Below are 57,671 nucleotides of genomic sequence, written 5' to 3'. Positions count from 1 at the left end.
TCCGGCACGAACGTCCTTTGGGGATCGGAAGGGGCTGCAGCAGTGCTCGCAGACTATAGCCCCGTGCCCTCGCAAAAAGAAGCCGGCGCGGGCCGACCCGCCCTGCCCTGGCCGCGGGCTCATGCGCTTGCACGACCTCTTTAGAATGGCCCGATGAACTGGCGCATCACACTGTTTCCCCTGGCTTTGGTCATTGCCGGCTGCTCGACGCCGCCCAACCAGATCGTTCCCTTCCGCGACGGTGTGCTGCGTGCCATGACCTACACCCAGGCTTCGGACTACTGCAGCGCCAAGAGCCAGGAGCCGAAGTGGCTCGGCAAGGCGCCCGCCGAATCCGGCGTGCTGTTCCAGTGCCAGTAAGCCACCTCATCACGCGGGGCTGACGCCCGGCCGCACCGCTCAGGCGTCGATGTCGATGAGCGCCAACCCGCTCTCGCGGTCGCAGGTCTTGCGCAGGTAGCCCGGCGACTCGACCATTTCATGGCGAGACGTGTTCTTCCGTTCAAGGCGTCATCGGGGGGAGTTCTGCCTGCAGTCCTCGGCGGTGCCCCGGCAGTCGTCCTGGCGCGAGGGCGCACCGGGGTCGTCCACGCGGGGCTTGTCCTCGCCGGCCCGCTTCGCGTCCGCCGGTGGCTTTTTCACCATGCCGGGGTCGCGGTCGGGCGGTGCGGGCTTCACCAGCCGCGGATGGCCATGGGGCGGCGGCTTCACGAGGAGTTCAGGATCGGGCCCGGGTTGCGCTTGCGGCTTGACCGGCGGCGGCTTGTCGGCCGACTGCGCGGCAGCCGGCCCGGCGAGGAGCGCCGCGACGCTGATGACCCCGACAGCGAGGCTTCCGGCAAACATCGATTTCGTTGGATTGCGCATGGCGTTCACCCATGGCCCGAAGGTTTCACCGGGGCGCTCCCGGCGGTGTAGGCCTCTTTCGCCAATGGCCGCAAGTCGGCGTCGCGGTGCCTGCGACGTTGGCGCAGCCGCCGGGCGATGGCCGCAGGGATGGAGCGCGCTCAGCCCGCCAGGCTGACGCGCACCACGCACGCCGGCGGCACCAGAATCTCGTCGCAGTTCGGCCCGGCCCCGCCGCGGTCGATCACCACGAAGCTGGCCGGCTGCTGCGTGACCACCAGCGGGTGGTGCCAGACGCCGCGCGCATAGTTCACGCCCTGCCGCCCGTCGGTGACGAAGGCGCGGATGTCTTCCACGCGCACCGTGTCGCCCGCCGGCGCCACCACCACGAGAAAGCGGCTGCCGTCCATCGGCACGAAGGCCTGGCTGCCCAGCGGGTGGCGCTCCAGCATGCCCACCTGCAGCGGCAGCGCGTAGGGCTGGGTCTCGAAAATGTTCACCAGCACGCGGCTGTCGCCGGGGCCCGGGTCCACGCGCGCCAGGTCGTGAAAGCGCGTGGTCATGCCCGCATTGATCGGCATCGACCGGGCGTGCGCGCTCTCGATGACGTCGCCGAACGCGGCGAACGCCTCGCGCGTCAGCGGCTGCGCAACGAGCGCGAGCGCCGCGGGCGTGCCCGGCGCCGGGGGCAGGAAAGTGGGGCTGGCAATCGTCAACAGAAACTCCTCGGCTTTTTTGGTCCAACTGGTATTACCAGTATGCTTGCGATGCATCCAAGCCGTCAATCTCCCGGTGTCAGGGAAATCGCTAGTGTCCAACGGCGCATGAGGCCTTAAGGTCTCGGTCGCGTTAAATAATACCGGTAATACCAGTTAATCCACCCATCGACGCCTTCGAGGACCGCCATGTCAACCACCACCCTTCATGCGCCGCTGCAGCCGGCCACCACCTCTGCTGCAGCGGAGAACGCGCTCTACAAGAAAGTGGCATGGCGACTCATGCCGTTCCTGATGCTCTGCTACGTGGCCGCCTACCTGGACCGCGTCAACGTCGGCTTCGCCAAGCTGAACATGCTCAGCGACCTGCAGTTCAGCGAAGCGATGTACGGGCTGGGCGCGGGCCTGTTCTTCATCGGCTACTTCTTCTTCGAGGTGCCGAGCAACTTGCTGATGCACCGCATCGGCGCCAAGGCCACCATCTCGCGCATCATGATCACGTGGAGCCTGATCTCGGCCGCGATGATGTTCGTGACCACGCCCACGCAGTTCTACGTGCTGCGCTTTCTGCTCGGAGCGGCCGAGGCCGGCTTCTACCCGGGGATGATCCTGTACCTCACCTACTGGTTTCCCTCGCACCGCCGCGCCAAGATGGTGGCGGTGTTCATGTGCGCGATTCCGGTGTCGGGCGTGCTGGGCGGGCCGCTGTCGGGCCTGATCATGGACGCCATGCACGGCATGGGCGGGCTGCGCGGCTGGCAGTGGCTGTTCCTCATCGAAGCGCTGCCTTCGCTGGTGATCGGCCTGCTGGTCATCGTGTACCTGGACAACAGCATCCAGGGCGCACGCTGGCTCACGGCCGAAGAAAAGGCCGTGCTCGCACGCAACATCGCCGCCGAGAACGCCACCAAGGGCGGCACCAGCCACATGACGCTGCGCGCACTGTTCGCCGACCGCCGCATCGTGAAGATGGCGCTGATCTGCTTTTGCACGGTGATGGGCCAGTACGGCCTGACCTTCTGGCTGCCCACGCTGGTGCGCCAGTCGGGCGTGTCGGGCGCGCTGAACATCGGCCTGCTCACGGCCATTCCCTTCGCCGTGGCCATCGTCTCGATGCTGCTGGTGAGCCGCAGCTCCGACCGCATGCGCGAACGCCGCTGGCATCTGATCGTGCCCTTCTGCTGCGGCGCGCTGGGCCTCACGCTGAGCGCGATCTTCAGCAACAACGTGTACCTCTCCCTGGCCGCATTGGCCCTGGCCGCGGGCGGCAGCCTGGCGACGTCGCCCCTGTTCTGGAGCCTGCCCACGGCCATCCTGTCGAGCGCGGGCGCGGCGGCGGGCATTGCACTCATCAACTCCTTCGCCAACCTGGCGGGCTTCGTGAGCCCCTACATGATCGGTCTGATCAAGGACGCCACGAAGAGCACCGACATCGCCCTGTTCGTTCTGGCCGGCGTGCTGCTGTTCGGCGCCTTCCTCACCTGGACGGTGCCGGCCAAGCTGGTCAACAAGTAGGGAAGGCCCGGGGTGCGGCCACAGTAAGATTTCCAGCTCCCGCCACTGCCGCACTTCGCACCGAAAACCGCCCATGCTCGCCTCCCCCGCCGTCGCCGCCACCGCCGCCCGCCTGATCCAGCAGCGGATCGCGGACGGCACCTATGCGGCCGGCGGGCTGCTGCCTTCGCAGCGCGACCTCGCCGAGCAGCTCGGCATCAGCCGCACCTCGCTGCGCGAGGCGCTGTCGACGCTGCAGGGCACGGGCCTCGTCATTCCGCGCCCCGGCAAGGGCATGTACGTGGCCGAGGACGGCGGACAACAACAGGCGCCGGCGGCCTCCCCGGCCTGGAAGTTCGCCACCTCGCATTCGCTGCAGGACGTGTATCAACTGCGCTTCGCGGTCGAGAACTTCACCGCGCGGCTGGCCTGCCTGGTCATCGAGGCGGACGACCTGGCGGCGCTGCGTGCCAATGCACAGGCCATGCGCGCGTGCATCGACGCCGGCGACTTCACGCAGGCCACGCAGCTCGACTTCGACTTCCACATGCAGATCATCGGCATCGCGGGCAACCAGGCCATCGCCGAGATCCTGCGCAACAGCGCCGAGGTCATGCAGGAGAGCCAGCGCCTGCCCTTCTACAAGCGCGGCGCGCGCCATGCCACCTACGACGAGCACATGGCGATCATCGAAGCGCTGGCGCAAGGCAACCCGGCGCTGGCGCAGCAGGCGATGACGCAGCACATCGTGCAGGCCGCGCAGCGCGCGGGGGTGCACTTTCCGACGGGGCTCGAGGCGGCGTCGGCGGCCTGACGCTTCAGGTCCACGTGTCGACGACGATGCGCAGCACCTCGACGCGCTCGGGCAGTTCGATCAGAAACTCCGCATCGCGCGGCAGGTGGTGCACCCCATTCGGGTCGCCGCCGGTGAACGCGCTCATCGCGGCCACGTCGGGCCAGTAGGAGGTCGTGACGAACTCCGTGTGCGTGGCGCGGTCTTCGCGGAACAGCTGCACCGCGAGCGCCGTCTTGCGCAGCGGCGGAATGCCTTCCGCCAGCAGGTAGCGTTCGTAGGCATCGGCACGGTCCGGCGTGACGCGGCCGCGCCAGATGCGTGCAATGGTGGCGGCGCTCATACCGGCACGCCTTCGATCGTCCGGTTGGATGCAGTCGCAGGCGCCGGCAGATGCCGCCCCAAAAAATCGCGCAGCGGCGGCAGCACCTCGGCCAGGTGCGTCTCGAGCAGCCAATGGCCCCCATCGTCGAACGCGTGGAACTCCGCATCGGGCAGGTCGCGCAGGTACGCACGGCCGGCCTCGATCGGCATGTAGCCGTCCTGCGGCCCCCACAGGATCAGCGTGGGCGGGCGGTACGTGCGCAGGTAGTCCTGGTAGCGCGGGAACCACCGCAGGTTTTCCTTCAGCCCCTTCATGAGGCCCAGCACAATGGCGCGCCGCGCGGGCGTGTCCATCAGCGGCCAGTGAAGGCGCCAGAGATCGGGCGCGAGCCGCGGGGCCACGCGCGAGGACACCTCGCCGATGAACTCGTCGCGAAAGCCTTCTTCGCTCACGGCGCGCTCCAGCACCGCGAGATGGGCCTCGCTCGGGTCGTTCCAGTACGCCCGGATCGCCGCGTACTTCGGCCCCAGCGTGTCTTCGTAGATGTCGCCGTTCTGGACGATCAACGCCGTCACCCGCCCGGCCCGCCGCATCGCATGGCGCAGGCCGATCTGCGAACCGTAGTCGTGCAGGTACAGCGCGTAGCGACGCAGCGCGAGCGCGGCGGTGAAGCGGTCGAGGAAGTGCGCGTAGCCATCGAAATCGAACACGAAGTTCTCCTCGGGCGTGCCGCTGTAGCCGAAGCCCGGGAAATCGGGCGCCACCACGCGCCAGCGGTCCGCCAGCGCCGGCATCAGCGCGCGGTACTGGAACGAAGAACACGGATAGCCGTGCAGCAACAGCAGCACCGGGGCCCCCACCGGACCGGCCGCGCGATAGAAGACCTCGACGCCATCGATCTGCACCGTGCGGTGCGTGACGGCGGTCGTGCCGGCCGCGTCGTTCTTTCGGGGGTTCGCATTGGCCATCTCGGCTCCTTGAGAAATGCACGGAAAGAGAGATGTCTTTGTCGCCTCCGGCGCGGGGGCCGGATGTGGGAAAGGGCCGACCCTGGGTGTCGTCCAGGCCGCGCGGCGGGCAGGTTGCAGGGCGACATAGGCAACCTGGCCAGCCCGTTGGCCGATCGGCCTTGGCAGCACCAGCCGGACGGTCGCCCCGCGCCTGAACATGAAACTTTGGCTCACTGGCCGTCAAACCGCAGTCCAAAGCTTTCACTGCAGCGCGGTGCGCAGGACAATGCGCCTTGATGGTGGTCGGAGGCGCCGCCTCCGATCCTGTCGGCATTGCACTTTCAGGACAACACACGTCGCGTCATGGAACAACGGCTGGAATGGGCCCTGGCGGCCTGCTCACGCATCCTTCGACCCGTGGTGAAGCTCGCCCTCGCGATGGGGGTCAAGCACCCCCACCTGGAGGAGTTGCTGCGTGACCTGCTGATCGAGGAGGCGCAGCACTCCTGGCGCAGCCAGGGCGTTCCCAAGCCCAACCTGAGCCAGTTGTCGGTCACCACCGGCCTGAACCGCAAGGCCGTGACCGCCAAGGTCCGCTCCACCGTCGACCCCCTGCCCCACACCGAACTGTCGGCCGCGGCCAAGACCTTCACGCTGTGGCTGCAGATGCTGACCGAAGACGCTTCGTTCCGGCGCCTGCCCGTCACCTCGGGCCACACGGCGCCCTCGTTCGAAGCGGTCGCCCGCCTGAGCAGCCGCGGCAACGTCCACCACCGCACCATCCTCGACGAGCTGATCCGGTTGAACATGGTGACCGAGAACGAAGGCATGGCCGAGCTCACCGCAGACGGTTTCGTGCCCGTGCAGGACCTGCAGTCGATGCTGGCCTTCATGGGCGACAACGGCCGGGACCACCTGCTGGCGGCCGTCGCCAACACGCTGGGCGAGCAGCCCCGCATGCTCGAACGCGCGGTGTACGCGCGCGGGCTGTCGCTGAACGATTGCGAGCAGATCCACCGCCTGGTGCGCGAACGCTGGTCCGCCATGCACCACGAGCTCGCGCAGGAAATGGCGCACGCGGTCAGCCGCGCGCCGGCCCGCGCCAATGGACGAATCCGTGTCGGCATCTACACGTACTACGAGGACGAGGGCACGCCGCCCCCGCCCGCGTCCTCTGAAAGCGAGCGCCCCTCATGAGCACGATGAAAACACCCCGCCGCCTCCTGCTGGGCTTGCTTTGCGCCGGCCTCACGGTCCTGCTGATGTCCTGCGGAGGCGGCGGTGGTGCCTCGAGCGGGAACCTGGGCCTGGGCAGCGGCACCGCAATCGGCGGCGAGGGCCCCGGGGGCGCGGGCACGGGCACCGGTACAGGCGGGGATGGGAACGGCTCCGGCAACACCGCCAGCAACGGCAACACCGACGGCTCCGGTGTCGGCTCGGGCGGCACCGGCGTGACCGCGGACGCCGCCGGCATCGGCGCCGCGGACGGCCTGGGCAGCATCATCCTGAACGGCCTGCGCTACAACACCGATACAGCCACCTTCACGATCGAGGACGCCACCGAACTGCAGATCGGCATGAGCGCGCGGGTCGCCGGCAAGGTCGACCCCGACTTCACCCGCGGCATCGCGACGCAGGTCGTGTCGGGGGCCGAACTGCGCGGCGCCGTCTCGCGCATCGACGTGAAGGCGGGCAGCTTCGTGGTGATGGGCATCAACGTGACCATCGATGCGGCCACGGTCTGGGCCGACGCGAGCGGGCTCGCCAGCGTGGCCGACGGCAGCCTCGTCCAGGTGTGGGGCCTGCCCGGCGCGCCGGGCACGCTGCGCGCCACCCGCGTGCAGACCGCGCCCACGCTGACCGCCCCGCTGGTGACGGGCGCCATCCAGAACCTCAACGTGATGAACCAGACCTTCACGCTCGGCCAGCTGACGGTCAGCTATGGCGGCGCCGGCTTCGCGGGCATCGACGCGGCGTCGCTGGCCAACGGGGTCATCGTGCGGGCCCGTGGCACGGCCGCGCCGGTCGGCAACGCGTTCACGGCGACCCAGGTGCAGGGCTGGTACGCGATACCGAGGAGCAACGGCATCGCACTGCAACTCGCGGGGGACATCACCGATTTCGTCTCGCGCGGCGCCTTCAAGGTGCTGGGCATGCCGGTGGACGCCACCAACGCGCAGATCACGGGCGGCCCCGTCGGTTCGCTCGGCAACGGCGTGAAGGTCGAGGTCGACGGCTTCATGTCCGGCGGGGTGCTGGTCGTCAAGAAGCTGCGCATCCGCCATGTGCCGGGCACGGGCGGGCCGGCCTCGTTCACGCTCATCGGCGCCATCGGCGGCTACGTGTCCCCTGCCAATTTCAGGGTGCAGGGCCAGCCGGTGGACGCCAGCGGACCGGGTACCACCTTCGAGAACGGTACCGCCGCGAACCTGGCCAACGGCCAGCGCGTGACCGTCGTGGGAGACCGGGTGGTCGACGGCGTTCTCATCGCCCAACGGGTGACATTCAACCCCTGACCTGAAGCGGCGGCGCAGCGCCCCGCCGTCCGGTCGCATCGCCCGCCCCTTCTGGCGGCAGGCGAAGCCGGGCTTTCGCACACATCCAGCTCGATATCGCCGCATCGCGGCGGGCCTGCGCGCACGCGGGCCGGATAGCACCTTCGGCCATCTATCTCCAAACCCGTGGCGAAAGTACGAAAAAGGGACTAAAGTGAAAAAATCACATTTCTTACATTGGTGGCTTCCGTGTCTGTTCCCGCGAGTTCAGTGCGACCGTTGCTCCCCGTTGGCATCGCAGGCCCACGCCTGACGGATGCCTCCCTGTGCGGGGCTGCGCATCGGGTGCCTGTTCGTCGCCGGACCAGCCGGCACCGCTGACACTGCGAGGAGTACCGCATGCCGCTCGTCCTTCTTCTTCGGCTCATGAACAAGCGTTTTCCGGTCATGCTCACGGCGGACGCGGACATCCGGCATGCATCGGTGCTGGTCGCCACCGGACTCATCGAAGCCGAGTTCCATGTCGACAACTTCGGCTACCAGCGGTACGAAAGCGCCCAGGTCTTTGCCATCACGGACGAGGGGCACGCGGAGATCGCCACGCTCTGCGGCAACGGCGCCTCGGTGCATGAAGAACGCCCCCAATGGAGCGTGATGCCGCTCGATTACCTGCGCAGGATCGGCAACTCGACCTTTCCCCTGCACACCGAGGACCCGTCGGAGATCAACTCCGTGGCGGTCCTCGAAGCCGCCGGCATGGTGGAGGCCACCCTCCCCCCGATCTGCCGCGCCCGGCAGAAGCTGCGCCAGGCCACCGTCCTGCGGGTCACGCCCCTGGGACGGACGGCGCTGGTGCCACGGCGGGGCTGAATCCGGGTTCGGATCGCACGGCGCGCCCGCCCGGGCGCGCCGGGGATCGGTGCGTCCGGCGCGCACGAACACCGCCCCTCGCGTTCCCCTTGCCCCACACCTCCATGAATCGGGTACCCGTTTGCCCTGCGGCAGCCCCCGGCCGAGGGAAAGCGCCTCGTACAGCGATGAAAAAAGCCTGCCCACGACACAATTGAAACCAAGCGCAACAGACGTCACAGATCGCCCACAAGGTTCCTTTCGAGTACCAAAGAAGTAATGTGAAACCTTCACATACACCGCGTTATTGGCACGAAGAAATGAACGCCAGGCTGTTACCACCGAACGTCGGCCCCTGCCGTGCATGAAACAGTTCATGCGAAGGATGTCTTGCCATGCGCGCCCCCGTCTCCGCCCCGAGCCTCGACAGCAGCCTGTCGACGGATGCGCTCATGGCCGCCCGCATGCGGCTGGTGCTGTCGATCTCGGCGGTGCTGGCCATGGCGGTCGATGCGGGGCCCACGCGGCAACCGGTGGCCAGCGCGGTCTGGCTGGCCTTTTGCGGATACCTCCTGCACAGCGTGCTGGTGCATGCCTGCACGCAGGGCGGCTGGCGCCATGTCCAGGGCAAGGCGGTCCACTGGTCCGACGTGATGTGGTTCACGCTGATCGTCTTCGTGACGGGCGGCGTGCACAGCCTGTTCTTCCTGTTCTATTTCTTCGCCATCCTGACCTCCTCGTTCCGCTGGGGCTTCGAGGAAGGCGCCCGCGTGACGATCGTCTCGGTCGCGTCGTTCGCCGCCTGCGGGCTCGGCACGAGCACGGGCGACGACGCGCCGCAGCTGCTGATGCGCACGACCTTCCTGCTGGCGCTGGGGCACATGATCGTGCACTGGGGCGGCTCCAAGCTCATCCTGCAGCGGCGCCTGGCCCTCTTGGGCGACATCAGCCAGCTGTCGAACCCGCGCTTCGGCGCGGGCCGCACCATCGCCCGCACGATGGAAAAGACGCTGGCCTTCTTCAAGGCCAGCCATTGCATCCTCATGACGCGGGACACCGCCACCGGCAACTGGACCCTGCGCACGCTGCGCAAGGACGACACCTGCGAGCACGTCGGTGTCGAGACGCTCGGCGGCATCGCCGAGTCGCCGCTGATGGCGCTGGAGCATCCGCACACCGTGCTGAGCAACCGCCTGCCCTGGCCCCTGAACCACTTCTTTGCGCGCAGCCACATGCACGGCCCCGGCGCGATCGGCTGGCGCCCCGAGGGCCGCGACGGCGCCAAGCGCAGTGCCGCGGTGGCCGCCATGCTCGAGGCCCGCGCGTTCATCAGCGCCGCGCTGCCGCTGCGCTTGGGCGAGGGGCGCGTGTTCATCTCGTCGCGCAACGGCCACTTCAGCAAGTCCGATGCGCTGTTCCTCGCGCACCTCATGGAACAGATCTTCCCGGTCATCGAGACCATCGAGGTGCTCGACCGCATGGCCTCGGAAGCGGCCGCGACCGAGCGCCTGAAGATCTCGCTGGACCTGCACGACACGGCCGTGCAGCCCTACATCGGGCTGCGCATGGGCCTGTGCGCCCTGCGCAAGAAGGCCGCCGCGGACAACCCGCTGCTCGAGGACCTGGACAAGCTCGCCGAGGTGGCGAGCGGCGTGATCGCCGACCTGCGGCGCTTCGCGGGCGCGGTCAAGGCCGGCCCGGAAAGTTCGTGCGGCCTCGTGCTGCATCAGCTGTACAGCCAGGCCGCCCGCATCCAGGGGCTCTACGGCATCGAGATTTCGGTGAACGTCGAAGGCCACGTGCGTCTTGACGACCGCATGACCGCGGAGGTCCTGCAGATGGTGGGCGAAGGCCTGAACAACATCTGCAAGCACACGCAGGCCCGCCGCGGCAGCGTGCGCATCGGCTGCCGCAATGGCTGCCTGCACCTGCGCATCGAGAACGAAAGCGGCGAAGAGAACTTCGCGCCCTTCCGGCCACGCTCCCTCAGCGACCGCGCGGCGGCGCTCGGAGGCCGCGCGCAGGTCAGCCGGTGCCGCGGCGGCGGCACCGAGGTGCTGATCGAAATCCCCATCTGAGCCCCCAAAGCACGACAACAGTCCGAGGAGTCTCCTCATGCAAACCGAAGCCCATCCCATCGGCGTCCTGCTGGTGGACGATCACCAGACCATGCTGTGGGGCCTGTCCCGGCTGATCGACGGCGAACAGCCGCGCATGAAGGTCGTCGCCACCGCCAGCTGCTGCGAAGAGGCCGTGGCGCACACGCAGAGCCTGGCCCCCGACGTCATCGTGCTCGACCTCGACCTGGACGGCCATTGCGCCCTGGACATCCTGCCGCAGCTGTTGTCGAACGAAGTCTCGCGCGTGGTCGTGCTGACCGGCGAACGCGAGCAGCGCACGCTGGACCTGGCGGTGCTGCGCGGCGCGCGCGGCGTGATGCGCAAGGACGCCTCGGCCGAGCAGGTGCTCGATGCCATCGAACGCGTGCACCACGGCGAGCTCTGCCTTGACGCCCCGACCATGGGCCGCGTGCTCTCGGAACTCACCTCGGTGAAGAAGCCGCCGAAAGCCGACCCCGAGTCCGTCAGGCAGGCCAGCCTGACCCAGAAGGAGCGCGACATCGTCCGCACCGTGGTGCACGGCAGCGGCGCCTCCAACAAGACGCTGGCCGGGCAGGCCTTCGTCACCGAACACACGCTGCGCAACCACCTCACGTCGATCTACCAGAAGCTCGGCGTGACGAACCGGCTCGAGCTCTACATCTACGCCGTCAAGCACCACCTCGACGCCATGGCGCACTGACAGCGCCCTGCCCGCCCCCGTCCTTCGGGACGCCCGCTGCGGGCCGCTCAGCGTCGGCATGCCCCTCCGGGACCCGCCATTTCCCCGCTTTTCCGATCACCGCCTGCTGCGATCAGCTGACGTGCGGGAGCGCACCGCACTGGCAGAGGAGGAAAAGATTCGGCACCGTATTTCGTGCCACCTCAAAGAAACTGAATTTCAATCGAATTGAAAAATCATGATCAGCGAGAGAATAAATTCCAAAAATAAAAATCGGATAGCTGGCAATTTGGTTAATAAAGGATTTCATTCAATTCAAATATCATCGGAATTTCAATAATCAAATTATTTCCACGGTTTCAATTGGTTTTTTGAATATTTTATTTCACCGAACACCAAATACCCATTTAAAAATGAATTTCATGTTTGATTAATTTGATTCTTTTCAAAATTTCCATGCATAAATAAGCCAATTCCACTTTTCAACCAGCATTGCTCACTTGGCGAACAATGCGTCGTTTTTCACGATCCGCCTCAAAAACATAGAAATTAGGTATATCGAACGTCATGGTTCAGGTAGTTCCATTTTGAAACACTCATGTCTTTCCACAAACAGGAGCAAAAGACCCGCGCAACCGCCCCGTCAAGTTCATAGGATTGCGCAAGCCTCGGGCTGAATTGAATTTCAATTAAAACTCGCAGAAAAAATCCAATTCGGCACTTGCTTTCCATTTTTCTCTTGAAAATGTATGAAACCCCAAACTGCTTTGCCGCCGATGGGGAAAGTGGCCCCGGAGCGCTCGACGGACGACCTTTGCGTCTCCCCGCCCACGCTCGCAACGACCGGCCTGCGTCGCTCACGCCAACCGGGGCAGGCACATGCTTGATCACCGGCTCATCAGCTCTGGCGAGAAGGCCTCCGCCGGCGTCTGCGCGCCCGCCGCGAGGCTGTGGCCGGACTTCCTGATCGGCCAGGAGAAATCGCCGGTGCGCGTGCTGCTCGTCGACGACGACGAGTACATGCGCCGGGTGATCGCCCAGGAGTTGCTGTCGGACCTGCGCATCCAACTCGAAGGCCAGGCCGACAGCGTTCGCGAGGGACGCCGGCTGCTGACCACGCACACCTTCGACGTGCTGATGCTCGAGCTGCAGCTGGGCGACGAGATGGGCTTCGAGCTGATCACCGAGGCACGCCGCCTGCACCGCAGCAGCGAGGTCATCGTGATCTCCTCGCTCGAGGACGACGCCCACGTGCTGCGCGCCTTCGAACTGGGTGCCATGGGGTACCTCCTGAAGAACGCCTGGTTGCAAAGCTTCGCCGATGCCGTGCTGCACGTGGTGAACGGCGGGGCCGCGATCACGCCCCGGCTCACGCGGCGCCTGCTGCACCGCCTGGACTACCACCCCCGCGAGCCGGTCGCCGACAAGGCGCCGTCGCCGCCGAGACCGCCGTCGCGCGACATGACACTGACGCCGCGAGAGAGCGAGGTCCTGCGTTGCGTGGCCTCGGGTTACGTCTCCGCGGAGATCGGCGCCAAGCTCGGCATCACCGGCCAGACCGTCAATGTGCACATCAAGAGCATCTACAAGAAGCTGCATGTGCATTCGCGCGCCCAGGCGGTGAACTTCGCCGTTCACACGGGCCTGATCTGAAGGGCAGCGACCCCATGACTTCGATCGATTGCCCCTTCGCCGCCGGATCGCGCCCTCGCCGCGCGCTCGACAAGCGGCCCTTCGTTCAGGCCATGCTTGTCGCGGCCTGGGCCACGCAGGTCATGTGCGCCGACCTGGCGATCGCAACGGAATCGACGTCGGCCGCCGTTGCGGCGCACGAGAACCCGGATGGCGGCGTTGCGGACGGCGAAGTCGCAAACGAAGCGGCCGTGGCGACGGCCTCTCCCGACGATCCGGCGGCCACAACAGGAAGCGGTGACCCGGAGCGCCCCGGCTCCGCCGTCTACAGCCCCTTCGCGAGCCCGCCACACGGCAATGAACGCCCTCCCGCTTTCGCTGCGGCGTCCCAAAAAAGCAATGGCGGCCATGCGGAAATGGCGCTCATCGCCCTGATTTCGGCCGGTGTCGCCGCGGTCGCTGTTTTTTTTTGGCTCTGGCGCGCGTAGTCAGGTTCTCGTCAGTTAATTTGTATGTGAGAAAGTTGCATTCCTGAAGATGGCCTCTCATAATTAGCGCCTTCGTTTTCGAAGACAACCAATCGACCACCGGTTGCCGTCCGCTTACAAGCGGCAACGACTTTCGGCGCGCCGACCTAGATTCTTTTTGACAGGATCCATGGTGGGGGTATCGCATGAACAAGTGTCGAATCAAGGTCCGCATGAAATGCGGGCTTCATCTCCATGCCGGCATCGCGCCTGACCGGCATCGCGCAATGGATATTTGCTGCACCGCCCCGCTGCGGTGCCTGAGCGGCCGACGACGACCCTAGTCGCTCCCCAGGCGTGACCGCCACCGGGTCGCGCGCTGCATCACTTCCTCGAAAAACCCGCGGCTGGCAATTCCAGGCGCGCGGTCACTCCTGAGCCACGCTACATGAGCCTTTTCGCCATGTAGGCGGGACCGGGGCTGCATTGAAAGTCGTTCGTCTTGAGGAGAATAGAAATGGCCACGCTGATCAGGTCCGATCTCGAATTCATTCTTCAACAAATTCTCATTGCGGAAGCACAAGCAGCGGGAGCGGACCCCGCGAGCCTGGTCCCGAACGCCTTTGCGCCCTTCGGCCTCAGGACGGTCGACGGGTCGTACAACAACCTGATGCCGGGCCAGAGCGAGTTCGGTGCCGCAGACAACCCGTTTCCGCAGCTGGTGCCGCAGACCTACAGCAACGAGCAGGACGACGCCTTCGCAGGGATCACCAACACGGACTACGGCAGCGCCGGGAACGTGGTCGATGCCGACCCGCGGCTGATCAGCAACCTGGTCGCCGACATGACCAGCAACAACCCCGCGGCGGTGAGCGCCTTCGTGGCCGCGGGCCTCGGAACGCTCGACGCAGCCGGCGTCCTGTACGACCTCCAGGGCGTCGTCATTCCCCCCGGCACGCTGCTGGAGATTCCGAACACCAGCCCCGACGAAGGCCTGTCGGCGCCCTTCAATTCATGGTTCACCTTCTTCGGCCAGTTCTTCGACCACGGCCTCGACCTGGTCAACAAGAGCAGCACCGAGATGATCTTCATGCCGCTGCAGCCGGACGACCCCTTGTTCGATACGACCCCCGGCGCCCCCAATTTCATGATCCTGTCGCGCGCCACGCGCGATGCGAACGGCGACCAGACCAACCAGACCACGCCCTTCGTCGATCAGAACCAGACCTACACCTCGCATCCCTCGCACCAGGTGTTCCTGCGCGAGTACGTGCTCGACGCCAACGGCCGTCCGGTGGCCACGGGCAGCCTGCTCGATGGCGCCGACGGCGGCCTTGCCAACTGGGCCCAGGTCAAGGCGCAGGCGCTGATGCTCGGCATCCAGCTCGACGACGCCGACGTGCTGGACCTGCCGCTCCTGGCGACGGACCAGTTCGGCAAGTTCATCCCCGATCCCGTGACGGGCTTCGCGCAGATCGTGCTGCGAGCCGCCGACGTCGGCGGGCCGCTGGACCCGGACGGCAACGGGCTCGCCTCGGGCACGCCCGGCGCGCCCCTCGACGCCAGCGTGGGCGTTCGCACCGGCCATGCTTTCCTGAACGACATCGCGCATGCCGCGGCGCCCGTGTTCGTGGGCGGCGTGCTGGCGCCCGACAGCGACTCGGCCGTCGGCCTCTCGGAACCCGGCACCTATGACGACGAGTTGCTGGACCGCCACTTCATCACCGGCGACGGCCGCGGCAACGAGAACATCGCCCTGACCTCCGTCCACCACGTCTTCCACTCCGAACACAACCGGCAGGCCGAAGAGATCAAGGCCACCGTCCTGGCCACCGGCGACGCTGCGTTCATCGCCTCATGGCAGCTGCCCGACGGCTCATGGAACGGCGAGCGCATCTTCCAGGCCGCGCGCTTCGCGACGGAGATGCAGTACCAGCACCTGGTGTTCGAAGAGTTCGCGCGCAAGATGCAGCCGGCCGTCGACGAGTTCCTGGCCGAAACCAACTACCAGACGACGATCAATCCGGCGATCGTCGCCGAGTTCGCGCATGCCGTCTTCCGCGTCGGCCACACGATGCTGACCGAGACCGTGGACCGGCTGGACCCCAATTTCCTGTCGAGCGATCTCGCGCTGGTCGATGCCTTCCTCAACCCGATCGGGTTCAACAACGACGGCGCACTGACGCCGGAGCAGGCGGCCGGCGCCATCGTGCGCGGCATGACCCGGCAGGTGGGCAACGAGATCGACGAGTTCGTCACCGACGCGGTGCGCAACCAGCTCCTGGGCCTGCCGCTGGACCTCGCCGCCATCAACATCGCACGCGGCCGGGACACCGGCATTCCCACGCTCAACGAAGCGCGCCGGGAGTTCTACACCTCGACCGCGGACCCGCAGCTCAAGCCCTATACGAGCTGGGTCGACCTCACGCAGCACCTCAAGCATGAAGCCTCCGTCATCAACTTCATCGCGGCGTACGGCACGCATGGCGCGCTGACCGCCGCGGACGTCGACACGATGGCCGAGAAGCGGGCCGTGGCGGCCGCACTCGTCTTCGGCGGCACCGTGGTTCTCAACGCCGGCACGGCCGCGGAGCGCAGCTTCGTTGCAGACGAAGCAGACAGGCTCGCCTTCCTGAACAGCACGGGCATCTACGCGATGGTCGGCGGTGTCACCACCACGGGCGTGGACGACATCGACCTGTGGATCGGCGGCCTGGCCGAAGAGCAGATGCCCTTCGGCGGCCTGCTGGGCTCGACCTTCAACTTCGTCTTCGAGTCGCAGATGGAGGCGCTGCAGAACGGCGACCGCTTCTACTACCTCTCCCGTCTGGCCGGCCTCAACTTCCTCACCGAACTGGAGAACAACACCTTCGCCAAGCTGGTGATGCTCAACACCGACGCCACGCACCTTCCGGCCGACATCTTCTCGACCCCGGGCCTGATCCTCGAGGTCGACCAGTCGCGCCAGTTCACCGGCATCGGCGTGGACGGTCACGGCGACCCGACCGAGGGCGGCACCGAACTCACCCCGCTGGTGATCCGTGACGATCCCACGACCGCGGCCGTGGAGACCACCTACCTGCGCTACACGGGCGACGAACACGTCGTGCTCGGCGGCACCGCCGGCAACGACACCCTGATCGCCAGCATCGGCGACGACACCATCTACGGCGACGGCGGCAACGACCGCATCGAGTCCGGCGACGGCAACGACCAGGTCGAGGGCGGCGCGGGCGACGACATCATCACGGACCGCGGCGGCGACGACGTGCTCAAGGGCAACGAGGGCAACGACGTCATCCACGGCGGCAACGGTGCGAACCTCATCATCGGCGGGGACGGCAGCGACTTCATCATCACCGGCGAGGACGTTTCCGAAGTCTTTGCCGGCCAGGGCAACGACTTCGTCCTGGGCAGCAAGGGCAACCTGCCGACATTCGGCAACGAGGGCCACGACTGGATCGAGCTGGGAACCCAGGACGGCACCACGGGCGACAGCTTCGACCCGCTCGTGCAAGACAGCGTCATCGGCAACGACGTCCTGATCTCCGGCGGCGGTTTCGACGAGCTGATCGGCGAAGGCGGCGACGACATCTTCACCGGCTCCGACGGCGAAGACCACTTCGACGGCGGCTCCGGCTTCGACTGGGCCAGCTACAAGTTCGACAAGTACGGCGTGACCGCCGACATGATCGTCAACGACTTCGTGGTGCCCCCGGTGGTCAACTCGAACGCCGCGATGATGGACCGCTTCGCCTTCACCGAAGGCTTGTCGGGATCGGCTTTCGCCGACTTCCTGCGCGGCGACGACGCCGACGCCGTCGAGATCCTGCAGGCGGGCTGGACCGGCAGCGTGCTCACCAACATCGCGCTCATCGACGGCCTGCAAGGCCTGCTGCCCGCGGGCATGACCTCGTTCGGCGAGGGCAACATCATCCTGGGCGGCGACGGCAGCGACCTCATCGAGGGCCGCGGCGGCAACGACATCATCGACGGCGACGCCTGGCTCAACGTGCGCATCGCCGTCTCGGGCGTGCCCGGCCTCACCAGCGTCGACAGCCTGAAGGAGCTGGTGCCGCGCATGCTCTCGGGCGAGATCAACCCGGGCCAGCTCAGCATCGTGCGCGAGATCCTGATGTCCGACAGCGCCGACTACGACACCGCGATGTTCTCCGGGCTGCGCGCCAACTACACCGTCACCACCGGCGCCGACGGCCGCACCACCGTCACCGACAACGTCGGCACCGACGGCACCGACATCCTGCGCAACATCGAGCGGCTGCAGTTCTCCGACGCCGTCCAGCTGCTGTCCGGCAGCAACAACGCACCGGGCGGCTCGGTCACGATCAGCGACGACACGCCGCAGATCAACCAGCTCCTGAGCGTGTCGGCCGCCCTCACCGATGCGGACAATCCTGGCGGCACCGTCACCGGGCCGATCAGCTACACGTGGCAGTACGAGGCCGACCCGGTGCGCGCGCCGGGCGTGTTCCGCGACATCATCGACCTGGGCGGCGGCCAGCCCGCCACGGTGAACGGCACGACCTTCCGGGTCACCGCGCCGTTCGACGGCCTGGCCATCCGGGTGCGGGCCGTCTACCGCGATGCCGACGGCGTGCTGGAAACCGTGTACTCCGCGCCCACCGCGGCGGTCACTGGCGTGGCGGCCGTCGTGCCGCCGGCGCCGGCGCCCTCCTCCGCGCTGGTCGACAGCGCGGGCGTGCGCTTCCTCCAGTCCGACCTGCAGTTCATCCTGGAGCAGATCAAGATCTCGGAGCGGCATGCGAACGGCGAGGCGCTGACCGACATCCTGGACAACGCGCGCGCGCCGCTGGGCCTGCGCACGGTGGACGGCTCCTACAACAACCTGGTGCAGGGCCAGTCCGGCTTCGGCGCCGCGGACCAGGTGTTCCCGCGCCTGGTCGATCCGGTGTTCCGCAACGACCAGGACGGTGACACCATCAACCTCGGCCCGGGGGGCACGCTCACCAACACGGACTACGGCCCCAGCGGCAATGTGGTGGACGCCGACCCGCGCATCATCAGCAACCTGATCGTCGACATGACGAGCAACAACCCGGCGGCGGTGAGCGCATTCGTCGACGCGGGCCTGGGCACGCTGGTGGACGGTGTGCTGTACGACCTGGACGGCGTGGCGATTCCCGTCGGCACCCTGCTGGTCATTCCGAACACCGCGCCGGACGAAGGCCTGTCGGCGCCGTTCAACGCCTTCATGACCTTCTTCGGCCAGTTCTTCGACCACGGCCTGGACCTCGTGGCCAAGGGCGGCAACGGCACCATCTTCGTCCCGCTGCAGCCCGACGACCCGCTCTATGTGTCGGGCAGCAACAGCAACTTCCTGGTGCTGACGCGCGCCACCCAGGTTGCCGGACCCGGCGCCGACGGCGTCATGGGCACCGCGGACGACACCACGCACGAGGCCACGAACCTCACGACGCCTTTCATCGACCAGAACCAGACCTACACGTCGCACCCCTCGCACCAGGTCTTCCTGCGCGCCTATGAGCTCAACGCCGACGGCAAGCCGGTCGCCACCGGGCGGCTGATCACCAACCGCGACCTCGGTGCCGACGGCCTCTTCGGCACGGCCGACGACATCGAGCTGGGCGGCATGGCCACCTGGGCGGTGGTCAAGGCGCAGGCGCGCGACCTGCTGGGCATCGCGCTGGACAATGCCGACGCGCTCAACCTGCCGCTGCTGGCGGCCGACGAGTACGGCAACTTCATTCCCGACCCGGTGACCGGCTTCGCGCAGATCGTGCTGCAGGCCGGCGGAACGCTGGCCTCGGGCTCGCCGGGCGCGCCGATCGATGCAAGCCTGGCCGTGCGCACGGGCCACGTGTTCCTGGCCGACATCGCCCACACCGCCAACCCGGTGAACAGCCAGGGCGTCGCGCTGACGGCCGATGCCGACGACCAGATCGGCGGCACACCGGCCGCGGGCTTCTACGACGACGAACTGCTCGATGCGCACTACATCGCCGGCGACGGCCGGGTGAACGAGAACATCGCGCTGACCAGCATTCACCATGTGTTCCACGCCGAGCACAACCGGCTGGTCGAACACACCAAGGCGGTGATCATGGCGTCGGGCGACGCGGCCTTCATTGCCGAATGGCACCTGCCCGATGGCTCGTGGGACGGCGAGCGCCTGTTCCAGGCGGCCCGCTTCGGCACCGAGATGCAGTACCAGCACCTGGTGTTCGAAGAGTTCGCGCGCAAGGTGCAGCCGCAGATCGACATCTTCTTTGCCGCCACCCAGGTCTACGACACCGAGATCGATCCATCGATCGTCGCCGAGTTCGCCCACACGGTGTACCGCTTCGGCCACTCGATGCTGACGGAGACGGTGGACCGCTTCGACGTCGACTTCAACGTGATCGGCGGCACGGCCGACCCCACGCAGCAGCTCGGGCTGATCGAGGCCTTCCTCAATCCGCTCGCGTTCGCAGCCAGCGGCATCACGGCGGATGAAGCGGCCGGCGCGCTCGCGCGCGGCCTCACGCGCCAACAGGGCAACGAGATCGACGAGTTCGTGACCGAGGCCCTGCGCAACAACCTGCTCGGCCTGCCGCTCGACCTGGCGACGATCAACATCGTGCGCGGGCGCGACACCGGCGTGCCGACACTCAACGCCGCGCGGCGCGACTTCTATGGCGTGACCGGCGACAGCCAGCTCAAGCCCTACGCGAACTGGGTCGACTTCATGCAGCACATCAAGCATGAGGCCTCGGTGGTCAACTTCATTGCGGCCTACGGCGTGCACGCCAGCCTGGCCGCCGCCGACACCCTGATCGAGAAGCGCGCGGCAGCGGTGGCGCTGGTCTACGGCGGCATCGGTGCGCCGGAGGACCGGCTCGACTTCCTGTACGGACGCAATGCCTACGCGGACGAGGCCGGCATCACGACCACCGGCGTCGACGACATCGACCTGTGGATCGGCGGCCTGGCCGAAAAGCAGATGCCGTTCGGCGGCCTGCTGGGCTCGACCTTCAATTTCGTCTTCGAGGAGCAGATGGAGAAGCTGCAGGACGGCGACCGCTTCTACTACCTGGAGCGCACGCAGGGCCTGAACTTCCTCACCGAGCTGGAGAACAACTCCTTCGCCCGGCTGGTGATGGCCAACACCGATGTCGAGCACCTGCCCGGCGACATCTTCACGACGCCGGGGTTCACGCTGGAGGTGGACCCGTCCCGGCAGTTCACGGGCCTGGGGCTCGACGGGCGCGACGATCCGACGGCCGAGGGGAGCCTGACGCCACTGGTGCTGCGCAACAACCCCGGCACCGAAGCGGCCGATCCGAACTACCTGCAGTACAGCGGTGAGGACCACGTCGTTCTGGGCGGTACCGCAGGCAACGACACCATCATTTCCAGCATCGGCGACGACACGCTCTGGGGCGACGCCGGCAATGACCGGCTCGAAGGCGGGGACGGCAACGACTTCGTCTTCGGCGGGGCCGGCGACGACATCATGACGGACCTGGGTGGCGACGACAACATGCAGGGCGGCGACGGCAACGACGCCATCCACGGCGGCAACGGCATCAACCTGATCCTGGGCGGCCACGGCAACGACTTCATCGTCACCGGCGAAGACCCGTCCGAGGCGTTCGGCGGCACGGGCAACGACTTCATCCTCGGCGCCCGCGGCAACGAGTTCGTGTTCGGCAACGAAGGCGACGACTGGATCGAGAAAGGCATGGCCGACGGCAGCGCCGGCGAGAACTTCGACGCCTTCGCCCGCGACCAGGTGGTGGGCCACGACGTCTTCATCGGCAACTCGATCTCCGACCGGATGGACGGCGAAGGCGGCGACGACATCATGTTCGGCAACGGCGGGCAGGTGGACCGCTACGAAGGCGGCTCCGGCTTCGACTGGGCCGGGTTCAAGGACGACGCCTTCGGCGTCACGGCCGACCTGTTCCTTCGTGCCTTCGACGAGACGCCCGTGCCGATCTCGAACGCGACCGTGCTGGCGCGGTTCACTTCGGTCGAGGGCATGTCGGGCTCGGCGCACGCCGACGTCCTGCGCGGCGACGACAACGATGCGGCCGCGATGGCGCTGTCGGGCACCACGGGCAGCGTGCTGACCCACATCGAGCTCATCGACGGACTGCAGAGCCTCCTGGACCAGGTGCTCGGTGTCGGCATGGAGATGGACGGACCGGTGACTTCGTTCGCCGGCAACATCATCCTGGGCGGCGGCGGCAGCGACCTGCTGGAAGGCCGCGGCGGCAACGACATCATCGACGGCGACGCCTGGCTGAACGTGCGCATCAGCGTGCGCGAGAACGCCGACGGAACCGGCGCCGAGATCGCGAGCTATGACACCATGACCGACCTCGAGCTGCAGGGGCGCGTCTTCGACGGCACCTACAACCCGGGTCAACTCACCATTGCCCGCGAGATCCTGATGTCTGATGCGCCGGACTTCGACACGGCCGTCTTCTCGGACGTCTTCGGCAACTACGAGATCACCTTCCTCGAAAACGATGTCTGGCGCATCAGCCATGTCGTGGACGGCGTGGCCGGCGCCGACGGCATCGACGTGGTGCGCAACATCGAGCGCCTGCAGTTCTCCGATGGCGCGGCGTTCATTGCGGAAGAAGGCTTCAACCTCGATCCCGAAGGCCAGCTGACCCTCAGCGACACCACGCCCACCCTGGGCGCGACCCTCACCGTGTCGGCCCTGGGCGTGACCGACCCGGACAACGTCAGCGCGACCAACCCCGACGGTGCGATCACCGGCCCCATCGCCTACTTCTGGCAGGCCGAGGTCCGCCCCGGCATCTTCGAGGACATCCTGATAGAGAACGCCGGCGGCGAAGTGGCCCGGGCCACGGGCACGAGCTTCACGCCGCGGACCTTCGAGCTCGGCCTGGCGCTGCGCGTGCGGGCGGTCTACAAGGATGCCAACGACGTGCTGGAGAACGTGTACTCCGCCACGACCGCGCCGCTGGCCCTCAACACCGCGGCCACCGGGCAGCCGACGATCAGCGACACCACGCCGACCGAAGGCCAGCTGCTGACGGCATCGACCCTCGGCATCAGCGACGTGGACGGGCTGACGGGTGCCGTCTTCAGCTACCAGTGGGAACAGGCCGTCAACACGGGTGTCGGCGGCGGCGGCGCCGGGTTCACGCCCATCGCGGGCGCCACGCTGGCGACCTTCACGCCGGGCGCCGACCAGGTCAACCGCGAACTGCGCCTGACGGTGAGCTTCACGGACGATGCGGGCGCGCTCGAGACGGTGCGCTCCGCGGCCACCGTGGTCACGGGCGACTTCATCGCGGCCAACAACGCCGCCCAGGTCCTCACGGGCACTGAAGGCCAGGACGTGATCTTTGGCGGCGGCGGCGCGGACGCCATCAACGGCCTCGGCCAGGACGACCTCATCGACGGCGGCGCGGGCAGCGACAGCATCGCCGGCGGCGCCGGCAACGACACCATCAACTACACGATGGGCGAAGGCACGGACACCGTCGACGGCGGCGCGGGGCTGGACACCCTGAACGTCATCGGAACGGCGGCGGCCGACGCGCTCGCGGTGAGCTACAACGGCACCGCGCTCACGGTGGTGGCCGGCGGCACGGTGAGCAATGTCGAGTCGGTCACGGCCGACCTGCTGGCCGGCGTGGACACGCTGACCTACACCAGCGCCGCCGCCATCTCGGTGAACCTCACGGCCGGAACGGCCTCAGGTTTCACCTCGATCGCCGGCATCGAGAACGTGACGACAGGCGGCGGCGCCGACGTGCTCGTGGGCAATGCGCTGGCCAACGTGCTCAACGGCGGCGGCGGCGACGACCGCTTCGTCGCGACGGTGAACGACGGCAACGACAGCTACACCGGCGGCGGCGGCACCGATACGCTGGACCTCTCCGCGGTTTCCGCGGGCGTGACGATCACCCCGACGACCGCCACGGGCGCGCAGACGGGCACCGATGCGCTGTCTTCCATCGAGAACTTCATCGGCAGCCAGGGCGCTGACAGCATCGTCGTCAATGGCGGCGCGAACGTGATCGACGGCCAGGGCGGCAACGATGTCATCGACGCCGGCGGCGGCAACGACACCGTGACGGGTGGCGAGGGCAACGACACGCTCACCGGCGGCGCCGGCAACGACACGGTCGACGGCGGCGCGGGAGACGACCTCTTCCACTACCTCGTCGGCGACGGCGCGGACACGATCAACGGCGGCGCGGGCGCCAACGACCGGCTGACCATCGCCGGCACGGCGCTGGGCCAGACGCTCGCGGTGGTGCTGACGGGAACGGCGATCGCTTCCCTGGCGGGCGGCACCGTCACCGACGTCGAGGCGGTCACGGCCGACCTCCAGGGCGGCGTCGATACCCTGAGCTACGGTGCCACGACCACGGCCGTCACCGTGAACCTGGCCACCGGCACGGCCACGGGCTTCGAATCGGTGGCGAACATCGAGAACGTGACCGGTGGCGCCGGCAACGACACGCTGACCGGCAACACCGGTGCCAACGCACTGAACGGCGGTGGCGGCGACGACCGCTTCGTCGCGACGATCGGCGACGGCAACGACAGCTATGTCGGCGGGGCCGGCGTGGACACCTACGACCTGTCGGCCACCACGGCCGGCGCGACGGTGACGGTCAACCTTGCCACGAGCGCGCAGATCGGCACCGACACGCTCAACACGATGGAGAACATCATCGGCAGCCAGGGCAACGACATCATCGTCGTCAATGGCGGCGCGAACTTCATCGACGGCCAGGGCGGCAACGACACCATCAGCGCCGGTGCCGGTGCCGACATCGTGCTGGGTGGCTCGGGCAACGACACCATCAACGGCCAAGCGGGCGACGACAGGCTCACCGGCGGGCTGGACAGCGACACGGTGGACGGCGATGCGGGCGACGACACCCTCATCGCCACGGTGGGCGACGGCAACGACAGCTACGCCGGCGGCGCCGGCAACGACACCTACGACCTGTCCGCCACCTCGGCCGGTGCCACGGTCACGCCGACCTCCGCCACCAGCGCCGAGACCGGCACCGACACGCTGAGCTCGGTGGAGAACGTGATCGGCAGCCAGGGCAACGACAACATCAGCTTCGCGCCCGTGGCGCTCCTGAATTCCGCGAACGTGGTGGATGGCGGTGGCGGCAACGACACCCTCAACACCGGGGCGGGCGCGGACCGGCTGACCGGCGGCACGGGCAACGACACCATGGACGGCGGAACGGGAGACGACGTCTTCGTGTTCGCGCCGGGGTTCGGCAACGACACGATCCTCGGCTTCGATGCCAGCGGGAACCTGCTCAACGGGCAGGACCGGCTGAACATCTCCGCGATGGGGATCAACGCCGGCAACTTTGCCGCCAACGTGTCCATCACCGACCTGGGCGCCGACACGCTGGTCGAGTTCGACGGCCTGGAAAGCATCCTGCTGATGGGCGTGAACGGGGTGGGAACGAACACCATCACGCAGGCCGACTTCGTGCTGTCGACATGAGCACCGCCAACGTTTCAACGACCTTGACCACGGAGAACGACATGGACGAGAAAAACAACGCAAGCCCGCAGCAGGCCCCTCGTTCCATCTCCGACCCGCGCGAGGTGGCGACGTTGATCATGTCGCGCATCGGCATGGTCAACGCGAAGAAGGACGAGCTGAGCGTCGCCATCCAGGGCCTGTGCGACGCGACCCAACAACTGTCGCGCGCCTACTCGGCGCAGATGGTGACCATCGACCGGCTGGTGCGGCGGGTGAAGTCGCTGGAAGCCGCGGCGCAGGCCGCGGCCCAGGACCAGCAGGTCAACTGAGCAACGCCCCACAGAACCACAGGAGACGCACATGAAAACCCTGTGGATGGAACTGCGACCGCTGCTGCTGTACATCGCGGCGTTCTCCTTCTTCATCAACCTGCTGTTCCTGGTGCCCGCGTTCTTCACCCTGCAGGTGTTCGACCGGGTCATCTCGACCAGCAGCCATGAAACGCTGCTGGTGCTGCTCGCCGGGACCGGCGTGGCGCTGCTGATCCTGCTGCTGCTGGACTACGTGCGGACGCGGCTGCAGAACGTGGTGGGGATCATGGTGGACGAGCGGCTGTCCCCGCCGGTGGTCTGCGCCATCGTGGAGCGCGCCGCCCGCACGCCCACCGGCATGCGCACGGAAGGCATCCGCGATGTGGCCGCGCTGCGCGCCGTGTTTTCCGCCAACGGGCTGATCGCGGTGTTCGATGCGCCGTGGGTGTTCGTGTACGTGTTCGTGATCTGGATGTTCCACCCCGCGCTCGGCCTGGGCGCGGCGTTCTCCGCGGTCCTCATGCTGGGCCTGGCCTGGCTCAACGACCGCATCAGCCGCAAGTCGCTGGAGAACCTGCAGAACGAAGGACGCCGCGCGGCGCAATACGTCGAGAGTTCGCTGCGCAACGCCGAAGTGCTGCAGGCCCTGGGAATGACCAAGCGCCTGCTGGTGCGCTGGAGGGCCTTGCAGGACCAGATCGCCGCCATGCAGACCAGCGCCAGCCGCAGCACCGTGGCGTTCACCGCCGGGACCAAGGCCGCGCGCCAGGCCATCCAGATTCTCATGCTGGCCCTGGGCGCGTACCTGGTGCTGAGCCAGCAGGCCTCCGCCGGCGTGATGATCGCCACCAGCATCCTGCTGGGCCGCGCGGTGCAGCCGGTGGAGCAGCTCGTGGGCAGCTGGCGCACGCTGATCGAGGCGCGGGCGGCCTACGGGCGCCTGCAGGAACTGTCGAAGGACTTCGAGCGCACCGAGCCGCATGTCGCCATGCCGCGCCCCGAAGGACGCCTGAGCGCGGAGAACATCTCGTACCGCGCGGCCGGCTCGGAGACCCTGGTGCTCTCGAACATCGTCTTCGCACTGGCGCCGGGCGAGGCCCTGGCCATCGTCGGCCCGAGCGCGGCCGGCAAGTCGACCCTCGCGCGCGTGCTCACGGGCGTGTGGCGCCCCAGCAGCGGTAAGGTCCGCCTCGACGGCGCCGACGTGTCGTACTGGCCGCGCGAAGAGCTGGGCCCCTACATCGGCTACGTGCCCCAGGACGTCGAGCTCTTCGACGGCAGCGTGGCGGACAACATCGCGCGCCTGGACAAGGTGGACTCCGAAGCGGTGGTTGCCGCCGCCGTGCGCGCCAATGCGCACGAGATGATCCTGACCCTCCCGAAGGGCTACGACACGCCGGTGGGCGAACACGGCTCGCGGTTGTCTCCGGGCCAGCGCCAGCGCATCGCGCTCGCCCGTGCGCTGTACGGCAACCCGCAGCTGGTGATCCTGGACGAGCCGAACTCCAACCTCGACGGCGCGGGAGAAGTCGCACTCGCCCAGGCGATGAGCGGCCTGCGCCAGGCGGGCGTGACCTCGGTCGTCGTCACCCACCGCCCGTCGCTGATCGCCCACGTCGACAAGATCCTGGTGCTCGCCGCGGGCCGCATCCAGCAGTTCGGCCCGGCGAGCGAGGTGATGCGCGACATGCAGCGCCAGGCCCAGGCCATCGTGGACCAGAAGGCCGCCTGAGCGCCGCGCCGCCGTTGCGAACAAGGACCCCGCACCATGAGCACCGCCACACTCCCGATGCCTCCCGTTGCAGCCCCACGCAGCAGCCGGGAGCACGCACGACGCCTCGCGCGAAGCGGATGCTGGGTCATCCTCGGCGCGATCCTGCCCCTGGGCCTGTGGATGGGCCTCGCCCCGCTCTCGATGGCGGTGGTGGCCCCCGCGTTCGTCAAGGTGGACCTCAACCGCCGTCCGGTGCAGCACCTGGAAGGCGGCACCGTGCGCGAAGTCATGGTGCGCGATGGCCAGCATGTGAACGCCGGCGATCCGATCCTGGTCCTGGGCGACGTGCGCGTGGACGCGGACCGCAATCGCCTGAGCTATCGCGTCCATCTGGAGCGTGCCATGCTGGTGCGCCTGGAGGCCGAGCAGTCCGTCGCCAAGACGCTCGCCTTCCCCGAAGACCTGCTGCGCGCGGCCCGGCAGGACGATCGCATCGGCCAGGCCCTGCTCAAGGAGACGGCGCTGTTCCAGGCCCAGCGCCATTCGCTGGACAGCGCGGCCTCGCTCATGAGAACGCAGCGCGATCGCGTGCAGCAGGAAATCGTCGCCGTGCACGCGCAGATCGCGCAGGCGCAGAACTCGCTCGTCCTGCAGCGGCAGGACCTGGAGGCCAACCGCGGCCTGATCCAGGAAGGCTTCATTTCGTCGAGCCGGATCTCCCAGCTCGAATCGGTGGTGATGGAGTACGCGGCCAAGCTCGAAGAGCGGCGCACGGAACTGGCGCGCGCCGCCCAGCGCCTGGTGGAGATCGACCTGAAGATCCAGTCGATCCGCAACGACTACGTGAAGGCCGCGAGCGACCAGCTCAAGGCCACCACCCAGCGCCTGGGCGAGATCGAGCAGGAGCAGCGCAAGTCGAACGACGCGGCGCAGCGGCAGGTCGTCGTGGCCCCGGCCAGCGGCGAAGTGATCGACCTGAAGTTCACCTCACCCGGCGCGGTGGTCGGGCCCGGCGAGTCGATCGCGGACATCGTGCCCAGCGACGCCCAGCTGATGATCGAAGCGCGCATCCGTCCGGAAGACATCAGCAACGTGCACCTCAACCAGCGCGCGCGGGTGAAGTTCACCGCCTTCAAGTACCGCAACACCTCGATGGTCACGGGCAAGGTGACCTATGTCGCCGGCGACCGGTTGATCGAGCGCCAGACCAACCTGCCCTACTACAGCGTGATGATCCTGGCCGACGCCGAGTCGCTCAGGGCCATCGGCGACTTCAAGCTCCAGGCGGGCATGCCCGCCGAGGTCTACATCGCGGGCGTCTCGCAGACCGCGCTGCAGTACGTCATCGAGCCCATCACCTCCACCATCCGCCGATCGGGACGGCAGATGTAGCGGGGCTGTTCTCTGTCAACGAGGGGAATACATCATGCGCAAGGATTCCAATCACCACGACCCCGTGACGCCTGTCGCCCACAGCAAGAGACGCACGTTCCTGAAGGCCTCGCTGGCAGCCACGGCGGCTCCCCTGGTCCTGACACCGGGCAAGACCCGCGCACAACCCACGCCCCTGCCGCCCAGCCCGCCGACGACACCGTGGGTCGAGGACCTGCCCAACCAGGTCACGCCGCTCACACCGCTGGCCACGCTGACCCCGGCCCCGACCCTCAACGCGAACATCGCAGGCGGCGAGTGCGGGCGTGCACCGCACCAGCGCTACGCGGAACTGACCGTGCCCGGCAAGGCCGGCACGCCGCTGCTGTACCAGCTGACGGCCAAGGAGAACCCGGCCTGGCTGTTCAACGGCAACAACCCCTACTACCCCCCGCAGCCCATCTGGGGCTACGAAGGCAACACGCCGGGGGTGACCACGCCGGGCCCCACGATCCACGCGCGCTACGGGCAGTCGGTCATCTGCCGCATCCGCAACCAGCTGCCGCAGAACCACACGGGATTCGGCTCGCCCGAGATCAGCACGCACCTGCACAACATGCACACGCCGTCGGAGAGCGACGGCTTCGCGAGCGACTTCTACAGCGCCGTCCAGGGCGGCGTGACGCTGACCGCGCCGGGGACCTTCAACGACCACTTCTACCCCAACCTCTACGCCGGCTTCGACGAGTTCGGAGGCCTCGGCGATTCGCGCGAAGCCCTGGGCTCGCTCTTCTATCACGACCACACGGAAGGCGTGACGGCACCGAACGTGCTCAAGGGCATGTTCGGGCGCTACATGGTCTTCGACACGCTCGACACCGGCGACGAGACCACGGGGCTGCGGCTGCCCAGCGGCGCGTACGACTACCCCCTGAGCTTCTCGGACAAGCGGTTCGACTCGGGCGGCCGGCTGACCTTCGACGAGCTCAACCCCGAGGGCGTGCTGGGCGACAAGATCGTGGTCAACGGCAAGATCGAGCCGGTGCTGCGCGTCGCACGCCGCAAGTACCGGCTGCGGCTGTTGAACGTCGGGCCGTCGCGCTTCTACGAGTTCGTGCTGCAGAACACGGGCGGCACCATCGTGTACCCGTACACCCAGATCGCCAGCGACGGCAACCTGCTGCCGGCACCGATCCTGAACCAGCTGAGGGTGCGGATCGCCCCGGCCGAGCGCGCGGACATCGTGGTGGACTTCTCGCGATTCCCGCTGAACACCACGCTGTACCTCGTCAACCAGCTCACGCAGGTCGACACCCGCAAACCCGGCGTGGTGCAGTCGCCGGGCACGCGCGTGCTCAAGTTCATCGTCGATCGCCAGCCCCCGACGCCCGACCTGAGCGTGGTGCCGAGCGTGCTGCGTCCGCTGCGCGACCTGCCCAGTGCCAGCGAACTCGCCGCCCTGCCGGTTCGCTCCTGGGTGTTCCAACGCAACAGCGGCATGTGGAACGTCAACGGACTGTTCTTCGATTCGCTCACGGCCAGAGCCAGGGTCACCAAGGGCACCGCCGAAATCTGGGAGTTCATCAACCCCGACAACGGCTGGCAGCACCCGATCCACGTGCACTTCGAAGAAGGACGGATTCTCAGCAAGAGCGTCAACGGCGTGAGCCAGCCCATTCCCGTGAACGAGCGCGGGCGCAAGGACGTCTTCGTCGTCGGCGAACTCATGACCGTGAGGGTGCTCGTGCGCTTCCGCGATTTCTCGGGCAAGTACCTGATGCACTGCCACAACCTCACCCACGAGGACCACTCGATGATGGTTCGCTTCGACATCGTGTGAAGCACGCCGATGACTTTCAGGAGATTCTCATGAACCACCGCAGACACTTGATCGCCGGACTGGGCGTCGCGTCCTTGTACGCGTTCGGCCTGCCCGCCTCCGCCGAGGCGCCGGCAACGGCTGCACGCCCGGGGCGTCGCATGCCGAACGTCGAACTGAAGACCCACACCGGGGCGAAGGTGAACTTCTACGACGACCTGGTCCGTGGAAAGATCGTCGCCATCAACATGATGTATGCGGACTGCGAAGGCATCTGTCCGCTCATGACCAACAACCTCCTGCGCGTGCAGGAGCGCCTGGCCTCTCGGGTGGGCCGGGACATCTTCATGTACTCGATCACCATCCGCCCGGAGATCGACACCGTGGAGCACCTGGCCGACTACGCCGAGATGCACAGCGTGAACCCGGGCTGGCTTTTCCTGACCGGGAGCCGGGGCAACATCGACCTCGTGCGCTTCGCCCTGGGCTTCTACGACCCGGACCCGAAGGTCGACAAGGAGATCAATCGCCACACCGGCATGGTGCGCATCGGCAACGACGTCTATGACCGCTGGTCGATGGCGCCGGCGCTGGCGGCGCCCGAGCAGATCGTGAGCGCCATCCTGCATGTCGATCGCAGCCCGGCCGCGGTTCGCCGCGCGGGTGGCGCCATCTTGCAGGCCGACCCTCGGAGCACGGTCTGAACCAGCGCCTGCGCCGACCCCCACCCGGTGGACAGGGCTCACGGGCCCCCGCCACCGGGAAGCGTCTCGTCTCGGCATGGGGCGCCGTGCTCGCAGCGAGCTTCGCGTGGCCCGTCCATGGGCAGAGCCTGGTCGAGATCTACACGTCGGCGCGCGGCTACGACGCCACCTACCAGGGCGCGCGGGCCCAGTACGAGGCCACGCTGGCGCGGGCGGCGCAGTCCAGGGCCGGCATCCTGCCCACTGTCGGCCTGTCGGCCGGCGCCTCGCACACCCGGCAGGACCTCTCGACGGAAGGCAGCGCGACGACGCGCGGGTTCAACACCCAGAGTGTCGGCATCAACGCCACGCAGCCGCTGTACCGCCCCGCCAACTGGGCCGCCTACGAGCAGGGCCAGCGGCAGGCCGAGGTGGCGCAGATGGTGCTCACCATCGCCGAGCAGGACCTCATCGTGCGCGTGAGCCAGGCCTACTTCGACGTGCTCGCCAGCCAGGACAGCCTGGCCCTGGTGCGCGCGCAGAAGGTGGCCGTGGCCGAGCAGCTCGCATCGGCCAAGCGCAACTTCGAAGTCGGCACCACCACCATCACCGACGCGCGCGAAGCGCAGGCCCGCTACGACCTGGTGATCGCGCAGGAGATCGCTGCCGAGAACGACCTGCAGGTGAAGAAGATCGTGCTCGACCAGCTCGTCGGCAGCACCGGCAGCGTGCCCGTGCCGCTGGCGGCGCCCGTGGTGCTGCCTCCGCTCGCGCCCGCCGACATCGAGGTCTGGACCTCGCACGCGGATGCCGGGCACCCTGCGATCCAGCAGGCCCGCCTGGGCCTGGACGTGGCCGGGCTCGAGGTGCAGAAGGCGCAGGCCGGCCACCTGCCCACGCTCGATGCGACCCTGGGCTACAACGTCACGAACAACCCCCAGGGCACCAACACCACGCCGGGCCGCTCGCGGGTCAAGGCCCTCACCGTGGGCGTCTCCCTCAACCTGCCCTTGTTTGCCGGCTACGCGATCGAGAACCGCGTCAGGGAAACGCTGGCGCTCGAAGACCAGTCGCGCTCGCTGCTCGAGGCCACGCGCCGTGGCGTCGCCCAGGCCACCCGCGCCACCTACCTGGGGCTGGTGTCGGCCGCCGGCCAGGTGAAGGCGCTCGAAGCCGCCGAGGTCTCCAGCCAGATCGCGCTGGAGGCCAATCGCATGGGCTACCAGGTGGGCGTGCGCATCAACATCGACGTGCTCAACGCGCAGAGCCAGCTGTTCCAGACCAAGCGCGACCTGGCGGTGGCGCGCTATTCGGTGCTGCTCGGCAATCTCAAGCTGCGGCAGGCCAACGGCACGCTGGTGCCCGAGGACCTGAACGCCATCGATGCCGCGCTTGCAACCCACGGCCGCACCCCGGTCGACAGCGCGGCGCCCGTCTCCGTGTCCAGGAGAACGCCGGCTCGCCAATGACGAGGCATGCCATGGCACGTACCGACAGCACCAGCGACTGCTCGCGGCCATGACGGCGCTGAACATGCAGGTGACGCCATGCGACTGCTTCTGCTTCAGGATCGCGCGCGGGTCGACGACGGCCTGTTCACGCACTTGCGCAAGAACGGGTTCCTGATCGACAGCGTCGAGCGGCTCGGCGACATCGACATGCTGGAGAACGAGTCCTACGACGTGCTGCTCGTCAGCTCGCAGTTGCCCGACGGATCGGGACTCGACTGGGTCCGGTTGTTGCGGGTGCAGCACATCACGACCCCGGTCCTGATGCTGATGGTGGGAGCGCCCGGCCCGACCGCGCAGGCCGAGGTCCTCGACGCGGGCGCGGACGACTTCGTGGTGATGCCGTGCCGCCCCGAGCTGGTGGCCGAGCGGGTGCGGGCACTGCGTTGCCGGGCTGCGGGCCTGGCAACGCCGCGCGTGCGGTGCGGCGACGTCGAGTTCGACCTGGGCAGCCGGACGACGGTCCGCTGCGGCATGCCTGTCGCGCTGACCGAGCGGGAATGGAACCTGGTGGAGGCGCTCGCGCTGCGCTTCGATCACACGGTCCCCAAGGCCCAGGTGGAATTGCTGGTGCAGGGGATTCACGGCGCACCGACGAGCAACGCCCTGGAAGTGCACCTGTCCAACGTGCGGCGCAAGCTCGGGCGGCAGATCATCCGCACGATTCGCGGGGTCGGCTACCGCCTGAACACCTGAGCCCGTCGTCTTCAGACTCGTAAGCGTGCCGCACACAAGATAGCAACCTTAAGACGTGCGACTGGCCAGAATCGCACCACTCGCAGAGCCCCATCACTCACCGATGGCGCCACCACTGTCGCAGCGTCCCCCCGGGGCATGAATGGCGACACCTTCTCACGCAGGTACCACCGAACCATGTTCAAGCCCTCTCCCGCTCTCGTTTTCGCCAATTTCATGCAGCTGCCGACCATCGTGCCGAAAGCGGTGTGGCGCGCGCTGCGCGTGGTGAGCATCGCCTCGGCCCTGGCCCTGGCTGTCATGCTGGCGCTGCGGCCCGCCACCGCGATGCCCTTGTTCTGGGGGCTGATCGTGCCGTCACTCCCGCTCGTGTTCATGCTGGCACCCGGGCTGTGGCGCAACGTCTGCCCGCTGGCCGCCATCAACCAGATCCCCCGCAGGCTCGGTATCACGCGCGCACTCACGAGCCGTCGCCTGTCGCAGGGCGCGGCATTTCCGATCGGCATCGGCCTGCTGATCTGCGCGGTCGTCGCGCGCAAGCTGCTGTTCAACGGCAACGGCATGGCCACCGCCGGCCTGCTGGCGGCAGCCATGGGGGCGGCGCTCATCGGCGGCCTGCTGTTCAAGGGCAAGAGCGGCTGGTGCAGCAGCATCTGCCCCCTGCTGCCGGTGCAGCGGCTGTACGGCCAGACGCCGTTCATCCGCATCGCCAACACGCACTGCGAACCGTGCGTGGGCTGCGCCAAGAACTGCTACGACCTCAACCCCGGCGCGGCGTACCTGGCCGACCAGTACGACCCGAACCCGGCCTACCGCAACTTCCGCAGCTTCTTCGCAGGCGTCTTTCCGGGCCTGATCCTCGGCTACTACCTCGTGCCTTCGCCCGCCGAGATCGGCCCGGTCTCCACGGTCATGCAGATGCTGGTCTACATGGCCGCCAGCCTGACGCTCTTCAACCTGATCGAATTGCTGGGCAGCAAGACGCGCAACCTGTCGCCGGTGCTCTTCGCGGCGGCCGCGTTCTCGCTGTACTACTGGTTCACCGCCCCGCTGGTCGTCAGCACCTTGAGCAGCCTGAGCGGCATGGCCATCGCCCCCGAAGTCGTCGCCACGCTGCGCGGCCTGACGATCATCGCGAGCCTGACGTGGATCGCGCGGTCGCTGCATGTCGAGCGCCTGTTCCTTCGCCGTGAATTGCGCAAGGGTGTCCGGGACGGCTCCCGGCTGGCGCCGATCGTCATCGAGACGATGCGGCTGCACCGCGGCCTGAACGACGCCGCGCGCAAGGCGCCCGTTGCAGCCCCGCCGGAGAACGAGGCCGCTGCGGCCGCGCCGGCGGATGCGTCCCCGCAGCCGGCCGAACTCTGCATCGATCCCACCGGCACGAAGACCCCCATCCGCAAGGGCCAGACCCTGCTCGAAGCGCTCGAGGACTGCGGCGCCCCCATCAACGCCGGCTGTCGTTCCGGCGTGTGCGGCGCCGACCCGATCGCCGTCGTGGCGGGCGGCGAGCGGCTCGCCCCCATCGGCAGCGACGAGCGGGCGACGCTGGCCCGGCTCGGCTGCGCCGACGGCACGCGCCTGGCCTGCATGGCGCGCATCCGCAATGCCGGGCCCATCCGCATCGACCTGAAGCGGGAGGCGACCCCAGCGGCGCGCGAGACACGCAAGCCCGAGGTCGTGCCCTTCGATGCGTCGATCCGCCGCGTCGTGATCGTGGGCAACGGCGTGGCCGGCCTGACCGCGGCCGACCATGTGCGGCGTCGCCACCCCGACTGCGAGATCCACCTCATCGGCCGCGAGAACCACAACGCCTACAACCGGATGGCCATTGCCAAGCTGATCAGCATGCCGACGGGTGTCCAGGGCCTGCACCTGCTGCCCGAGCAGTGGTATGCCGAGCACCGTGTCACCGCGTGGCTCAACACGCATGTGTCGGGCGTCGACACGCAGCGTCGCGAGCTCACGCTGGCGACCCGGGAGACGCTGGGCTACGACAGGCTCATCCTGTGCTCGGGCAGTTCGGCGTGGGTCCCGCCGCTCGACGGCTACGGCATCGAGGGCAGCTTTGTGCTGCGCGATGCCGACGATGCGATGGCGATCCGCGACTACATGCAGCGCTTCCACGGCACCTGCGCGGTCGTGCTGGGCGCCGGCTTGCTCGGCCTGGAAGCGGCGCAGGCGCTGGCGCAGCTCGGGGCGCAGGTCCAGGTGCTGTCGAACAGCGGCCAGATCCTGGACCGGCAGATCGACACCCCGGCCAGCGCCTTGCTGGAAGCGCACCTGGCAACCCAGGGCATCCATGTCATGACCGGTGCCGACGCCGCGCGGCTGGAGCCGGGCAGCGAGGGCCGCGTGGCGCGGCTCGTGCTCAAGGACGGACGCCAGCTCCCCGCCGACGTGGTCGTGGTGTGCACCGGCGTGCGCGCCAACGTCGACATCGCGCAGTCGGCCGGCCTGGCGCTCGGCCGCGGCATCATCGTCGACGCACAGATGCGCACCAGTGCCGCCCATGTCTATGCCGCGGGCGATGTGGCCGAGTTCGAGGGCCACTCGATCCCCCTGTGGGCCGTGGCTGCCGAGCAGGGAGAAATTGCGGCCGTCAATGCGCTGGGCGGCAAGCGCGTCTATCGCGGCCATGTGCCGGTGACCGCGTTGAAGGTCTCGGGCATCGACGTCCGCTCCGCGGGCTCCGTGCACGCCGCGCGGCCCGGCGAATTCGAGTTGACGCAGTCCGAGCCTGCGCAGGGCATCTATCGCAAGCTGGTGGTCGCCGAGGGCCGGCTTGTCGGCGCGGTGCTGGTCGGATCGCCGGACGAGGCGGACGAGGTCATTCCAGCCGTGCGCGAGCACGCGCCGGTCTCCACGATGACCGCCTTGCTGGAGCGTGGGGACTGGCAGCAGCATTCGGTGGCATTGGCGGCCTAGCCCTACACGCAGCAGGGCAAGGTCCTGGACGCATGCCTGCAGCGGTTCGGCGACTGCGGCTACATGGTCGAGTACCCGATCGCACGCATGTATGCCGACGCGCGCGTGCAGCGCATCTACGGCGGCACGAGCGAGATCATGAAGGACCTGATCGCGCGCAAGCTCGGCGCATGACAGCGCCGCGTCGAGGGTGCGCGCGACCACGGAACGACAGCGCGCCCTCGCCGGTCGACATGCAGCCCGCCTCCGGCTGAGCCAGAGGGTATTCCCCGAGCCGGTGTCGGCGAATCTGTCGGCTGGTTGACGGAATCGATGGCCGCTGTTTCCTAGCATGGAGACGCAGTCCCACCCCCATAGCCATGGGGGACGCGCCCAGAGGCGCGGGGCCTGCGCGACCCATTCCCAAGGAGACATTTCCGTGAACAGGACATTGCTGCGGCCGGCACTCACCGCGCTGGCCCTTCTCGCCCTCGCCGGCGCGGCCACGGCGCAAGACGGCGCCGGCTACCCGGGCAAGACGGTGACCATCGTCGTGCCCACGCCGCCCGCTGGCGGCACCGACCTCATCGCGCGGCTGTTCGCCGACGTGCTGGGCAAGGCCTTCAAGCAGAGCGTGATCGTCGACAACCGCGCCGGCGCCAACGGCATCCTGGGCGTCGACTTCGTCGCCAAGGGGCCGGCCGACGGCACGCGCGTGCTGTTCACCTACGCCGCCACGATGGTGATCAACCCGGCGCTCTACAAGAAGCTGCCCTACGAGCCGCTCAAGGACTTCGCGCCCGTCGCGCAGGTCGGCCGCGGCGGCAACCTGCTGCTGGTGCGCAAGGACCTGCCGCCGAACACGCTCAAGGACTTCGTCGCCCACGCCAAGGCCCACCCCGACAAGCTGAACTACTGCTCGTGGGGCAACGGCTCGGGCGGCCACCTCACGATGGAAAGCCTGAAGAAGCAGGCCGGCATCTCGCTGCTGCACGTGCCCTACAAGGGCAGCAGCCCCTGCGTGCAGGACCTCATGGGCGGCCAGGTGGACGCCGGCTTCGCCGACATCTCCTCCACCATCGAGGTGGTGAAGGCCGGCCGGGTCAAGGCCCTGGCCTACAGCGGCCCCGACCGCCTGCCGATGCTGCCCGACGTGCCCACGATGACGCAGGCCGGGTTCCCGTTCAAGAACTACACCTGGTACGGCTTCTTCGTGCCGGCCAAGACGCCGCCCGCCATCGTCAAGCGCCTGAACGAAGAGATCTACCGCGCCCTGCAGGACCCGGCCGTGACCCAGCGCCTGCGCGAACTCAACTTCACCGACCTGCCGCGCCCCACGCCCGAGCAGTTCAAGGAAGTCCTGCGCCAGGACCTGCAGGACTGGAGCGCCCTGGTCAAGTCCATCGGCGTCACGCTGGACTGACGCCCGATCCACCACGACGCCGGGGCCCTGCCCCCGCGCGTCCCGGAGAACATCCCCATGACACAAGAAAAATCCAACCCGTCCGCCACGCTCGGCGGCTTCAACCCCCTGCCCGGCCAGGGCAGCCACCTGCCCTTCGATGCGCCGCCCAGCGCCAGCATCGCGGGGCGCAAGCTGTCGGAGTCCACGCACGAGCGGCGCAAGGCGGTGCCGCACCTGCGCGACGACGCACCGAACGTGCTGATCGTGATGCTCGACGACGCCGGCTTCGCGCACCCCGACACCTTCGGCGGCGAGATCCACACGCCCACGCTGACGCGGCTGGCCGGCAGCGGCATCACCTACAACGCCTTCCACAACTGCGGCGTGTGCTCGCCCACGCGCGCGTCGCTGCTGACGGGGCGCAACGCGCACCGCGTGGGCTACGGCCACATCTCCGAATACGCCACCGACTGGGACGGCTACGTGGGCGTCATTCCCAAGAGCGCCGGCACCCTGGCCGAGGTGCTCGGGGCCTGGGGCTACAACACGGCCGCGTTCGGCAAGTGGCACAACACGCCGGCCAACCTGACCACGCAGATGGGCCCCTTCGACCGCTGGCCCACCGGCCACGGCTTCAACCACTTCTACGGCTTCCTGGGCGGCGAGAGCTCGCAGTACGAGCCGCGCCTGGTCGAGAACACCACGCTCATCGAGCCGCCGCGCGACGAGGGCTACCACCTGAGCGAGGACATGGCCGACAAGGCCTGCGGCTGGCTGCGCCGCCACCGCGCCATCACGCCCGACAAGCCCTTCCTGATGTACTGGGCGCCCGGCGCGGTGCACGGCCCGCACCACGTCTTCAAGGAATGGACCGACAAGTACAAGGGCAGGTTCGACGACGGCTGGGACGCCTACCGCGAACGCGCCTTCGCACGCCAGAAGGCGATGGGCTGGATCCCCGAGACCGCCGAGCTCACGCCCCGGCCCGAGACCCTCGCCAGCTGGGACAGCATTCCCGAGGCCGAGCGCCCGTTCCAGCGCCGGCTGATGGAGGTCTACGCGGGCTTCCTGGAGCACACCGATGCGCAGATCGGCAAGGTCGTCGACGAGCTGGAGCAGCTCGGGCTGCGCGACAACACGCTGGTGTTCTTCGTGTTCAGCGACAACGGCGGCAGCGCCGAAGGACAGAACGGCACCGTGGTCGAGCTGCTGGCGCAGAACCGCATCTCCACCAAGATCTCGCAGCACCTCGAACTGCTGGAAGGCCTGGGCGGTCTCGACGCACTGGGTGGCCGCAAGACCGACAACATGTACCACGCCGGCTGGGCCTGGGCCGGCTCCACGCCGTTCCAGAGCACCAAGCTCATCGCCGCGCACTTCGGCGGCACGCGCACGCCGCTGGTCGTGTCGTGGCCGCGCGGCATCCAACCCGACACCACGCCGCGCTCGCAGTTCCACCACGTCAACGACATCGCGCCCACGCTCTACGACATCCTGGGCATCACGCCGCCCATCGAGCTCAACGGCGTGCGGCAGGATTCGCTGGACGGCATCTCGATGGCCTACACCTTCGCCCATCCGCTGGCCGAGGGCCGCAAGGGCGTGCAGTACTTCGAGGTGGCGGGCAGCCGCATGGTGCACCACGACGGCTGGACCGCGGGCGTGTTCGGCCCGCGCATTCCGTGGGTCGCGGGCGCCGCGCCCGGGCTGGCCACCTGGGACCCGGACAACGACGTCTGGGAGCTGTACCACGTCGCGAAGGACTACGCGCAGGCGCACGACCTGGCGCAGGCGCAGCCGGCCAGGCTGGCGCAGATGAAGGAGATGTTCGCCGTGCAGGCGGGCATCAACCACGTCTATCCACTGGGCGCGATCTACCACCTGACGCTCAAGCCGCAGCACCGCATCGCGCCCCGGCATACCTCGTGGCACTTCAGCGGCGACATCACGCGCATTCCCGAGAACTGCGCGCCCAACATCAAGACACGCAGCCACATGGCCACCGTCGACGCCACGCTGGGCGAGCGCGCGAGCGGCGTGCTGTTCGCGCTGGGCGGCTTCAACGGCGGCATCTGCCTGTACCTGGACGACGGCCACCTGGCCTACGAATACAACATGCTCGGCATGTACCGCTTCAAGGCGCGCTCGCCCGCGCGCATCGCCGCCGGACGCCATGCGATCGACGTCGAGTTCACGATGAGCGACGGCACGGCGCCCCAGCGGCCCGCGCGCGCCGTGCTGCGCGTCGATGGCGTGCAGGTGGCGGCGTGCGACATCGGCGTCACGGTGACGGCCATCTTCTCGGCCTGCGAGACCTTCGACGTCGGCTGCGACCTGGGCTCGCCGGTGGCGGCGGAGTACTTCGACCGTGCGCCGTTCGGCTTCGACGGGCAGATCCACGACGTCTGGCTGCGCTATGCGGAGGCCCAGTCGTGAGCACGTTGATCACTGAAGCAGACGCCTACGCCATCGGCATCGAGGCCTACACCTATGCCTATCCGATGGTGGTGATGGAGCTGACGCGCCGCGTCGCCACCAACGTCGCGCAGCCCGACGGCGCGCGCGTGCGCGGGCCGATGAACCGCTTCGTGCACGTGCCCACCTACCCCGACGCCGGCTTCAAGGACGTGGTGCGTCCCAACGCCGACACGCTGTACTCCAACATCTGGTACGACGTCGGCGACGAGCCGCTGGTGCTGACGCTGCCGGACATGGGCGATCGCTACCACGTCATTCCGTTCTACGACCTGTGGACCGACGTGTTCGCCACGCTGGGCACGCGCACCAACGGCAACAGCGGCGGCCACTTCGCGCTCGTTGGCCCGCGCTGGAAAGGCACGCTGCCCGAGGGCGTGCGCGCCATCGTGAGCCCCACGGACGTGGGCTGGATCGTCGGGCGCATCCAGACCAACGGCGCGGCCGACTACGCCCACGTGCACACGCTGCAGGCCGGCTTCGAGGCCGTGCCGCTGTCGGCCTGGGGCAAGCCCCATGACCCACCCGCCGGACGGGTCGATGCAGCGCTGGACATGCACCCGCCCGTCGAGCAGGTGGCCGCGCTCGGCGCCGGCGACTTCTTCGCGCTCTTCGCCGAACTGCTCCAGCGCAACCCGCCGCATGCCACCGACGGTGCGCTGCTGCTGCGCATGGAGCGCATCGGCCTGGTCCCCGGCCGCGGCTTCGCACTGGCCGAAGCCCCCGAGGCCGTGCAACGCGCCCTCGAGCGTGCCGCGCCCGATGCCTACCGGCGCATGCTCGAGCGCGCACCGGCGATGCGCATGGTGCGCAACGGCTGGAGCCTCGGCAGCAACGTGGGCGTCTACGGCAACGACTACCTGGCGCGCGCCTTCGTCGCCTACGCAGGCCTGGGTGCCCTGCCGCGCGAAGAGGCGATGTACCCGCGCTCGGTCTGCGACAGCGAAGGCCAGCCGCTGTCGGGCACTGCGCGCTACGTGCTGCACTTCGATGCGCACGAGCTGCCGCCGGCCGATGCGTTCTGGTCGCTGACGCTGTACGGCCCCGACCAGTTCTTCGTCGACAACGCGCTGAACCGCTACGCCATCGGCGACCGCGACGCGCTCGCCTTCAACGCCGACGGTTCGCTGGACCTGTACATCCAGCACGCGTCGCCGGGCCCGGCCAAGGCCCCGAACTGGCTGCCCGCGCCCGCCGGGCCCTTCAGCATGAACCTGCGCCTGTACGTGCCGCAGGCGCCGGTGCTCGACGGGCGCTGGGCACCGCCTGCGCTAAAGCGCCTGCCCTGACCGAACCGACCGCATCGACAGCACCGTCCCCCACCCGAAAGGCACTCACCTTCATGAACCGTTTCAGCTACCGCGCGCTGCGCGCGCCCGGCCTGTGCTTCGTCGGACTCCACCTGGCGGCCGGTGCTGCCCTGGCGCAGGCCGACTACCCGAGCAAGCCGATCCGCATCATCGTCCAGTACCAGGCCGGCGGCTCGGCCGACGCGCTCGCGCGGCTGGTGGGCGACGGGCTCGCCAAGCGGCTGAAGCAGCCCGTGCTGGTGGAGAACCGCAGCGGCGCCGGCGGCATCATCGGCACCGACTACGTGGCCAAGAGCGCGCCCGACGGCTACACCGTGCTGCTGTCGGTGCCGGGCCCGATCGCCGCGAACCTCGCGCTCTACAAGAAGCTGCCCTACGACCCGCGCACCGACCTGCGCCATGTGTCGGACATCGCGAGCACGCGCACGATCATGGTCGTGCACCCTTCCGTGCCGGCACAGGACTTCAAGGGCCTCGTCGAGGCCGTGCGCAAGGCGCCCGGCAAGTACGCGATGGGCTCCTGGGGCCCCGGCGTGCAGCCGCACCAGATGCAGGTCTTCATGGACAAGACCTACGGCACCCAGACCCTGCACGCGGCCTACAAGGGTGAGAGCCCGATGGCGGTCGACCTGCTCAGCGGCGTGATCCAGATGACCGTGGGTTCCATCAGCACCTTCCAGCCCTACGTCGCGGCCGGCAAGCTGCGCGCCATCGCCGTGCCCGGCGCGCAGCGCGCCAAGGCCGCCCCCACGGTGCCCACCTTCGCCGAGCAGGGCTACAAGGACGACATGTTCATGCTCATGGCGCCCACCTCGCTGCTGGTGCCCGCCAAGACGCCCGATGCCATCGTCGAGAAGCTGAGCCGCGAAGTCGCCGCAGTGGTGAAGCAGCCCGAGGTGCAGCGCCGCATCGAGGACATGGGCGCCGAGCCCATCGGCAACACGCCGGCCGAAGCCTCGGCGGCGTACAAGGCGTTCCTGCCCGTGTCGCTGAAACTCACGCGGGCCACGGGCGTCACGCTGGACTGATTGCGCCGCCGGCCGAGACCCGTGCATCACCCGCCTCCCGATTTCGAACCCCGGGTGTACACACCGCAGCGCATCGCCGCGGTCGTCGCCACGCTGGCCTCGGACGGCATCCCCGCCGCACAGGCATTGGCCGGCAGCGACCTGGACGAAGCCGAGCTGCGCGCGCCCGGCACGCGCGTGTCGTATGCGCAGACGGTCACCGTGCTGCGCAATGCGCTCGCGCTGGCACGCAACCCCACGGTGGCGCTGCGTGCGGGCGCGCGCATGCACCTCACGGCCTACGGCATGTGGGGCTATGCGCTGCAGAGCAGCCCCACCTTCAGCGCGTTGATCGAGTTCGCCATCACCTACCGCCGCACCATCGGGCCGCTGGCCGACATGCACCACGACCCCGCGCGCGCGCCCGGCACCTGCAGCTTCGAGGTGCTGGTGTCGCCCGACCCGCGCGATCCGCTCTACCGCTTTGCGCTGGCCTTCACCTTCGCGGCCCACCTGACGCTGGCACGCGACCTGTACGGCGATGGCTTCGGCTTCACGGGCCTGCGCCTGGCCTGCCCCGCGCCCGAGCACGGCGCGGGCGTCTGGGAGGCGTGGTTCCAGTGCCCCGTGCAGTTCGGCCAGCCCGACAACGCGCTGCAGTTCGACGAGGCCTGGTGCACGCGCGCGCCGCGCCTGCACGATCCGCTCACGCACGCCATGGCCAGTGAGAGCTGCCAGCAATTCGTGGCCGGGCTCGCGCATGCCGGCGGCATCGCTGCGGCGGTGCGGCGCACGCTGGTGGAGCAGATGCCGTGGCGTTTTCCGAGCATCGAGTCGATGGCCCGCACACTCGCGCTGGAGCCGCGCACGCTGCGGCGACGGCTCGCCACGCACGGCACCACGTACCGGTCGATCCTCAACGAGGTGCGCCTGCGGCTGGCCATCGAGTACCTGCGCAAGACCCGCATGACCACCGAGGAGATCGCGGAGCGCCTGGGCTACAGCGAGGCCGCGAACTTCAGGCACGCCTTCGTGCGCTGGACCGGCACCAGCCCGCACGCCTACCGCCTGGCCTGCGCGCCGTGCTGAGTGAGGCCTCGGCTCAGTCTTCCGCGGCGATGCGGTGCAGTCGGGGCAGGTCGACCACGGTGACCAGGCGGTAGCCCTCGTTGCAGCCGAGCACGCCCTCGTCCTTGAACTGCGCCAGTTCCTTGCCGACGGTCTGGCGCGACACGCCCAGCATGTTCGCCAGGTCGGTCTGCGACACGCGCAGCTCGGTGTCGCACGGCGCGCCGCTCGCGTCCCCGTAGCGATACACCATGTTGAGCAGCGTGATCGCCGTGCGCCGGCGCACCGAGCCCAGCACCTGGTCCTGCAGGATCTCGGCGCTCATGCGATAGCGCCGCAGCATGGTCTGGGCGATGCTGCGCCACAGCACCGGCTCCGCATCGAGGATGCGCCGCATGGCGGCACCGGGGATGTGGATGATGTGCGAATCGGCGCGCGCATCGAAGGCGAAGATGGGCTGCATGTCGTCGATGAGATGCACCATGCGCGTGATCTGGCCGGCCCCGAGCACCGAGAGGATGTACTTGTCGCCGGCCGCGTTGGTGGCCGCGATCTCGATCGAGCCCGACACGATCACGAACACCTCCCGCTGGTGGTTGCCGCGGCTCACGAGCGGCGTGCGGCGCCGGTAGTGCCTGGCGCGCGCGGCGTTCGCCAACTCGCGCAGCCGGTCTTTCGGCCAATCGAGAAACACCGCGCACGTGCTCAGCCCGTGCTCGATCTCTTCCCTTGTGCTCTGCGATACGGGTTGCGGGTATTCCATGGGATGACTCAGCAAAAACTGTTGCCTGGTTGACGGATTCGAAGAGCAGCGATTCCTATCATAGGACCGGCCAATCAAAGAACAACGAGGAACTCCCTAAGTGAGACATGCACGTTCCCTGCCTGCACGCCTGCCGCTGTTTCGCAGCACCGCGGCGCGTTCGTTGATCCGGCTTCTTGCGTCGCGCATGCGACGCGATGCGCGAACGACGAGACCCCTGCGCAGCATGCGCGGCTCGCGCGACGCGATGCGAATGCCGTGATGCGCGGCCACACGCCCTGCGTGCGCGGCTAGAGGCCGCACCCCTTTTTCCCGAAGTCCCCGAAGGGCATCCGCCCTTCGGAACACCCGAGCCCTGGAACGCAGCGATGCGCACCAGCGGACTCGTTCATCCCTGAAGAAGCAAGCAAAGCAAGACCTGCCATGAAACATCACTCCCTGGCCGCACTGGCCCTTCTCGCGACTGCCGGTACTGCATCGGCGCAATCGTCCGTGACCGTGTTCGGCATCGTCGACGTCGGCATCAGCCGCTACACGTCCAAGAGCACGTACCACAGCCCCAACCCCTTCGCGCTGCCGCCCGCGAACGCCGCGGGCGGCAGTGCCAAGACGAGCCAGACCGCGCTGTCGAACTCGGGCTATGCGGGCAGCCGCATCGGCTTTCGCGGCACGGAAGACCTGGGTGGCGGCCTGGCGGCGAGCTTCTGGCTGGAGTCGGGCATCACCAACGACGACGGCGCCAAGGGCATCACCAACTTCAACCGCCGCTCGACGATGAGCCTGTCGGGCCCGTTCGGCGAACTGCGCCTGGGCCGCGACTACGCCGCGACCTTCTGGAACGACACCGTCTTCGATCCCTTCGGCACCAACGGCGTGGGCACCAACCTCATCGCCAACATCAACAGCCGCATCGCCGCCATCGCCGGCCCCGGCTCCGTGGTGGCCGCGACCGACAACTACATCCGCACCGGCAACTCGATCGGCTACTTCCTGCCGCCGAACCTGGGCGGCGTCTACGGCCAGCTGCAGTACACGCTGCACGAGAACACCAAGCGCAGCGACCAGCCCGGCACGCCATCGGCCAAGGGCCGCTACGTGGGTGGTCGCCTGGGCTATGCCAGCGGGCCGCTCGACCTGGCCCTGGCCTACGGCCAGAGCACGGCCGCCGACAGCACCACGCTCAACGCGCTGGGCATCGCGACCGCCACGCAGGAGCGCAAGATCAACGCGCTGAACCTGGGCGCGTCGTACAACTTCGGCCCCGCCAAGCTGTTCGCCGAGGTCTCGCGCGTGCAGGACAAGAACGAGACGGGCACGCTGCAGAACCTGCCGGGCCTGGCGGTTCCGTTCATGAACACCACGACGCGCAAGGACAAGTACAACGGCTACATGCTGGGCGTGACCGTGCCCGTGGGCCCGGGCCTCATCCGCGCGTCGTACGCGTCGGTGAAGTACAAGAACGGCGCGCCGGCCGCGACCGACCTGAACAGCCTGCTGTGGGGCCTGAACGGCAACCGCGACACCACGGCCAACCAGATCTCGCTGGGCTACGTGCACAACCTGTCCAAGCGCACCGCGCTGTATGCCTCGGTGTCGCGCATCCGCATCAAGGACGGCTGGAACAACCCCGGCGTGATGGGCGCCATCACCGGCGGCTCGGCCGCCTACCTCACGGGCGGCACCGCGCAGGCCGCGGGCTGGGCGCCGCGCTCGTCGATGGGCTACGACTTCGGCATCCGCCACGCGTTCTGAGCGCATGCGAAAAGAGGTACCCATGGCTTTGAAACACCTGTCGCCGCTGCTCATCGCGGCCCTGCTCGCGGGCGGCTGCGCCACGCCGCCCGCGCCGACCACCTCGGCGGCCGACGTCGGCGAAACACGCCCGGGATCGGGCTATCTCAAGGGCTACCTGGCCTCGGCCGAGATGCCCGACAGCCTGGCGCTGCTGCCACCGCCGCCCGAGGCGAACTCGGCCGCGCTGGCGGCCGACGTCGCTGCGTTCCGCAGCCTCACCGCGCTGCAGGGTTCGCCGCGCGGCGCGCTCGCGGTGCGCGATGCCAACCTGCGCTTTCCGGAGGCGGCCTCCACCTTCTCCTGCGCGCTGGGCGTGCGCATTTCCGAGCAGCAGACGCCGCACCTGAACATGCTGCTGCGGCGCACGCTGGCCGATGCCGGCGGCGCCACCTACAAGGCCAAGGAGAAGTACCAGCGCACGCGGCCCTTCGTGGCGCTGAAGGCCGCCAGCTGCACGCCGAAGGAAGAAGCGCACCTGGCCAAGGACGGCTCCTACCCCTCCGGGCACTCGGCGCTGGGCTGGGCCTGGGCCCTGGTGCTGACGGAGCTCGCGCCGGAGCGCGCGGATGCGCTGCTGCAGCGCGGCCGCGCCTTCGCGCAAAGCCGCGGCATCTGCGGCGTGCACTGGCGCAGCGACATCGAAGCGGGACGCCTGATCGGCGCGGCGACCGTGGGCCGGCTGCATGCCAACCCGGTGTTCACGGCGCAGATGAGCGCGGCGAAGAACGAGATCGCGCAGGCACGCAGCCGCCCGGACAGCGCCCCGCCCGCGGCCGACTGCGCGGCCGAGGCGAATGCGATCGCGGGCTCCGCGGTGCTGACGCCCTGAGCACGCGCCCCCTCGACCACCTCGCCCACGGCCAGCGTGTGTGCGGGTTGTCGAGGGGAACGCTGCGTGTGCGAAGCGGGTAGCCTCGCCAACTCCAACCACTCCAAGGAGACCTCGCATGCGCCATCGTTCCGTTCTGTCATGGGGTGCCGCGGCCTCGGCGGTCGCGCTCCTCGCTGCATGCGGCGCCATGTCTTCGGGCAAGGACGCCAACCCGATGAGCTTCTTCATCACGAGTGCCAACCCTGGCAAGGGCGGTGACCTCGGCGGCCTGGCCGGCGCCGACCGCCAGTGCCAGGCGCTGGCCGCGAGCGCCGGTGCGGGCGGCAAGACCTGGCGTGCCTACCTGAGCGCCGCCGAAGCGGGCGGCCAGCCGGCCGTCAACGCACGCGACCGCATCGGCGCCGGGCCGTGGCGCAACGCCAAGGGCGTGGTCGTGGCCACCAGCGTGGCCGACCTGCACAGCGCGAACGCCAAGCTCGGCAAGGACACCTCGCTGACCGAGAAGGGCGAGGTGGTCTCGGGCTTCGGCGACCCGGTCAACCGGCACGACATCCTCACCGGCTCGCGCCCCGACGGCACGCTCGCACCGGCCGCCGCCGGCAAGGACACCACCTGCAGCAACTGGACGCGCAGCGTCGACGGCTCGGCCATCGTCGGCCACCACGACAAGAAGGGCACCAACCCCGACCCGGTCGCCAACGCCTCGTGGAACGCGTCACACGGCACGCGGGGCTGCAGCGTCGATCAGCTCAAGCAAAGCGGCAGTGCCGGCCTGATGTACTGCTTCGCCGTGAACTGAGCCCGCAGGGCGGCGCCCCGGCCCGTGCGTCGATCCACGGGCGGGCGCGCTGCGATTTGCCACAGACGACCCATCGGAGGACTTCATGATCCAAGCCACCCAGCCCCTTCGTGCAGCGCCGCGCCGCCTGCTTCTTTGCCTGGGTGCCGCGGCACTCGGCCTGGGCGCCTTCGGGGCAAGCCCCGCGTGGGCACAGACGGCCTGGCCCAGCAAATCGGTCACGCTGCTGATCGGCTTCCCGCCCGGTGGGCAGACCGACTTCGCCGGCCGCGTGCTGACGAACGGCATGCAGGGCGCGCTCGGCCAGCCCGTGGTCATCGACAACAAGGCCGGCGTGAACGGCAACATCGCGTCGGTTGAACTGATGAAGGCGCCGCCGGACGGCCACAAGCTGCTGGTGGGCAACGGCTCGATGACGATCATGCCGCACGTGTACACCAAGCTCGGCATCGTCGATCCGCAAAAGATGACCCCCATCGGCATCATGCTGCAGTCGCCGCTGGTGCTGGTGGTGCCCGCCACGTCGCCGATCAAGACCTACGCGCAGTTCGCCGAAGAGGTGAAGTCGCGTGCCAAGAGCGGCAAGGGCATCGACTACGGAACGGGGGGCGCAGGCTCGCTGATCCACGTCACCATGGAACTGCTGCGCGAGCGCCTGGGCAACCCGGCGATGAACCATGTGCCCTACAAGGGCAGCAGCCCGGCGATGGTTGACCTGATGGCCGGCCGCCTCGACGCCATGTTCGACGCCACCTCCGTCGTCGCCCCGTTCGTGAAGTCGGGCCAGCTGCGGCCCCTGCTGGTGACCAGCGACAAGCGTTCGCCGATGCTGCCGAACGTGCCCACCGCCGCGGAAAGCGGCATCAAGGACTTCAGCATCATCTCCTTCATCGGCCTGTACGGGCCGCCCGGGTTGAGCCCCGAGGTCGTGAAGAAGGCCAACAGCGCCATGAACGCGGCGCTGAAGGAGCCGACCGTGGTCAAGAGCATCGTCGATCGCGGGGACGAGCCCGGTGGCGGCTCGCCCGAGCAGCTCGGCGCGATGACCCGCGACCAGTACAAGATGTGGGGCGCCGTCGTGAAGGCGAACAACATCACGGCCGACTGAGCTTCGGCCCCGCGCCGCGCATCAGGCGCTGAGCACCTCGCGCAGGTGCTCGACGAAAGCGCGCGCCGCATCGGGCAGGCGCCGGCCGGCCATGCTCTGCACCTCGAAATGCCGCTCGTTCATCTCGCGGTCGCGCAAGGCGCGCGCCACGATCGTGCCGTTCTCGAGCTGCTGGCGCAGCGCGAGCTCGCCGCAGAAGGTCACGGCCTGGCCGTGCGCCGCGTAGTGCACCAGTGGATAGAGGTGGTCGCTGGTCAGTGCCGCCTCGAGCGGCAGGCGCTGGCGGGCGCAGCTGATGTTAAGCAGCTGGCGCAGCGTCGATGTGGGGGCCGGCAGCGCGAGCGGGTAGTGAACCACCTGCGCCAGCGACACCTGCCGCCGCTCGGCCAGTGGATGCGAAGGCGCCATGACCGCGCACACGGGCGAGGGGTGCCGGATCTCGACGTCCAGGCCGTGCTCCGAGCCCAGGCTCACCGTCACGCCGAGGTCGACCAGGCCTTCGCGCACGCGGCGCGCCACCTCGCGCTGCACGCACATGTCGAGCGAGAAGCGGATGCCGGGACAGCGCGCCTGGAACGCAGCCACCAGGGCCGGCAGGAACTCGTAGGCGAAGCCCTCGGTCGCGGCCACGCGCACCTCGCCCTTGCGCAGGCCGCGCAACGCGAGGATGTCGTCGGTCACGCGCTCGATGTCGAGCCAGGCCCGGCGCGCGTGCGCCGCCAGCAGCTCGCCGGCTGAGTTGAGCGCCATGCCGCGGGCGCGGCGCTCGAACAGGAGGGTGTCGAGCTCGCGCTCGATGCGGCCGATCTGTCGGCTCACGGCCGACGGCGCCACGTTCAGCCGCACGGCCGCCTCGGTGACCGAACCGACGCGCGCCACCTCCAAGAAGTAGCGCATCGACTCCTCCTGGAGCACGCGCTGGTTGATCGGGCGTTCGGTGCGCGCCCCGGTGCGAGCCGGGGCGGGAGACTTGGAAGTGGGAGGTTTCATCGGCGTGGTCTGCGTTGCGCCAGCAGCAACGCAACCTTCCAATCATTGTGCTTGCTACACCGCAGGGCGTGCCCCAGCATTTCCCCTCCCCCTCTTCTCTTCGCTCTACGGAAGGACCCTGTCAATGAACGCTCCCCGTTCGCAAGCGCCGCAGCGGCGCTGGTGCTGTGCCGTCCTCGCGGGCCTGGCCGCATGCCTCGGCACGGCCCTGCCCGCGATGGCACAACCGGCCTACCCGACGCGCCCCGTCACGCTGGTGGTGCCGTACCCGCCCGGCGGCAGCGCGGACACGGTGGGGCGCCTGGTCGGCCAGCGCCTGTCGGAGGAACTGGGGCAGCCGGTGCTCATCGACAACCGCCCCGGTGCCGGCACGGCGGTCGGCGCCGCGTTCGTGGCCAAGGCATCGCCCGACGGCTACACGCTGCTGCTCGGCTCGGGCTCGACCCTCACCATGAACCCGGCCATCCGCCCGAACCTGCCCTACGACGCCCTGGGCAGCTTCGAGCCGGTCGCGATCGTCGCGCGCATTCCGCTGATCCTGCTGGCCAACAAGAACGTGCCCATCGGCAACGTCAAGGAGTTCGCCAGCGCGGTGCGCGCGGCGCCCGACAAGTACTCGTACGCGTCCTTCGGCACGGGCACGTCCTCGCACTTCACCGGCGAGATCATTCTGCAGGCGGTGGGCGCGAAGATCATGCACGTGCCCTACCGGGGCAGCGCACCGGCCATGACGGACCTGATCGGCGGCCAGGTGCCGTTCTCGGTGGACACCGTCACCGCCGCCATTCCGCAGCTCAAGGGCGGCAAGGTCAAGGCGATCGCCGTGACCACCCGGCAGCGCTCCTCGCAGCTGCCGCAGGTCCCGACCTTCGCCGAAGCGGGCTACCCCGAGGTCGATGCCGACACCTGGATCATGGTCGTCGCGCCCAAGGGCACTCCCGCGCCGGTGCGCGAGCGGCTGGAGAAGACGCTCGCCAGGATCGTCGCCACGCCCCAGGCCCAGGCGGCCCTGCAGGCCCAGGGCGCGGAGCCGGCCTTCGCCGGCGCCGCCGCCTCGCTCGCGCAGATCGAACGCGAACTTCCGCTCATGCGCGCCGTCGCCCGTCGCGCCAACATCCAGGCCGACTGAGTGCGGCACATTCCGAAAGCCATGACCCAAGCTTCCTCTTCTTCCTCCTCCGAACTCGTCGAACTCTCCGCCGTGGAGCTGCGACGGCTGATCGGCACGCGCGCCCTCTCGCCGGTCGAACTGCTCGAGGCCTGCATCGCGCGCATCGAGCAGCTCAACCCCTTCGTCAACGCCGTGACCGCCACCTGCTACGAGCGCGCCCGCGCCGAGGCCCGCGCCGCGGAGCGGGCCGTGAAGAGCGGCGAGCCGCTGGGCCTGCTGCACGGCCTGCCACTGGGCGTGAAGGACCTCGAGCCGACGGCGGGACTGCTGTCCACCATGGGTACGCCCGCCTTGCGCAACCATGTGCCGTCGAACGACATCGAGCTGGTGCGCCGCCTGCGCGCCGCCGGCGCGATCGTGGTGGGCAAGACCAACGTGCCCGAGATGGGCGCCGGCGCCAACAGCCGCAATCCGGTCTGGGGGGCCACGGGCAATCCCTTCGACCCCAACCTCAACGCCGGCGGTTCTTCGGGCGGTTCGGCCGCGGCCCTGGCGCTGGACATGCTGCCGGTGTGCACCGGCTCGGACACCGGCGGCTCGCTGCGCATCCCGGCCGCCAAGTGCGGCGTGGTGGGCCTGCGGCCGTCGCCGGGCATCGTGCCCAGCGTGCGCAAGAGCCTGGGCTGGTCGCCGATCTCGGTGGTCGGTCCGATGGGACGCGATGTGGCCGACGCCTGCCTCCAGCTCGCGGCCACGGCGGGCCCGCATCCGGGCGATCCCTTGAGCTATCCGCTGGATGCAGCAGCCTTCGCGCGGCCCGCGCCGCTGGACCTGTCGCGCCTGCGCGTGGCCTGGACCACCGACTTCGGCCTGTGCGATGTCGACCCGTCGATCCGCCGGACGATGCACGACCGCATGGCCACCATGCGCGGGCTCTTTGCGGCTTGCGACGAGGTGCGCTTCGACCTGGGCGAGGTGCACCGTTGCTTCGACGTGCTGCGCGCGGAGGCCTTCGTCGCCGGCATGCGCGAAGCCTACGAACGCGCCCCCGAGAGCCTGGGCCCGAACCCGCGCAGCAACTACGAGATGGGCGCACGCATGAGCCTGCCCGACGCGGCCTGGGCGCAGACGGAACAGACGCGCATCCTCCAGCGCTTCCAGAAGGTGTTCGAGAACTACGATCTCGTGCTCTCGCCCACGACGCCGGTATCGCCCTTTGCCTGGACGCAGTCGCACGCGCTGCAGATCGACGGTCGCCCGCAGGAGAACTACTACCGCTGGCTCGCACTGACCTACGTCGTGACGCTGACCACCCACCCTGCGATCAGCCTGCCGTGCGGCACCGACGAGCACGGCATGCCCTTCGGCCTGCAGGTGGTGGGGCGCTTTCGCGGCGACCTCGCGCTGCTGTCGGCCGCGCAGGCGATGGAACAGGCCTTCGCGCCCGACCCGCGGCTGCGCCGGCCGCGGCCCGATCTCGCACGCCTTCGCAAGGCCGAGCCGGCCCTCGACTCGATCGTGACCGCGCCGCCCGACGACCGGCACGCCAGCGTGCCCACCGACGGCGCCCCGGCACCGGTCGTCTGAGGTCCGCGCCGCGTCAGGCGCTTCGCTTCAGCAAGGTGGCCAGAAGCGCCAGGGCCCCGGTCAGCTCGTCGAAGCCGGGGCCGCCCAGGCAGATCCGCAGACCGCTCGCCTTGTCCTTCGGGTTCGCCATCAGGGTCTGCGGCGGGGTGAGCTTCACGCCGGCTTGCGCCGCCGCGGCCACGACGCCCTCGGCCGCATCGCGCCGCATCGGCAGCCAGACGTTGTAGGCATCGGGATGCCAGACCAGTTCGCTCGCACCGAGCAGCGAGACGGCCAGCCTGGAACGCCGCCGGGCCTCGTGGCGCAGATCGCGCTGGACCGAGGCGACCACGCCGGTGGCCAGCCATTCATCGACCACCGCGCAGGAGAACGCCGATGGCGCCATGGGCACGTCCTGCAGAAGCGCCTGCGCCGGGCCGCACAGCTCGGGCGGCAGTGCCAGCACGCCGACCTGCAATCCCGGGCCGAGCGACTTGGAGAGCCCGTTCACATGCAACGCGATGTCGGGCGCCAATGTGGCCAGCTGGGGCAATCCGTCGGAGGCCGCCGCGTACACGCCGTCTTCGATGATCCAGGCGCCCGCGCGGCGGCACACCGCCACGATGGCGCGCCGTCGCTTCGCGCTCATCGTGGCCGTCGTCGGGTTGTGCAGCGTCGGGGTGAGGTAGACCGCCGTGCCACCGGCGGGCGCCGCGCCGTCGAGCGCCTGTGCGAGCGCCTGCGGCACCATCCCTTCCGCATCCATCTCGACGCCCTGGATGCGACACCCCTTGCGCCGGGCCAGCGCGAGGGCGCCGGGATAGGTGATCCGTTCGGTCAGCAGCACGCCTTGCCGCCCGCACACCAGGTCGAAAGCCAGCGACAGCGCCTGGCGTGCGCTGCTGGTCAGCACCAGCTGCGACGGATCGACGGCCAGGCCGATCGTTTCGAGCCAGCGAGCGAGAACGCGGCGATGTTCCAGGTGCCCGCCGGGTGGCGCGTACAGATTGAAGTGATCCGCGTCGATCTTGCGCGCGATGCCCGTCAACGTTCGCGCCAGCACGCGCGCACCGAGCGCGGCCGGCGGCGCGTTCGACGACAGGTCGATCTGCCGGTCGCCGTGCGCCTGGTGGATCGCCACGAAGGTTCCGCGGCCCTTGACGCTGCGCGTGAGGCCCCTGCGCTCCAGGATGGCATAGGCCTTCGTCACGGTGCCCAGGCCGATCTGCAGCGTCTTCGCCAGGTCCCGATGCGCAGGCAGGCGATCGCCGCCCGCGAGCCGCCCCTCGACGATGTCGTCGGCCAGGGCCAGCACCACCCGCTCGGTGGCATTCGTGCCGTTGCTTGCCAGACGGGGCGTCCAGGAGGATCGAAGGAGCACGTGCGCGGCCTCGCAAATAAAAGTGTCATGTGACACTTTTTGAATATCTCAATAGTGTAACTTTCACTTCTCGGCCTCCGGAAGGCAGGCCGCCGAAGACATCTCTTGGTTTTGGAGCACCCGCATGGCCGTCAGCCAGATCGCACTCGTCTACGGGACGTACCTCATCGCCACTGCCAGTCCGGGGCCGAGCAACATGGCCATCATGGGCACCGCGATGCGTGACGGCCGTCGCCCCGCGCTCGCGCTTGCGGCCGGCGTTGTCACGGGCTCGCTCTTCTGGGCGATCCTGGCGGCGACCGGCGTTTCCGCGGTCCTGACCGCGTATGCGCAGGCGCTTGTCGTGCTCAAGATCGCCGGCGGCCTCTACCTGCTGTACCTGGCCTTTCGCGCGGGCCGGTCCGCCATGCGACCTGGCGCCGACGCGATGAAGGGCAGCGCGGAACGCGGCGCGTTGCGCTACCGCACCCTCTACCGCCAGGGCGTGCTCATGCACATCGGCAACCCGAAGGCCATCATGTCGTGGATCGCGATCATCTCGCTCGGCGTGCGCCAGGACACACCCGCCGGCGGGTTGCCGGCGATCGTGGGCGGCTGCGTACTTCTCGGCATCATGGTGTTCGGCGGCTACGCCATCGTCTTTTCGACCGCCTCGATGATTGCGCTGTATGCGAGGCTGCGACGCTGGATCGAAGGCGTGCTCTCGGCGGTGTTTGCGGCCGCGGGGCTCAAGCTGCTGGTCTCGCAGAACTGAATCCAATGAATCCCGGCGAAAGACCGAACGCATGAGCATCACCGTCCACATGGTCGACGTCTTCGGCGCCGGCCCGCTCTCGGGCAATCCGCTGGCGGTCGTCACCGGCGCCGACGCGCTCGCCACGCACGACATGCAGCAGCTGACGCGCTGGTTCAACCTCTCGGAAACCGCGTTTGTCTTCGCACCCACGCACCCGGAGGCGGACTACCGCGTGAGGATCTTCACCCTGGACCGGGAGATGCCTTTTGCAGGACACCCCACGCTCGGCAGCTGCCACACCTGGCTGTCGGGCCCGGGCGCGCCCCGGCACGCCACGGTGATCACGCAGGAGTGCGGCGCGGGGCTGGTCCAGATCCGGCGCGACCAGGGACGGCTTGCGTTCGCCGCGCCGCCGCTGATCCGCTCGGGCGCGCCGACCCCGGCCGAACTCGAGGACGCACGGCGGCTGCTGGGCATCGAAGCCGACGACATCGAGGACGCGGCCTGGATCGACAACGGTCCCGGCTGGCTGGGGATCCGGCTGGCGTCGGCAGACAAGGTGCTGTCTCTGGAGCCGGCCCGCCGCTGGCCCACGCGCATCGACGTCGGCGTGGTCGGCCCTCACGCCAAGGGCGGTGACGCGGCCTTCGAAGTGCGCGCCTTCTTCACCGACCATCTGGGCGCCATCGTCGAAGACCCCGTCACGGGCAGCCTCAATGCCTCGCTCGCGCAGTGGCTCTTCGCCACGGGCGTGGCACGAGACGACTATGTCGCCGCGCAGGGCACACGCCTGGGCCGGCAGGGCCGCATCCACCTGACCCGCGACGACGCCGGCCAGGTCTGGGTCGGCGGCGACACGCGCACGCACGTCAAGGGCGAACTGGACGATCTCTGATCCGTTCACGCAAGGCCTGCACAGACTTCACTCTGACTTCACCTGCGTTGCGCACACTACTTTTCGACAGCGGTTCGGCGCTGGTAGAGGCAAGGGGAAGAAAAAAAGTAGCTCAGGGAAACGCCTCGATGCCGACCGCTGTCACCTTTCATCGCCCATCGAGAAAGGCGCAGGCGCACTCATCGCAAGAAAGGGCCACGGGCCAAGGATTACCATCGGCCGGGCGCACGCCGCGCCTCCCACGCCCATGACCGTCGCCACCGCCCCCGTGCCCCCTGCCATCGCCCAAGAAATGCCCGCCCCCGACGGCCCGCTGTCGCGCGCGAGGCCGGGACGCGAACGCATCATGGCGGCCATCCGCACGGCGGCGGTGACCGAGTTCAGCCTGCACGGCCTGAAGGGCACCTCCACCCAGGCCATCGCCGCGCGCGCCGGCCTCACCAAGCCCCAGCTGCACTACTACATCGCCGGCAAGGAAGAGCTCTACGAAGAGCTGCTGATGCAGGTGCTGCATGCGTGGAAGGTGGTGTTCTCGTTCGAGGACGCCAGCGACCCGGCCACGGTGCTGGGCGACTACATCCGCAAGAAGCTCGACCACGCGTTCGACAACCCGGAGATCTCGCGCATCTTCACGCGCGAGGTGCTCGACGGCGGACGCAACCTCGACCGCTACTGGCCCAACGCGCAGGCGTGGACGCAGAAGAAGGTCGACATCATCAACGGCTGGATCGCGCGCGGGCAGATGCGCCCGCTCGATGCGCGCCTGCTGCTGATGCACATCTGGGCCATGACCCAGAGCTACGCCGACTACGCGATCCAGACGCGCGTGATGCTCGGCCTGCCACCCGAAGCGCCGATCGACCGCGAACCGATCGCGCGGGAACTGGTGGCGTTCGTCCTGGGCGGCTGCGGCATCAAGGCCTGAGTTCCGCGCCGCCCTCGCTCAGCCCACGCGGGCCTCCCAGACCTGGCCCGTCGGGTCGGCCAACGCAAGCCGCATCATCTCGATGAAGCGGCGCAGGCGCGCCGGCTGGAAGCGCGCGTGCGGGTAGGTCAGGTAGACGGGCAGCGGCGCGACATGCCATTGCGGCACGAGCTGCACCAGCCGTCCGGCGGCGATGTCCTCGTTCAGCAGCCAGGCCGAACCCAGGCAGGCGCCCAGTCCCATGCGCGCCGCGCTTTGCAGCGCATAGAGGCTGTCGGTGCTCATGCGTGGACGGATCGGCACGCGCGCGATCTCGCCGGTCGGGCGGTGCGTGAGCAGCACCTCGTTGCGATAGAAGGTGCGCAGCGCGAGCCACGGCAGCTCGGCCAGTTCCGCCGCGTGCGCGGGCGGCGGGCGTCCCTCCAGCAGCGAGGGCGCGGCGACCACCACGCGCGGAACCTCCGAGACCTTGACCGCCACGGCCATCGCGTCGGTCATCTCGCCGACCTGGATCGCGCAGTCGACGCCTTCGGCGATGAAGTCGGGCCGGCGGTCGTTCAACAGCCATTCGACGGACACGCGCGGATAGGCGCGCAGGTACTCGGCCAGCGGACCGACCAGCAGCAGCTGGCCCAGCGCATGCGGCGCCACCACGCGCAGCGTGCCCTCGGGTTCGTCGCCGACGCCGCGCAGGTCGGCCTCGAAGGCGTGCCAGTCGGCGATCAGCTCTCTGGCGCGCTCGTAGCAGCGCTCGCCATCCTCCGTGAGCTTCATGGCGTGCGTGGAGCGACGCAGCAACCGCACGCCCAGCGAGCGCTCCAGCGCCTGCAGGCGACGGCTCACGGTGGGCTGGGTCGCGCCCATCTGGAGCGCGGCGGCCGACAGGCTGCCGGTCTCGACGATGTGAAGAAAGGTCTGCATCAGCTCGATGCGGTCGACAGCAGGGGACGTGGACATGGCCTCATTTATGCGTTTGGCGTATGGGCATTGTGCGATCCACGGGACTACCAAGCCAAGCCCCCAGCGGGCACATTCCAACCCTTGCTTCGATAATCGAGGGTTAACACCATGTCTTCCATTCAAACCACGCATGCACCGGCTGCCGCGCCGGGGCACGGCCTGCCGGCCTCGCTGATCCTGCTGCTGGCCGCCGGCGCGGGCCTGTCGGTGGCCTCGCTCTACTACGCCCAGCCGATGCTTGGGGTGCTGGGCGCCGACATCGGCGCCTCCACCCGTGCGGTGGGCTTCATTCCCACGCTCACGCAACTGGGCTATGCGCTGGGCATCCTGCTGCTGGCGCCGCTGGGCGACCGCTTCGACCGGCGCCGCATCGTGCTGGTCAAGGCAGGGGCGCTGTGCGCCGCACTGCTGGTGGCCGGCGCGGCACCGTCGATCGGCGTGCTGCTGGCGTCCAGCCTCGCGATCGGGCTGGCAGCCACGATGGCGCAGGACCTCGTGCCCGCCGCCGCCACGCTGGCGCCCGACGCCACGCGCGGCAAGACGGTCGGCACGGTGATGACGGGGTTGCTGCTGGGCATCCTGCTGTCGCGCGTGGTGAGCGGCTTCGTGGCCGAGCACTTCGGCTGGCGCGCGATGTTCATCGCGGCCGCGGCCAGCATCGCGCTCATCGGCGCCGCGGCCTGGCGCGGGCTGCC

43 protein-coding genes and 1 pseudogene (1 of these 44 running past the window's edge) are annotated in these 57,671 nt (G+C 68.6%); 35 read left to right on the top strand and 9 right to left on the bottom strand.

Annotated elements, in window-relative coordinates; all coding sequences use genetic code 11:
* A protein-coding gene (locus VBO01S_RS04135; RefSeq protein ID WP_062470895.1) for a class I SAM-dependent methyltransferase crosses the window boundary here: on the bottom strand, positions 1-8 show its beginning. 1,588 nt of this gene lie to the left of the window's left edge; the window shows 8 of its 1,596 coding nt (coding positions 1-8); its start codon is at positions 6-8; its stop codon lies beyond the left edge, outside the window.
* A gap of 145 nt (positions 9-153) precedes the next feature.
* Here VBO01S_RS04135 and VBO01S_RS04130 point away from each other — a divergent pair, with 145 nt between their 5' ends.
* Complete coding sequence (locus VBO01S_RS04130) at positions 154-360, top strand: hypothetical protein (RefSeq protein ID WP_062470893.1); 207 nt, start codon at positions 154-156, stop codon at positions 358-360.
* A gap of 150 nt (positions 361-510) precedes the next feature.
* Here VBO01S_RS04130 and VBO01S_RS04125 read toward each other — a convergent pair whose 3' ends face one another.
* On the bottom strand, positions 511-867 hold the full coding sequence (locus tag VBO01S_RS04125; protein WP_143599158.1) for a hypothetical protein: 357 nt from the start codon (positions 865-867) through the stop codon (positions 511-513).
* A 140-nt stretch (positions 868-1,007) separates the two neighbouring features.
* Positions 1,008-1,565, bottom strand: coding sequence for an ureidoglycolate lyase (locus VBO01S_RS04120; RefSeq protein WP_062470974.1), 558 nt, complete (start codon positions 1,563-1,565; stop codon positions 1,008-1,010).
* Between the two features lie 186 nt (positions 1,566-1,751).
* Between VBO01S_RS04120 and VBO01S_RS04115 the strand changes: the two genes are divergently transcribed.
* Positions 1,752-3,077 (top strand): MFS transporter, encoded by a 1,326-nt coding sequence (locus VBO01S_RS04115; RefSeq protein WP_062470888.1) that lies wholly within the window; start codon positions 1,752-1,754, stop codon positions 3,075-3,077.
* Positions 3,078-3,150: 73 nt separating this feature from the next.
* A complete protein-coding gene (locus VBO01S_RS04110; protein ID WP_062470885.1) occupies positions 3,151-3,870 on the top strand; it encodes a FadR/GntR family transcriptional regulator in 720 nt (239 codons plus the stop codon).
* A 4-nt stretch (positions 3,871-3,874) separates the two neighbouring features.
* Here VBO01S_RS04110 and VBO01S_RS04105 read toward each other — a convergent pair whose 3' ends face one another.
* Positions 3,875-4,192 (bottom strand): antibiotic biosynthesis monooxygenase family protein, encoded by a 318-nt coding sequence (locus tag VBO01S_RS04105; protein WP_062470882.1) that lies wholly within the window; start codon positions 4,190-4,192, stop codon positions 3,875-3,877.
* Positions 4,189-5,142, bottom strand: coding sequence for an alpha/beta fold hydrolase (locus tag VBO01S_RS04100; protein ID WP_062470879.1), 954 nt, complete (start codon positions 5,140-5,142; stop codon positions 4,189-4,191). Before VBO01S_RS04100 ends, VBO01S_RS04105 begins: the two co-directional genes overlap by 4 nt.
* A gap of 345 nt (positions 5,143-5,487) precedes the next feature.
* On the opposite strand from VBO01S_RS04100, the gene VBO01S_RS04095 reads away from it, so the two are divergent.
* From VBO01S_RS04095 to VBO01S_RS03995, 22 genes and pseudogenes are all read left to right on the top strand, one after another.
* Positions 5,488-6,321, top strand: a complete 834-nt coding sequence (locus tag VBO01S_RS04095) for a DUF6502 family protein (RefSeq protein WP_062470876.1) — start codon at positions 5,488-5,490, stop codon at positions 6,319-6,321.
* A 5-nt stretch (positions 6,322-6,326) separates the two neighbouring features.
* Positions 6,327-7,640, top strand: coding sequence for a DUF5666 domain-containing protein (locus VBO01S_RS04090; RefSeq protein ID WP_255221042.1), 1,314 nt, complete (start codon positions 6,327-6,329; stop codon positions 7,638-7,640).
* A 378-nt stretch (positions 7,641-8,018) separates the two neighbouring features.
* Positions 8,019-8,489 (top strand): hypothetical protein, encoded by a 471-nt coding sequence (locus VBO01S_RS04085; RefSeq protein ID WP_062470870.1) that lies wholly within the window; start codon positions 8,019-8,021, stop codon positions 8,487-8,489.
* Between the two features lie 374 nt (positions 8,490-8,863).
* Positions 8,864-10,546 carry a sensor histidine kinase gene (locus VBO01S_RS04080; protein ID WP_062470867.1) on the top strand — a complete coding sequence of 561 codons (1,683 nt, stop codon included), beginning with the start codon at positions 8,864-8,866 and terminating at the stop codon, positions 10,544-10,546.
* Between the two features lie 37 nt (positions 10,547-10,583).
* Positions 10,584-11,270: a response regulator gene (locus VBO01S_RS04075; protein WP_062470864.1), complete on the top strand. Its 687-nt coding sequence runs from the start codon at positions 10,584-10,586 to the stop codon at positions 11,268-11,270.
* An 858-nt stretch (positions 11,271-12,128) separates the two neighbouring features.
* Positions 12,129-12,902 carry a LuxR C-terminal-related transcriptional regulator gene (locus tag VBO01S_RS04070; protein ID WP_062470860.1) on the top strand — a complete coding sequence of 258 codons (774 nt, stop codon included), beginning with the start codon at positions 12,129-12,131 and terminating at the stop codon, positions 12,900-12,902.
* A 14-nt stretch (positions 12,903-12,916) separates the two neighbouring features.
* Positions 12,917-13,369 (top strand): hypothetical protein, encoded by a 453-nt coding sequence (locus VBO01S_RS04065; protein WP_062470857.1) that lies wholly within the window; start codon positions 12,917-12,919, stop codon positions 13,367-13,369.
* Between the two features lie 496 nt (positions 13,370-13,865).
* A complete protein-coding gene (locus tag VBO01S_RS04060) occupies positions 13,866-24,860 on the top strand; it encodes a peroxidase family protein (RefSeq protein WP_062470854.1) in 10,995 nt (3,664 codons plus the stop codon).
* Positions 24,861-24,901: 41 nt separating this feature from the next.
* Entirely contained in the window at positions 24,902-25,171 is a 270-nt protein-coding gene (locus VBO01S_RS04055) for a hypothetical protein (protein ID WP_157627276.1), read from the top strand.
* Positions 25,172-25,202: 31 nt separating this feature from the next.
* Positions 25,203-26,885, top strand: a complete 1,683-nt coding sequence (locus VBO01S_RS04050; protein WP_157627275.1) for a type I secretion system permease/ATPase — start codon at positions 25,203-25,205, stop codon at positions 26,883-26,885.
* 36 nt (positions 26,886-26,921) lie between these two features.
* Positions 26,922-28,259 (top strand): HlyD family type I secretion periplasmic adaptor subunit, encoded by a 1,338-nt coding sequence (locus tag VBO01S_RS04045; protein WP_062470848.1) that lies wholly within the window; start codon positions 26,922-26,924, stop codon positions 28,257-28,259.
* A gap of 34 nt (positions 28,260-28,293) precedes the next feature.
* The gene (locus tag VBO01S_RS04040) at positions 28,294-30,078 is read left to right on the top strand and encodes a multicopper oxidase domain-containing protein (RefSeq protein WP_062470846.1); all 1,785 of its coding nucleotides are present in this window, start codon (positions 28,294-28,296) and stop codon (positions 30,076-30,078) included.
* A gap of 29 nt (positions 30,079-30,107) precedes the next feature.
* The gene (locus VBO01S_RS04035; RefSeq protein WP_082817977.1) at positions 30,108-30,761 is read left to right on the top strand and encodes an SCO family protein; all 654 of its coding nucleotides are present in this window, start codon (positions 30,108-30,110) and stop codon (positions 30,759-30,761) included.
* An 86-nt stretch (positions 30,762-30,847) separates the two neighbouring features.
* Complete coding sequence (locus VBO01S_RS04030) at positions 30,848-32,209, top strand: TolC family outer membrane protein (RefSeq protein ID WP_095950017.1); 1,362 nt, start codon at positions 30,848-30,850, stop codon at positions 32,207-32,209.
* 78 nt (positions 32,210-32,287) lie between these two features.
* Positions 32,288-32,944 carry a winged helix-turn-helix domain-containing protein gene (locus VBO01S_RS04025; protein WP_062470843.1) on the top strand — a complete coding sequence of 219 codons (657 nt, stop codon included), beginning with the start codon at positions 32,288-32,290 and terminating at the stop codon, positions 32,942-32,944.
* A 216-nt stretch (positions 32,945-33,160) separates the two neighbouring features.
* Positions 33,161-35,872, top strand: a complete 2,712-nt coding sequence (locus VBO01S_RS04020; protein ID WP_169805020.1) for an FAD-dependent oxidoreductase — start codon at positions 33,161-33,163, stop codon at positions 35,870-35,872.
* A gap of 9 nt (positions 35,873-35,881) precedes the next feature.
* Positions 35,882-36,046: pseudogene (locus tag VBO01S_RS31635) on the top strand (acyl-CoA dehydrogenase family protein); the annotation flags it as partial.
* A 244-nt stretch (positions 36,047-36,290) separates the two neighbouring features.
* On the top strand, positions 36,291-37,274 hold the full coding sequence (locus VBO01S_RS04015; RefSeq protein WP_062470837.1) for a Bug family tripartite tricarboxylate transporter substrate binding protein: 984 nt from the start codon (positions 36,291-36,293) through the stop codon (positions 37,272-37,274).
* A 57-nt stretch (positions 37,275-37,331) separates the two neighbouring features.
* Positions 37,332-39,692: an arylsulfatase gene (locus VBO01S_RS04010; RefSeq protein ID WP_062470834.1), complete on the top strand. Its 2,361-nt coding sequence runs from the start codon at positions 37,332-37,334 to the stop codon at positions 39,690-39,692.
* Entirely contained in the window at positions 39,689-41,020 is a 1,332-nt protein-coding gene (locus VBO01S_RS04005; RefSeq protein ID WP_255221041.1) for a DUF1254 domain-containing protein, read from the top strand. The genes VBO01S_RS04010 and VBO01S_RS04005 overlap by 4 nt, the downstream gene beginning before the upstream one ends.
* Before the next feature lie 53 nt (positions 41,021-41,073).
* Entirely contained in the window at positions 41,074-42,069 is a 996-nt protein-coding gene (locus VBO01S_RS04000) for a Bug family tripartite tricarboxylate transporter substrate binding protein (RefSeq protein WP_062470831.1), read from the top strand.
* Positions 42,070-42,090: 21 nt separating this feature from the next.
* The gene (locus VBO01S_RS03995; RefSeq protein WP_169805019.1) at positions 42,091-43,137 is read left to right on the top strand and encodes an AraC family transcriptional regulator; all 1,047 of its coding nucleotides are present in this window, start codon (positions 42,091-42,093) and stop codon (positions 43,135-43,137) included.
* 13 nt (positions 43,138-43,150) lie between these two features.
* On the opposite strand, the gene VBO01S_RS03990 is transcribed toward VBO01S_RS03995, so the two are convergent.
* On the bottom strand, positions 43,151-43,879 hold the full coding sequence (locus tag VBO01S_RS03990) for a Crp/Fnr family transcriptional regulator (RefSeq protein WP_082817968.1): 729 nt from the start codon (positions 43,877-43,879) through the stop codon (positions 43,151-43,153).
* Positions 43,880-44,302: 423 nt separating this feature from the next.
* Between VBO01S_RS03990 and VBO01S_RS03985 the strand changes: the two genes are divergently transcribed.
* The 4 genes from VBO01S_RS03985 (at position 44,303) to VBO01S_RS03970 (ending at position 48,412) form a co-directional block, all read left to right on the top strand.
* Positions 44,303-45,631 carry a porin gene (locus tag VBO01S_RS03985; protein ID WP_062470822.1) on the top strand — a complete coding sequence of 443 codons (1,329 nt, stop codon included), beginning with the start codon at positions 44,303-44,305 and terminating at the stop codon, positions 45,629-45,631.
* A gap of 22 nt (positions 45,632-45,653) precedes the next feature.
* The gene (locus VBO01S_RS03980; protein WP_157627274.1) at positions 45,654-46,502 is read left to right on the top strand and encodes an acid phosphatase; all 849 of its coding nucleotides are present in this window, start codon (positions 45,654-45,656) and stop codon (positions 46,500-46,502) included.
* A gap of 118 nt (positions 46,503-46,620) precedes the next feature.
* On the top strand, positions 46,621-47,304 hold the full coding sequence (locus tag VBO01S_RS03975) for a hypothetical protein (protein WP_062470816.1): 684 nt from the start codon (positions 46,621-46,623) through the stop codon (positions 47,302-47,304).
* Positions 47,305-47,389: 85 nt separating this feature from the next.
* Positions 47,390-48,412: a Bug family tripartite tricarboxylate transporter substrate binding protein gene (locus VBO01S_RS03970; RefSeq protein WP_062470813.1), complete on the top strand. Its 1,023-nt coding sequence runs from the start codon at positions 47,390-47,392 to the stop codon at positions 48,410-48,412.
* A 21-nt stretch (positions 48,413-48,433) separates the two neighbouring features.
* On the opposite strand, the gene VBO01S_RS03965 is transcribed toward VBO01S_RS03970, so the two are convergent.
* Positions 48,434-49,339, bottom strand: coding sequence for a LysR family transcriptional regulator (locus VBO01S_RS03965; protein ID WP_062470965.1), 906 nt, complete (start codon positions 49,337-49,339; stop codon positions 48,434-48,436).
* A 187-nt stretch (positions 49,340-49,526) separates the two neighbouring features.
* Here VBO01S_RS03965 and VBO01S_RS03960 point away from each other — a divergent pair, with 187 nt between their 5' ends.
* Together VBO01S_RS03960 and VBO01S_RS03955 are read left to right on the top strand one after the other, a co-directional pair.
* Positions 49,527-50,531, top strand: a complete 1,005-nt coding sequence (locus VBO01S_RS03960; protein ID WP_062470810.1) for a Bug family tripartite tricarboxylate transporter substrate binding protein — start codon at positions 49,527-49,529, stop codon at positions 50,529-50,531.
* Between the two features lie 21 nt (positions 50,532-50,552).
* Positions 50,553-52,100 (top strand): amidase, encoded by a 1,548-nt coding sequence (locus VBO01S_RS03955; protein ID WP_062470807.1) that lies wholly within the window; start codon positions 50,553-50,555, stop codon positions 52,098-52,100.
* Positions 52,101-52,113: 13 nt separating this feature from the next.
* On the opposite strand, the gene VBO01S_RS03950 is transcribed toward VBO01S_RS03955, so the two are convergent.
* Entirely contained in the window at positions 52,114-53,460 is a 1,347-nt protein-coding gene (locus tag VBO01S_RS03950; protein WP_062470804.1) for an aminotransferase-like domain-containing protein, read from the bottom strand.
* Between the two features lie 124 nt (positions 53,461-53,584).
* Between VBO01S_RS03950 and VBO01S_RS03945 the strand changes: the two genes are divergently transcribed.
* From VBO01S_RS03945 to VBO01S_RS03935, 3 genes are all read left to right on the top strand, one after another.
* The gene (locus VBO01S_RS03945; protein WP_062470801.1) at positions 53,585-54,214 is read left to right on the top strand and encodes a LysE family translocator; all 630 of its coding nucleotides are present in this window, start codon (positions 53,585-53,587) and stop codon (positions 54,212-54,214) included.
* Between the two features lie 31 nt (positions 54,215-54,245).
* A complete protein-coding gene (locus tag VBO01S_RS03940; protein ID WP_062470798.1) occupies positions 54,246-55,091 on the top strand; it encodes a PhzF family phenazine biosynthesis protein in 846 nt (281 codons plus the stop codon).
* Between the two features lie 292 nt (positions 55,092-55,383).
* Complete coding sequence (locus VBO01S_RS03935) at positions 55,384-56,016, top strand: TetR family transcriptional regulator C-terminal domain-containing protein (protein WP_062470962.1); 633 nt, start codon at positions 55,384-55,386, stop codon at positions 56,014-56,016.
* Between the two features lie 18 nt (positions 56,017-56,034).
* Here the strand turns inward: VBO01S_RS03935 and VBO01S_RS03930 are convergent, their stop codons facing one another.
* Positions 56,035-56,973: a LysR family transcriptional regulator gene (locus VBO01S_RS03930; RefSeq protein WP_062470795.1), complete on the bottom strand. Its 939-nt coding sequence runs from the start codon at positions 56,971-56,973 to the stop codon at positions 56,035-56,037.
* A 111-nt stretch (positions 56,974-57,084) separates the two neighbouring features.
* Between VBO01S_RS03930 and VBO01S_RS03925 the strand changes: the two genes are divergently transcribed.
* Positions 57,085-57,671 (top strand): MFS transporter (locus VBO01S_RS03925; RefSeq protein ID WP_157627273.1); only part of this gene is annotated, 587 nt, incomplete at its 3' end.

The organism is Variovorax boronicumulans NBRC 103145 (assembly GCF_001591345.1).
GTDB lineage: Bacteria > Pseudomonadota > Gammaproteobacteria > Burkholderiales > Burkholderiaceae_C > Variovorax > Variovorax boronicumulans.
This window is presented reverse-complemented; position numbering and strand designations above follow the sequence as displayed.

What these genes read in the sequence shown, in the direction of transcription:
- VBO01S_RS04130 (WP_062470893.1), top strand. Translation starts at nt 154, where the DNA reads ATGAACTGGCGCATCACACTGTTTCCCCTGGCTTTGGTCATTGCCGGC.
- VBO01S_RS04125 (WP_143599158.1), bottom strand. Translation starts at nt 867, where the DNA reads ATGCGCAATCCAACGAAATCGATGTTTGCCGGAAGCCTCGCTGTCGGG.
- VBO01S_RS04115 (WP_062470888.1), top strand. Translation starts at nt 1,752, where the DNA reads ATGTCAACCACCACCCTTCATGCGCCGCTGCAGCCGGCCACCACCTCT.
- VBO01S_RS04110 (WP_062470885.1), top strand. Translation starts at nt 3,151, where the DNA reads ATGCTCGCCTCCCCCGCCGTCGCCGCCACCGCCGCCCGCCTGATCCAG.
- VBO01S_RS04105 (WP_062470882.1), bottom strand. Translation starts at nt 4,192, where the DNA reads ATGAGCGCCGCCACCATTGCACGCATCTGGCGCGGCCGCGTCACGCCG.
- VBO01S_RS04100 (WP_062470879.1), bottom strand. Translation starts at nt 5,142, where the DNA reads ATGGCCAATGCGAACCCCCGAAAGAACGACGCGGCCGGCACGACCGCC.
- VBO01S_RS04095 (WP_062470876.1), top strand. Translation starts at nt 5,488, where the DNA reads ATGGAACAACGGCTGGAATGGGCCCTGGCGGCCTGCTCACGCATCCTT.
- VBO01S_RS04090 (WP_255221042.1), top strand. Translation starts at nt 6,327, where the DNA reads ATGAAAACACCCCGCCGCCTCCTGCTGGGCTTGCTTTGCGCCGGCCTC.
- VBO01S_RS04085 (WP_062470870.1), top strand. Translation starts at nt 8,019, where the DNA reads ATGCCGCTCGTCCTTCTTCTTCGGCTCATGAACAAGCGTTTTCCGGTC.
- VBO01S_RS04080 (WP_062470867.1), top strand. Translation starts at nt 8,864, where the DNA reads ATGCGCGCCCCCGTCTCCGCCCCGAGCCTCGACAGCAGCCTGTCGACG.
- VBO01S_RS04075 (WP_062470864.1), top strand. Translation starts at nt 10,584, where the DNA reads ATGCAAACCGAAGCCCATCCCATCGGCGTCCTGCTGGTGGACGATCAC.
- VBO01S_RS04070 (WP_062470860.1), top strand. Translation starts at nt 12,129, where the DNA reads ATGCTTGATCACCGGCTCATCAGCTCTGGCGAGAAGGCCTCCGCCGGC.
- VBO01S_RS04065 (WP_062470857.1), top strand. Translation starts at nt 12,917, where the DNA reads ATGACTTCGATCGATTGCCCCTTCGCCGCCGGATCGCGCCCTCGCCGC.
- VBO01S_RS04060 (WP_062470854.1), top strand. Translation starts at nt 13,866, where the DNA reads ATGGCCACGCTGATCAGGTCCGATCTCGAATTCATTCTTCAACAAATT.
- VBO01S_RS04055 (WP_157627276.1), top strand. Translation starts at nt 24,902, where the DNA reads ATGGACGAGAAAAACAACGCAAGCCCGCAGCAGGCCCCTCGTTCCATC.
- VBO01S_RS04050 (WP_157627275.1), top strand. Translation starts at nt 25,203, where the DNA reads ATGAAAACCCTGTGGATGGAACTGCGACCGCTGCTGCTGTACATCGCG.
- VBO01S_RS04045 (WP_062470848.1), top strand. Translation starts at nt 26,922, where the DNA reads ATGAGCACCGCCACACTCCCGATGCCTCCCGTTGCAGCCCCACGCAGC.
- VBO01S_RS04040 (WP_062470846.1), top strand. Translation starts at nt 28,294, where the DNA reads ATGCGCAAGGATTCCAATCACCACGACCCCGTGACGCCTGTCGCCCAC.
- VBO01S_RS04035 (WP_082817977.1), top strand. Translation starts at nt 30,108, where the DNA reads ATGAACCACCGCAGACACTTGATCGCCGGACTGGGCGTCGCGTCCTTG.
- VBO01S_RS04025 (WP_062470843.1), top strand. Translation starts at nt 32,288, where the DNA reads ATGCGACTGCTTCTGCTTCAGGATCGCGCGCGGGTCGACGACGGCCTG.
- VBO01S_RS04020 (WP_169805020.1), top strand. Translation starts at nt 33,161, where the DNA reads ATGCAGCTGCCGACCATCGTGCCGAAAGCGGTGTGGCGCGCGCTGCGC.
- VBO01S_RS04010 (WP_062470834.1), top strand. Translation starts at nt 37,332, where the DNA reads ATGACACAAGAAAAATCCAACCCGTCCGCCACGCTCGGCGGCTTCAAC.
- VBO01S_RS04000 (WP_062470831.1), top strand. Translation starts at nt 41,074, where the DNA reads ATGAACCGTTTCAGCTACCGCGCGCTGCGCGCGCCCGGCCTGTGCTTC.
- VBO01S_RS03990 (WP_082817968.1), bottom strand. Translation starts at nt 43,879, where the DNA reads ATGGAATACCCGCAACCCGTATCGCAGAGCACAAGGGAAGAGATCGAG.
- VBO01S_RS03985 (WP_062470822.1), top strand. Translation starts at nt 44,303, where the DNA reads ATGAAACATCACTCCCTGGCCGCACTGGCCCTTCTCGCGACTGCCGGT.
- VBO01S_RS03980 (WP_157627274.1), top strand. Translation starts at nt 45,654, where the DNA reads ATGGCTTTGAAACACCTGTCGCCGCTGCTCATCGCGGCCCTGCTCGCG.
- VBO01S_RS03975 (WP_062470816.1), top strand. Translation starts at nt 46,621, where the DNA reads ATGCGCCATCGTTCCGTTCTGTCATGGGGTGCCGCGGCCTCGGCGGTC.
- VBO01S_RS03970 (WP_062470813.1), top strand. Translation starts at nt 47,390, where the DNA reads ATGATCCAAGCCACCCAGCCCCTTCGTGCAGCGCCGCGCCGCCTGCTT.
- VBO01S_RS03960 (WP_062470810.1), top strand. Translation starts at nt 49,527, where the DNA reads ATGAACGCTCCCCGTTCGCAAGCGCCGCAGCGGCGCTGGTGCTGTGCC.
- VBO01S_RS03955 (WP_062470807.1), top strand. Translation starts at nt 50,553, where the DNA reads ATGACCCAAGCTTCCTCTTCTTCCTCCTCCGAACTCGTCGAACTCTCC.
- VBO01S_RS03945 (WP_062470801.1), top strand. Translation starts at nt 53,585, where the DNA reads ATGGCCGTCAGCCAGATCGCACTCGTCTACGGGACGTACCTCATCGCC.
- VBO01S_RS03940 (WP_062470798.1), top strand. Translation starts at nt 54,246, where the DNA reads ATGAGCATCACCGTCCACATGGTCGACGTCTTCGGCGCCGGCCCGCTC.
- VBO01S_RS03935 (WP_062470962.1), top strand. Translation starts at nt 55,384, where the DNA reads ATGCCCGCCCCCGACGGCCCGCTGTCGCGCGCGAGGCCGGGACGCGAA.
- VBO01S_RS03930 (WP_062470795.1), bottom strand. Translation starts at nt 56,973, where the DNA reads ATGTCCACGTCCCCTGCTGTCGACCGCATCGAGCTGATGCAGACCTTT.